Origin of the sequence: Stappia sp., from assembly GCF_040110915.1 — a bacterium.
In the GTDB taxonomy this organism is placed as follows: domain Bacteria; phylum Pseudomonadota; class Alphaproteobacteria; order Rhizobiales; family Stappiaceae; genus Stappia.
This window is the reverse complement of sequence record NZ_CP157793.1, coordinates 1,710,533-1,766,682: the sequence shown is the minus strand read 5'-3', so window position 1 is coordinate 1,766,682 and position 56,150 is coordinate 1,710,533. Positions and strand designations below refer to the sequence as shown.

55 protein-coding genes (1 of these 55 cut by a window edge) are annotated in these 56,150 nt (G+C 67.4%); 42 read left to right on the top strand and 13 right to left on the bottom strand.

Annotated features, from left to right (window positions below; all coding sequences use genetic code 11):
* Positions 1-376 precede the first annotated feature (376 nt).
* The 20 genes from ABL312_RS07735 to ABL312_RS07640 all read left to right on the top strand — a co-directional run bounded on the left by ABL312_RS07735 (position 377) and on the right by ABL312_RS07640 (position 19,759).
* Complete coding sequence (locus ABL312_RS07735; RefSeq protein WP_349360809.1) at positions 377-742, top strand: NADH-quinone oxidoreductase subunit A; 366 nt, start codon at positions 377-379, stop codon at positions 740-742.
* Complete coding sequence (locus tag ABL312_RS07730) at positions 733-1,311, top strand: NADH-quinone oxidoreductase subunit B family protein (RefSeq protein ID WP_349360808.1); 579 nt, start codon at positions 733-735, stop codon at positions 1,309-1,311. The genes ABL312_RS07735 and ABL312_RS07730 overlap by 10 nt, the downstream gene beginning before the upstream one ends.
* A 78-nt stretch (positions 1,312-1,389) precedes the next feature.
* Positions 1,390-1,989, top strand: coding sequence for an NADH-quinone oxidoreductase subunit C (locus ABL312_RS07725; protein ID WP_349360807.1), 600 nt, complete (start codon positions 1,390-1,392; stop codon positions 1,987-1,989).
* Positions 1,990-2,062: 73 nt separating this feature from the next.
* Entirely contained in the window at positions 2,063-2,434 is a 372-nt protein-coding gene (locus ABL312_RS07720; RefSeq protein WP_349360806.1) for a GFA family protein, read from the top strand.
* Positions 2,427-3,611 (top strand): NADH-quinone oxidoreductase subunit D, encoded by a 1,185-nt coding sequence (locus ABL312_RS07715; RefSeq protein WP_349360805.1) that lies wholly within the window; start codon positions 2,427-2,429, stop codon positions 3,609-3,611. The genes ABL312_RS07720 and ABL312_RS07715 overlap by 8 nt, the downstream gene beginning before the upstream one ends.
* On the top strand, positions 3,611-4,768 hold the full coding sequence (gene nuoE, locus ABL312_RS07710; RefSeq protein WP_349360804.1) for an NADH-quinone oxidoreductase subunit NuoE: 1,158 nt from the start codon (positions 3,611-3,613) through the stop codon (positions 4,766-4,768). The genes ABL312_RS07715 and nuoE overlap by 1 nt, the downstream gene beginning before the upstream one ends.
* A gap of 15 nt (positions 4,769-4,783) precedes the next feature.
* Positions 4,784-6,088: an NADH-quinone oxidoreductase subunit NuoF gene (gene nuoF / locus ABL312_RS07705; protein WP_349360803.1), complete on the top strand. Its 1,305-nt coding sequence runs from the start codon at positions 4,784-4,786 to the stop codon at positions 6,086-6,088.
* An 87-nt stretch (positions 6,089-6,175) separates the two neighbouring features.
* Positions 6,176-8,275: an NADH-quinone oxidoreductase subunit NuoG gene (nuoG, locus tag ABL312_RS07700; protein ID WP_349360802.1), complete on the top strand. Its 2,100-nt coding sequence runs from the start codon at positions 6,176-6,178 to the stop codon at positions 8,273-8,275.
* A 12-nt stretch (positions 8,276-8,287) separates the two neighbouring features.
* On the top strand, positions 8,288-9,337 hold the full coding sequence (gene nuoH / locus ABL312_RS07695; RefSeq protein WP_349360801.1) for an NADH-quinone oxidoreductase subunit NuoH: 1,050 nt from the start codon (positions 8,288-8,290) through the stop codon (positions 9,335-9,337).
* A gap of 22 nt (positions 9,338-9,359) precedes the next feature.
* Positions 9,360-9,596, top strand: coding sequence for a hypothetical protein (locus tag ABL312_RS07690; protein ID WP_349360800.1), 237 nt, complete (start codon positions 9,360-9,362; stop codon positions 9,594-9,596).
* A gap of 29 nt (positions 9,597-9,625) precedes the next feature.
* Positions 9,626-10,114: an NADH-quinone oxidoreductase subunit NuoI gene (gene nuoI / locus ABL312_RS07685; protein WP_349360799.1), complete on the top strand. Its 489-nt coding sequence runs from the start codon at positions 9,626-9,628 to the stop codon at positions 10,112-10,114.
* A 103-nt stretch (positions 10,115-10,217) separates the two neighbouring features.
* Complete coding sequence (locus ABL312_RS07680) at positions 10,218-10,832, top strand: NADH-quinone oxidoreductase subunit J (protein WP_349360798.1); 615 nt, start codon at positions 10,218-10,220, stop codon at positions 10,830-10,832.
* Between the two features lie 89 nt (positions 10,833-10,921).
* Positions 10,922-11,230 (top strand): NADH-quinone oxidoreductase subunit NuoK, encoded by a 309-nt coding sequence (gene nuoK / locus ABL312_RS07675; protein WP_349360797.1) that lies wholly within the window; start codon positions 10,922-10,924, stop codon positions 11,228-11,230.
* A 7-nt stretch (positions 11,231-11,237) separates the two neighbouring features.
* Positions 11,238-13,199 carry an NADH-quinone oxidoreductase subunit L gene (gene nuoL / locus ABL312_RS07670; protein ID WP_349360796.1) on the top strand — a complete coding sequence of 654 codons (1,962 nt, stop codon included), beginning with the start codon at positions 11,238-11,240 and terminating at the stop codon, positions 13,197-13,199.
* On the top strand, positions 13,199-14,710 hold the full coding sequence (locus tag ABL312_RS07665; RefSeq protein ID WP_349360795.1) for an NADH-quinone oxidoreductase subunit M: 1,512 nt from the start codon (positions 13,199-13,201) through the stop codon (positions 14,708-14,710). The genes nuoL and ABL312_RS07665 overlap by 1 nt, the downstream gene beginning before the upstream one ends.
* Positions 14,711-14,732: 22 nt before the next feature.
* A complete protein-coding gene (gene nuoN, locus ABL312_RS07660) occupies positions 14,733-16,187 on the top strand; it encodes an NADH-quinone oxidoreductase subunit NuoN (RefSeq protein ID WP_349360794.1) in 1,455 nt (484 codons plus the stop codon).
* Between the two features lie 23 nt (positions 16,188-16,210).
* Positions 16,211-16,966, top strand: coding sequence for a biotin--[acetyl-CoA-carboxylase] ligase (locus ABL312_RS07655; protein ID WP_349360793.1), 756 nt, complete (start codon positions 16,211-16,213; stop codon positions 16,964-16,966).
* A gap of 73 nt (positions 16,967-17,039) precedes the next feature.
* Positions 17,040-18,707, top strand: coding sequence for a ribonuclease J (locus tag ABL312_RS07650; RefSeq protein ID WP_349360792.1), 1,668 nt, complete (start codon positions 17,040-17,042; stop codon positions 18,705-18,707).
* A 164-nt stretch (positions 18,708-18,871) separates the two neighbouring features.
* Positions 18,872-19,276 (top strand): methylmalonyl-CoA epimerase, encoded by a 405-nt coding sequence (mce, locus tag ABL312_RS07645; RefSeq protein WP_349360791.1) that lies wholly within the window; start codon positions 18,872-18,874, stop codon positions 19,274-19,276.
* Positions 19,277-19,492: 216 nt separating this feature from the next.
* Positions 19,493-19,759 (top strand): DUF1467 family protein, encoded by a 267-nt coding sequence (locus ABL312_RS07640; RefSeq protein WP_349360790.1) that lies wholly within the window; start codon positions 19,493-19,495, stop codon positions 19,757-19,759.
* 6 nt (positions 19,760-19,765) lie between these two features.
* Here ABL312_RS07640 and ABL312_RS07635 read toward each other — a convergent pair whose 3' ends face one another.
* The 8 genes from ABL312_RS07635 to ABL312_RS07600 all read right to left on the bottom strand — a co-directional run bounded on the left by ABL312_RS07635 (position 19,766) and on the right by ABL312_RS07600 (position 28,479).
* Positions 19,766-20,698 carry a hydroxyacid dehydrogenase gene (locus tag ABL312_RS07635; protein ID WP_349360789.1) on the bottom strand — a complete coding sequence of 311 codons (933 nt, stop codon included), beginning with the start codon at positions 20,696-20,698 and terminating at the stop codon, positions 19,766-19,768.
* Between the two features lie 28 nt (positions 20,699-20,726).
* A complete protein-coding gene (locus tag ABL312_RS07630) occupies positions 20,727-21,830 on the bottom strand; it encodes a Gfo/Idh/MocA family oxidoreductase (protein ID WP_349360788.1) in 1,104 nt (367 codons plus the stop codon).
* Complete coding sequence (locus tag ABL312_RS07625; protein WP_349360787.1) at positions 21,827-23,245, bottom strand: hypothetical protein; 1,419 nt, start codon at positions 23,243-23,245, stop codon at positions 21,827-21,829. Before ABL312_RS07625 ends, ABL312_RS07630 begins: the two co-directional genes overlap by 4 nt.
* Positions 23,242-24,318, bottom strand: a complete 1,077-nt coding sequence (locus ABL312_RS07620; RefSeq protein WP_349360786.1) for a tagatose 1,6-diphosphate aldolase — start codon at positions 24,316-24,318, stop codon at positions 23,242-23,244. Before ABL312_RS07620 ends, ABL312_RS07625 begins: the two co-directional genes overlap by 4 nt.
* Positions 24,318-25,223 (bottom strand): PfkB family carbohydrate kinase, encoded by a 906-nt coding sequence (locus ABL312_RS07615; RefSeq protein WP_349360785.1) that lies wholly within the window; start codon positions 25,221-25,223, stop codon positions 24,318-24,320. Before ABL312_RS07615 ends, ABL312_RS07620 begins: the two co-directional genes overlap by 1 nt.
* Positions 25,224-25,487: 264 nt before the next feature.
* Positions 25,488-26,564 carry a TRAP transporter substrate-binding protein DctP gene (gene dctP, locus ABL312_RS07610; RefSeq protein WP_374730186.1) on the bottom strand — a complete coding sequence of 359 codons (1,077 nt, stop codon included), beginning with the start codon at positions 26,562-26,564 and terminating at the stop codon, positions 25,488-25,490.
* A gap of 70 nt (positions 26,565-26,634) precedes the next feature.
* Positions 26,635-27,921: a TRAP transporter large permease gene (locus tag ABL312_RS07605; protein WP_349360784.1), complete on the bottom strand. Its 1,287-nt coding sequence runs from the start codon at positions 27,919-27,921 to the stop codon at positions 26,635-26,637.
* Positions 27,922-27,927: 6 nt separating this feature from the next.
* Positions 27,928-28,479 carry a TRAP transporter small permease subunit gene (locus tag ABL312_RS07600; protein WP_349360783.1) on the bottom strand — a complete coding sequence of 184 codons (552 nt, stop codon included), beginning with the start codon at positions 28,477-28,479 and terminating at the stop codon, positions 27,928-27,930.
* Between the two features lie 473 nt (positions 28,480-28,952).
* Between ABL312_RS07600 and ABL312_RS07595 the strand changes: the two genes are divergently transcribed.
* The 5 genes from ABL312_RS07595 to ABL312_RS07575 all read left to right on the top strand — a co-directional run bounded on the left by ABL312_RS07595 (position 28,953) and on the right by ABL312_RS07575 (position 36,324).
* Positions 28,953-29,615: a protein-L-isoaspartate O-methyltransferase gene (locus tag ABL312_RS07595; RefSeq protein ID WP_349360782.1), complete on the top strand. Its 663-nt coding sequence runs from the start codon at positions 28,953-28,955 to the stop codon at positions 29,613-29,615.
* Between the two features lie 624 nt (positions 29,616-30,239).
* Entirely contained in the window at positions 30,240-31,565 is a 1,326-nt protein-coding gene (locus tag ABL312_RS07590; protein WP_349360781.1) for a TolC family outer membrane protein, read from the top strand.
* A gap of 544 nt (positions 31,566-32,109) precedes the next feature.
* On the top strand, positions 32,110-32,718 hold the full coding sequence (locus ABL312_RS07585; RefSeq protein ID WP_349360780.1) for a DUF2497 domain-containing protein: 609 nt from the start codon (positions 32,110-32,112) through the stop codon (positions 32,716-32,718).
* A gap of 167 nt (positions 32,719-32,885) precedes the next feature.
* Entirely contained in the window at positions 32,886-35,738 is a 2,853-nt protein-coding gene (locus tag ABL312_RS07580; RefSeq protein ID WP_349360779.1) for a valine--tRNA ligase, read from the top strand.
* Positions 35,739-35,775: 37 nt separating this feature from the next.
* Positions 35,776-36,324, top strand: coding sequence for a DUF2155 domain-containing protein (locus ABL312_RS07575; RefSeq protein ID WP_349360778.1), 549 nt, complete (start codon positions 35,776-35,778; stop codon positions 36,322-36,324).
* Between the two features lie 254 nt (positions 36,325-36,578).
* On the opposite strand, the gene ABL312_RS07570 is transcribed toward ABL312_RS07575, so the two are convergent.
* Entirely contained in the window at positions 36,579-37,100 is a 522-nt protein-coding gene (locus ABL312_RS07570) for a CoA-binding protein (RefSeq protein ID WP_349360777.1), read from the bottom strand.
* 46 nt (positions 37,101-37,146) lie between these two features.
* On the bottom strand, positions 37,147-37,950 hold the full coding sequence (locus tag ABL312_RS07565; RefSeq protein WP_349360776.1) for an enoyl-CoA hydratase: 804 nt from the start codon (positions 37,948-37,950) through the stop codon (positions 37,147-37,149).
* A 188-nt stretch (positions 37,951-38,138) separates the two neighbouring features.
* Here ABL312_RS07565 and ABL312_RS07560 point away from each other — a divergent pair, with 188 nt between their 5' ends.
* The 4 genes from ABL312_RS07560 to ABL312_RS07545 all read left to right on the top strand — a co-directional run bounded on the left by ABL312_RS07560 (position 38,139) and on the right by ABL312_RS07545 (position 40,253).
* Positions 38,139-38,552, top strand: coding sequence for a PaaI family thioesterase (locus ABL312_RS07560; RefSeq protein ID WP_349361363.1), 414 nt, complete (start codon positions 38,139-38,141; stop codon positions 38,550-38,552).
* Positions 38,553-38,780: 228 nt separating this feature from the next.
* A complete protein-coding gene (gene rplM / locus ABL312_RS07555) occupies positions 38,781-39,248 on the top strand; it encodes a 50S ribosomal protein L13 (RefSeq protein ID WP_349360775.1) in 468 nt (155 codons plus the stop codon).
* Between the two features lie 2 nt (positions 39,249-39,250).
* The gene (gene rpsI / locus ABL312_RS07550) at positions 39,251-39,727 is read left to right on the top strand and encodes a 30S ribosomal protein S9 (protein ID WP_349360774.1); all 477 of its coding nucleotides are present in this window, start codon (positions 39,251-39,253) and stop codon (positions 39,725-39,727) included.
* Between the two features lie 70 nt (positions 39,728-39,797).
* Positions 39,798-40,253 carry a GNAT family N-acetyltransferase gene (locus tag ABL312_RS07545; protein ID WP_349360773.1) on the top strand — a complete coding sequence of 152 codons (456 nt, stop codon included), beginning with the start codon at positions 39,798-39,800 and terminating at the stop codon, positions 40,251-40,253.
* Positions 40,254-40,272: 19 nt separating this feature from the next.
* On the opposite strand, the gene ABL312_RS07540 is transcribed toward ABL312_RS07545, so the two are convergent.
* Complete coding sequence (locus ABL312_RS07540; RefSeq protein ID WP_349360772.1) at positions 40,273-40,695, bottom strand: Lrp/AsnC family transcriptional regulator; 423 nt, start codon at positions 40,693-40,695, stop codon at positions 40,273-40,275.
* A gap of 170 nt (positions 40,696-40,865) precedes the next feature.
* Here ABL312_RS07540 and rocF point away from each other — a divergent pair, with 170 nt between their 5' ends.
* Together rocF and rocD are read left to right on the top strand one after the other, a co-directional pair.
* Positions 40,866-41,819: an arginase gene (gene rocF / locus ABL312_RS07535; protein ID WP_349360771.1), complete on the top strand. Its 954-nt coding sequence runs from the start codon at positions 40,866-40,868 to the stop codon at positions 41,817-41,819.
* 31 nt (positions 41,820-41,850) lie between these two features.
* Positions 41,851-43,062, top strand: coding sequence for an ornithine--oxo-acid transaminase (gene rocD, locus ABL312_RS07530; protein ID WP_349360770.1), 1,212 nt, complete (start codon positions 41,851-41,853; stop codon positions 43,060-43,062).
* Positions 43,063-43,092: 30 nt separating this feature from the next.
* On the opposite strand, the gene ABL312_RS07525 is transcribed toward rocD, so the two are convergent.
* Together ABL312_RS07525 and ABL312_RS07520 are read right to left on the bottom strand one after the other, a co-directional pair.
* Entirely contained in the window at positions 43,093-43,716 is a 624-nt protein-coding gene (locus ABL312_RS07525; RefSeq protein WP_349360769.1) for a DUF6653 family protein, read from the bottom strand.
* Between the two features lie 315 nt (positions 43,717-44,031).
* The gene (locus tag ABL312_RS07520) at positions 44,032-45,837 is read right to left on the bottom strand and encodes a class I poly(R)-hydroxyalkanoic acid synthase (protein WP_349360768.1); all 1,806 of its coding nucleotides are present in this window, start codon (positions 45,835-45,837) and stop codon (positions 44,032-44,034) included.
* Positions 45,838-46,093: 256 nt separating this feature from the next.
* Between ABL312_RS07520 and ABL312_RS07515 the strand changes: the two genes are divergently transcribed.
* The 11 genes from ABL312_RS07515 to ABL312_RS07465 form a co-directional block, all read left to right on the top strand.
* On the top strand, positions 46,094-46,570 hold the full coding sequence (locus tag ABL312_RS07515; RefSeq protein ID WP_349360767.1) for a hypothetical protein: 477 nt from the start codon (positions 46,094-46,096) through the stop codon (positions 46,568-46,570).
* A gap of 210 nt (positions 46,571-46,780) precedes the next feature.
* A complete protein-coding gene (locus ABL312_RS07510; protein WP_349360766.1) occupies positions 46,781-48,004 on the top strand; it encodes an LL-diaminopimelate aminotransferase in 1,224 nt (407 codons plus the stop codon).
* Positions 48,005-48,059: 55 nt separating this feature from the next.
* Positions 48,060-49,382 (top strand): homoserine dehydrogenase, encoded by a 1,323-nt coding sequence (locus ABL312_RS07505; protein WP_349360765.1) that lies wholly within the window; start codon positions 48,060-48,062, stop codon positions 49,380-49,382.
* 42 nt (positions 49,383-49,424) lie between these two features.
* Positions 49,425-50,420 carry a class II fructose-bisphosphatase gene (gene glpX / locus ABL312_RS07500; RefSeq protein ID WP_349360764.1) on the top strand — a complete coding sequence of 332 codons (996 nt, stop codon included), beginning with the start codon at positions 49,425-49,427 and terminating at the stop codon, positions 50,418-50,420.
* Positions 50,421-50,592: 172 nt separating this feature from the next.
* Entirely contained in the window at positions 50,593-52,422 is a 1,830-nt protein-coding gene (gene recJ, locus ABL312_RS07495) for a single-stranded-DNA-specific exonuclease RecJ (protein WP_349360763.1), read from the top strand.
* Positions 52,423-52,535: 113 nt separating this feature from the next.
* On the top strand, positions 52,536-52,739 hold the full coding sequence (locus ABL312_RS07490) for a hypothetical protein (RefSeq protein ID WP_349360762.1): 204 nt from the start codon (positions 52,536-52,538) through the stop codon (positions 52,737-52,739).
* Between the two features lie 115 nt (positions 52,740-52,854).
* On the top strand, positions 52,855-53,769 hold the full coding sequence (locus ABL312_RS07485; RefSeq protein WP_349360761.1) for a nitrilase-related carbon-nitrogen hydrolase: 915 nt from the start codon (positions 52,855-52,857) through the stop codon (positions 53,767-53,769).
* A gap of 37 nt (positions 53,770-53,806) precedes the next feature.
* Complete coding sequence (locus ABL312_RS07480) at positions 53,807-54,163, top strand: DUF423 domain-containing protein (protein WP_349360760.1); 357 nt, start codon at positions 53,807-53,809, stop codon at positions 54,161-54,163.
* A gap of 137 nt (positions 54,164-54,300) precedes the next feature.
* Entirely contained in the window at positions 54,301-55,554 is a 1,254-nt protein-coding gene (locus ABL312_RS07475) for a sarcosine oxidase subunit beta family protein (RefSeq protein ID WP_349360759.1), read from the top strand.
* A gap of 10 nt (positions 55,555-55,564) precedes the next feature.
* Positions 55,565-55,870, top strand: a complete 306-nt coding sequence (locus ABL312_RS07470; RefSeq protein WP_349360758.1) for a sarcosine oxidase subunit delta — start codon at positions 55,565-55,567, stop codon at positions 55,868-55,870.
* Positions 55,867-56,150 carry the start of a sarcosine oxidase subunit alpha family protein gene (locus ABL312_RS07465; RefSeq protein ID WP_349360757.1) on the top strand. 2,746 nt of this gene lie beyond the right edge of the window, so only the first 284 of its 3,030 coding nucleotides appear in the window; it begins with the start codon at positions 55,867-55,869; the stop codon falls past the right edge of the window. The genes ABL312_RS07470 and ABL312_RS07465 overlap by 4 nt, the downstream gene beginning before the upstream one ends.

Genomic DNA, 56,150 nt, shown 5'->3' with positions numbered 1-56,150 from the left:
GGCCGCAAGGGCGTGTCACGGCCGGTGTGCCGGCGCAGCCGGGGCAGGGCGGGTCGGGACGGTCGGACGTCGCGCGATCCTGCAACGGTCCCGGCGGACGGCGTCCGTCTCGCCGGTCCGCAAGCGGGGCCGCGTGCCGTCGCGTCGCCGCCGATACGGGTGTATCCCGAGGTTTCGCACCTGCGAAAATCCCTGTTCGATTACACCCTTGTTGGGCTTGCGTTGCCGGGGTGCGTGGGCTAAGCGTGCGCACACAGGCAGGGGCTGCGTGGCCGGGCCATGACCCGCCGCCCACCTGCCGCAGGGCTCTGCTGCAGTGCGACGTCGACGGATGTCTGCCGTGATGCCGGAGCCGGGCGCAAGGACATGTTGGACCATGGAAGACCTGCTCAGAGACTACGTTCCGATCCTCGTGTTCATCGGGGTGGCGCTGGCGATCGGTCTCGCCCTTCTCGTTTCGCCCTTCCTGCTCGCCTACAAGAACCCCGACTCGGAAAAGCTGTCCGCCTATGAATGCGGCTTCAACGCGTTCGACGACGCGCGCATGAAGTTCGACATCCGCTTCTATCTGGTGGCGCTGCTGTTCATCATCTTCGATCTGGAGGTGGCGTTCCTGTTTCCCTGGGCGGTATCCTTCGGCGATCTCGGCTGGTTCGGCTTCTGGTCGATGATGACGTTCCTAGGCGTGCTCACCATCGGCTTCATCTACGAATGGAAGAAGGGAGCGCTGGAATGGGATTGACCTCGGATACACCGCTCGTCGCGCAGACTCCCAAGGGCGTTCTCGACCCGAGGACCGGCCAGCCGGTGGGGTCGGACGATCCGTTCTTCCTGCAGGTGAATGACGAGCTCGCCGACAAGGGCTTCGTCGTCACGGCGACGGACAATCTCATCCAGTGGGCCCGCACCGGCTCGCTGATGTGGATGACCTTCGGCCTGGCGTGTTGCGCCGTCGAGATGATGCAGATGTCGATGCCGCGCTACGACGCCGAGCGCTTCGGCTTCGCGCCGCGCGCCTCTCCGCGCCAGTCGGACGTGATGATCGTCGCCGGCACGCTGACCAACAAGATGGCGCCGGCCCTGCGCAAGGTCTACGACCAGATGCCGGAGCCGCGCTACGTGATCTCGATGGGCTCCTGCGCGAACGGCGGCGGTTATTATCACTATTCCTATTCGGTCGTGCGCGGATGCGATCGCGTGGTGCCGGTGGACATCTATGTGCCGGGCTGCCCGCCGACCGCGGAGGCGCTGCTTTACGGCGTGCTGCTTCTGCAGAAGAAAATCCGGCGCACGGGGACAATCGAGCGTTGAGGCGCGGCTGACCGGCGAGCGCCGGGGCGCGACGGAACCGGCGGCACATGAGCAAATTGCGGGAAACGGATCACGGCAATGGATGAAACGCTCGCTGAACTCGGCGAACACATTCAGGCGGCGCTCGGCGATGCGCTCGACCGCGTCACCATCGCCTTCGGCGAGCTGACGCTTGAGGTGCGTGCCTCGGACATCCTGTCGGTGGTGCGGTTCCTGCGCGACGACTCAAGCTGCCAGTTCGTCAATCTCACCGACATCTGCGGTGTCGACTATCCGTCCCGCGACCGTCGCTTCGACGTGGTCTATCACTTCCTCTCGCCGAAGCAGAACCTGCGCATTCGCGTCAAGCTGCAGGCCGACGACGAGACGCCGGTGCCCTCCATCGTGGAGGAGTTTCCGGGCGCGGAGTGGTTCGAGCGCGAAGTCTACGACATGTACGGCGTGCTGTTCTCCGGTCACCCGGATTTCCGCCGCATCCTGACCGACTACGGCTTCGACGGCTATCCGCTGCGCAAGGACTTTCCGCTCACCGGCTATGTCGAGGTGCGCTACGACGACGAGAAGAAGCGCGTCGTCTATGAGCCCGTGCGGCTCAATCAGGAATTCCGCGACTTCGACTTCATGTCTCCGTGGGAGGGGGCCGAGTACATCCTTCCCGGCGACGAGAAGGCGAGCTGAGGGGGCTGGGATGGCTGACACGAAGCTTCCAGGTGGGTGTCTGTGCGGAGCCCTCCGGTTTTCGGCGGTTCCCATGAGCCCCGAGATGGCTGTGTGCCATTGTTCGATGTGCCGGCGCTGGAGCGGCGGTGTCTTCATGGGGTTCGAGTGCAGCGAGATCGACTTCGTGGATCAGGCCTCGCTCGGCACCTATGCGTCGTCCGAGTACGGCGAGCGGGTGTTCTGCACGTCGTGCGGCACGTCGCTGATGTGGCGCATGCGCGACGGGTCTCATACGAACGTCGCGGCGTCGGCGCTGGATGATCCCTCCGGCTTCGAGTTCACGACCGAGATCTTCATCGACGAAAAGCCGGACGCTTACGCGTTTGCAAATCCGACCCAGAAACTGACCGGCGCAGAGGTTTTCGCTCTCTTCGCGTCCAACCAGGATCCTCAACATGGCTGAGGCTCAGGTCCGCAACTTCAACATCAACTTCGGCCCGCAGCATCCGGCGGCGCACGGCGTGTTGCGCCTCGTGCTGGAACTGGACGGCGAGGTGGTGACGCGTGTCGATCCGCATATCGGGCTGCTGCATCGCGGCACCGAGAAGCTGATCGAGCACAAGACCTATCTTCAGGCGGTGCCGTATTTCGACCGGCTCGATTACGTCGCGCCGATGAATCAGGAGCACGCCTTCGCGCTGGCCGTGGAGCGGTTGCTGGAGATCGAGGTGCCCAAGCGCGGTCAGCTGATCCGCGTTCTCTACTCCGAGATCGGCCGCATCCTGTCGCATCTGCTCAATGTGACGACGCAGGCGCTCGACGTCGGCGCGCTGACCCCGCCGCTGTGGGGTTTCGAGCCGCGCGAGGAGCTGATGGTCTTCTACGAGCGGGCCTGCGGCGCGCGCATGCACGCGGCCTATGTGCGCCCCGGCGGCGTGCATCAGGACCTGCCGAACAAGCTGCTCGACGACATTTGGGACTTCTGCGATCCGTTCCTGCAGACCATCGACGACATCGAGGGTCTGCTCACCGACAACCGCATCTTCAAGCAGCGCAATGTCGATATCGCGACGGTGTCGCTCGACGATGCCTGGGCGCGCGGCTTCTCCGGCGTCATGGTGCGCGGGTCGGGCGCGGCCTGGGATCTGCGCAAGTCGCAGCCCTACGAGTGCTACGACGAGCTGGAGTTCGACATTCCCGTCGGCAAGAACGGTGACTGCTACGACCGCTATCTCATCCGCATGGAGGAGATGCGCCAGTCGGTACGGCTGATGAAACAGTGCCTGGAAAAGCTGACGGTGGAAAAGGGACCGGTGTCGTCGATGGACGGCAAGGTGGTGCCGCCCAAGCGCGGCGAGATGAAGAAGTCGATGGAAGCGCTGATCCATCACTTCAAGCTCTACACCGAAGGTTACCGCGTGCCGGAAGGCGAGGTTTATGCCGCCGTCGAGGCGCCCAAGGGCGAATTCGGCGTCTATCTCGTCTCCGACGGCACCAACAAGCCCTATCGCTGCAAGATCAAAGCGCCCGGTTTCGCGCATTTGCAGGCGATGGATTTCCTGTGCCAGGGACACATGCTGGCCGACGTGTCGGCGATCCTCGGCTCCCTTGATATCGTGTTCGGAGAGGTGGACCGGTAATGGCCGTACGTCGCCTGCACCCTGAGCAGCCCGAGAGCTTCGCGTTCACCCCGGCCAACCGGGCCTGGGCGGAAAAGGTCATCGCGCGCTATCCCGAAGGCCGTCAGGCCTCCGCCGTGATCCCGCTTTTGTGGCGGGCGCAGGAACAGCACGAGGGCTGGTTGCCGGAGCCGGCGATCCGTCACGTGGCCGACATGCTCTCCATGCCGCACATCCGCGTGCTGGAGGTCGCGACCTTCTACACGATGTTCCAGCTCGCCCCGCTGGGCAAGAAGGCGCATGTGCAGGTGTGCGGCACCACGCCGTGCCAGCTGCGCGGGGCGGAAGACCTCGTCAGGGTCTGCAAGGCGAAGATCGCCGCCCATGCGCATGAGCTGTCCGAAGACGGCGACTTCTCCTGGGAAGAGGTCGAGTGTCTCGGCGCCTGCGTCAACGCGCCGATGGTGCAGATCTTCAAGGACACCTACGAGGATCTGACGCCGGAAAGTCTCGAGGCGCTTCTGGACGACATCGCCGCGGGGCGCGAGGTCACGCCCGGACCGCAGACCGACCGGCGCTTCGCCATGCCCGAGGGCGGCGCGACCTCGCTGACGGAGATCGCGGACACGACGACCGGTGGCGATCCCGTGCCGCATGTGGTGGACGGGGCGGAAGCCGCGTCCCATGTATTCGCGGGCGAGGCGATCAACGCCGGCGGGCAGGATTTCGACGGCGTTCCGGCGCCGCAGACGACCGCCAAGGCCGCGCCGAAGCCGGTCGAGAAGGCCAAGGACGTGAAGCCCGAGGCGGTGGAAGCGGCGGCGGCGGGCGCGCCCGGCTCCGTGCAGTCCAGTCTCGATCTGGAGGGCGAGGGCGCTCCGGAAAGCGAGCCGGACCTGCTGAAGGGCCCGCGCGGCGGCAAGCCGGACGACCTGAAGCAGCTCAAGGGCGTCGGGCCGAAGCTCGAGGGCGTGCTGAACGATCTCGGCATCTACCACTTCGACCAGGTCGCCGCGTGGGGACCGGAAGAAGTGGCCTGGGTCGATGCCCGCCTCAAGTTCAAGGGGCGGATCGAGCGGGACGGCTGGATCGAGCAGGCCAGGATTCTTGCCGAAGGCGGCGAGACGGAGTTCTCGCAGCGCGTTGCCGACGGCGACGTGCCGTCGAGCAAGGCTTGAGGAAAGGCGGACAGGATGCTCAAGGACCAGGACCGCATCTTCACCAACATCTACGGCCTTCATGACTGGGGCCTGGATGGCGCGCGTCAGCGCGGGCACTGGGACAACACGAAAGCGCTTCTGGACAAGGGGCGCGACTGGATCATCGAGGAAGTGAAGACGTCGGGCCTGCGCGGGCGCGGCGGCGCGGGCTTCCCCACCGGTCTCAAGTGGTCCTTCATGCCCAAGGAAACGGACGGGCGTCCGGCCTATCTCGTCGTCAATGCCGACGAATCGGAACCCGGCACCTGCAAGGACCGCGAGATCCTGCGCCACGACCCGCACACGCTGGTCGAGGGTTGCCTCGTCGCCGGCTATGCGATGGGGGCGATCGCGGCCTACATCTACGTGCGCGGCGAGTTCATCCGCGAGCGCGAGCGGCTGCAGGCGGCCATCGACCAGGCCTATGAGGCCGGTCTGATCGGCAAGAACAACAAGAACGGCTACGACTTCGACATCTACGTCCATCACGGCGCGGGTGCCTACATCTGCGGCGAGGAAACCGCGCTGCTGGAGAGCCTCGAGGGCAAGAAGGGCCAGCCGCGCCTGAAGCCGCCGTTCCCGGCGAACGTCGGCCTCTACGGCTGTCCGACGACGGTCAACAACGTGGAGTCCATCGCGGTCGCGCCGACCATCCTGCGCCGCGGCGGCACGTGGTTCGCAAGCCTTGGCAAGCCGGGCAACACGGGCACCAAGCTTTTCTGCGTGTCGGGGCACGTCAACAAGCCCTGCACCGTGGAAGAGGAAATGGGCATTCCCTTCCGCGAGCTGATCGACAAACATTGCGGCGGCATTCGCGGCGGCTGGGACAATCTGCTGGCGGTGATCCCGGGCGGCTCGTCGGTGCCCTGCGTGACGGCGGAGAACATCATCGACTGCCCGATGGATTTCGACAGTCTCAAGGAGCAGAAGTCGGGCCTCGGCACGGCGGCGGTGATCGTGATGGATCGCTCCACCGACATCATCAAGGCGATCGCGCGACTGTCCTATTTCTACAAGCACGAGAGCTGCGGCCAGTGCACGCCGTGCCGGGAAGGCACGGGCTGGATGTGGCGCGTGATGGAGCGGATGGTCGCGGGCAACGCCTCCAAGGAAGAGATCGACATGCTCTTCGACGTCACCAAGCAGGTGGAAGGGCACACGATCTGCGCGCTCGGCGATGCGGCGGCCTGGCCGATCCAGGGTCTGATCCGCAACTTCCGCCCGGTGATCGAGGAACGCATCGACGAGTTCACCGCGAAGCGCCGCGCGCCGGCGCAGTCGATGGCGGCGGCAGAGTAACGCCGCCGCGCGCGCGGGGCGCACGAACGGGATACGGGGTTCGCGCGCGATTGCGCTGGCGAACACAAGCTGACGGGACAGCAAGGCATGAACAGGGTCATTCTGGTCGACGGCAAGGAGATCGAGGTTCCTCAGGAGTACACGCTGCTCCAGGCCTGCGAGGCCGCCGGCGCCGAGGTTCCGCGCTTCTGTTTCCATGACCGGCTGTCGATCGCCGGCAACTGCCGCATGTGCCTCGTGGAGGTGAAGGGCGGGCCGCCGAAGCCGGCCGCCTCCTGCGCCATGAACGTGCGCGACCTGCGTCCGGGCCCGAATGGCGAACCGCCGGAGGTCTTCACCAAGACGCCGATGGTCAAGAAGGCCCGCGAGGGCGTGATGGAGTTCCTGCTGATCAACCATCCGCTGGACTGCCCGATCTGCGACCAGGGCGGCGAGTGCGATCTGCAGGACCAGGCGATGGCCTATGGCGTCGACGCCTCGCGCTACGCGGAGAACAAGCGCGCGGTCGAGGACAAGTACATCGGCCCGCTGGTCAAGACGATCATGACGCGGTGCATCCATTGCACCCGCTGCGTGCGCTTCACCACCGAAGTCTGCGGCGTGTCGGATCTGGGCCTGATCGGCCGCGGCGAGGACGCGGAAATCACCTCCTACCTCGAAGGGGCGCTGTCCTCGGAGATGCAGGGCAATGTCGTCGACCTGTGCCCGGTGGGCGCGCTGACGCACAAGCCCTATGCCTTCCAGGCGCGGCCGTGGGAGCTGAAGAAGACCGAAACCATCGACGTGATGGACGCGGTCGGCTCGGCGATCCGCGTCGATACGCGCGGCCGCGAGGTCATGCGCGTGCTGCCGCGTCTCAACGAGGCGGTGAACGAGGAGTGGATCTCCGACAAGACCCGCTACATCTGGGACGGGCTCAGGACCCAGCGTCTCGACCGGCCCTTCGTCAAGCGGGACGGGCGGCTCGTGCCGGCATCGTGGAACGAGGCCTTCGCGGCGGTGGCCGACAGGGTCAAGTCGTCCTCGGGCGAGCGGATGGCGGCGATTGCCGGCGATCTGGCGAGCGTCGAGGAAATGTTCGCGCTCAAGCAGCTGATGGGCGCGCTCGGCTCGGCCAGCATCGACTGCCGGCAGGACGGGGCGGCGCTCGATCCGGCAATCGGCCGCGACTCCTATCTCTTCAATGCGACCATCGAGGGCATCGAGGACGCGGACGCGGTGCTGATCATCGGCTCCAATCCGCGCGTCGAGGCCCCGGTGCTCAATGCCCGCATCCGCAAGCGCATGCGCATGGGCGCGCTGCCGGTGGGCGTGATCGGGCAGGCGGCCGATCTGACCTATCCGACGACCTATCTGGGCGCGGGGCCGGAGACGCTTGGCGATCTGCTGGCCGGCAAGCATGCCTTTGCCGAAACGCTCAAGTCGGCCGAACGGCCGTTGATCCTCGTCGGGCAGGGCGCGCTGGCGCGTCCCGACGGGGCGGCGGTGCTGTCAGCGGCCGCGCAGCTTGCTAGAAGCGTCGGCGCGGTCTCGGACGAGTGGAACGGTTTCAGCGTGCTGCATACGGCCGCCGCGCGCGTCGGCGGTCTGGACATCGGCTTCGTGCCGGGCGAGGGCGGCCGGGATGTCGCGGCGATCCAGCAGGCCGCGCAGGCGGGCGAGCTGGATGTGGTGGTCCTGCTCGGGGCCGACGAGCTCGACATGTCGGCCTTCGGCGATGCCTTCGTCGTCTATCTCGGCACGCATGGCGATCGCGGCGCGCATCGCGCCGACGTGATCCTGCCGGGCGCGACCTACACCGAGAAGTCGGGCACCTGGGTCAACACCGAGGGGCGTGTGCAGATGGGCGAGCGGGCGGGCTTCCCGCCGGGCGAGGCGCGCGAGGACTGGGCCGTGCTGCGCGCCCTGTCGGCGCAGCTCGGCCAGACGCTGCCCTTCGATTCGCTCGCCGAGCTTCGGGCCGCGCTCTACGCGGAATATCCGCATATGGCCGCGATCGACGCGATTGCCGAAGGCGACGGATCGGGCGTCGCCAGGGCCGCGGACATCGGCGGATCGATGACGGCGGAGGCCTTCGCGCCGGCCGTCACGGATTTCTATCTCACCAATCCGATCGCGCGCGCATCGGCGACGATGGCGGAATGTTCCGCTCTCGCCAAGGCGCGCGCGGCAGAGGCCGCGGAGTAAACGGGGGCGATCATGGCGGACTTCTGGGCGGATTATCTGTTTCCGTTTCTCATCATCCTGGCGCAGAGCGTGCTGTTGCTCGTCGTGCTGCTGGTGATCGTGGCGTATATCCTCTATGCGGACCGCAAGGTCTGGGCAGCGGTGCAGATCCGTCGCGGCCCGAATGTCGTCGGGCCATGGGGACTGCTGCAGTCCTTCGCCGACCTCCTGAAGTTCGTGCTCAAGGAGCCGGTGATCCCGGCTGGCGCCAACAAGGGGCTGTTCCTGCTGGCGCCGCTGGTCACCGTGACCCTGTCGCTGGCCGCCTGGGCCGTCGTGCCGGTGGCCGAGGGATGGGTGATCGCCGACATCAACGTCGGGATCCTCTTCATCCTCGCGATCTCGTCGCTCGGGGTGTATGGCATCATCATCGGCGGATGGGCGTCGAACTCCAAGTATCCGTTCCTCTCCGCGCTGCGCTCGGCGGCGCAAATGGTCTCCTACGAGGTGTCCATCGGCTTCGTGATCGTGACGGTGCTGCTGTGCGCCGGGTCGCTGAACCTGACGGACATCGTGAAGTCGCAGGAGACGGGGCTTGCCACCATGCTCGGCGTGCCGTGGCTGACGATCCTGAACTGGTACTGGCTGCCGCTCTTCCCGATGTTCGTGATCTTCTTCATCTCGGCGCTCGCGGAGACGAACCGCCCGCCGTTCGATCTGGCGGAAGCGGAGTCGGAGCTGGTCGCGGGCTTCATGGTGGAATACGGCTCCACGCCGTACATGATGTTCATGCTGGGTGAGTATGTCGCGATCGCGCTGATGTGCGCGCTGACGACGATCCTGTTCCTCGGCGGGTGGCTGCCGCCGTTCGATTTCGCGCCGTTCACCTGGGTGCCGGGCGTCGTCTGGTTCCTGCTGAAGTCGCTGCTCGTGTTCTTCATGTTCGCGATGGTGAAGGCGATGGTGCCGCGCTACCGCTACGACCAGCTGATGCGGCTCGGCTGGAAGGTGTTCCTGCCGCTGTCGCTGGCGATGGTGTTCATCGTGGCGGCGGTGCTGATGGCCACGGGCCTGGCGCCGTAAGGCGCGGCCGGGGAGAATGACGATGCCGATCTCGATCGCCGGGCTCATCGGCGCGGCCATCGGGCTCTATATCGGGTGGATCGACTACAAGATCATGGTCGGTGTGCTCAGGGGGGCGGCGGAGCGCAACAGGCTGAAGACGGGGCGGACCGGATGGCTGTCCCGCTTCGAGGAGCCGCTTCGCATGGGCCTTCTGGCCCTGACGCTCATCGGGTTTCCGGTGATCGGGTATGTGGCCGCAAGTTCGCTTGTCGGCTGACGGGAAACGAGAGAACGAGGCTTGATGCCATGGCTTTGCAACAGGCTGCCAGGTCGCTCCTGCTGAAGGAGTTCGTGTCCGCCTTCTTCCTGGCGATGCGCTACTTCTTCAAGCCGAAGCCGACCATCAACTACCCCTTCGAGAAGGGGCCGGTGTCGCCGCGCTTCCGGGGCGAGCATGCGCTGCGCCGCTATCCCAACGGCGAGGAGCGCTGCATCGCCTGCAAGCTGTGCGAGGCGATCTGCCCGGCGCAGGCCATCACCATCGAGGCCGGCCCCCGCCGCAACGACGGCACGCGGCGCACCACGCGTTATGACATCGACATGGTGAAATGCATCTACTGCGGCTTCTGCCAGGAAGCCTGCCCGGTGGACGCCATCGTCGAGGGTCCGAATTTCGAGTTCGCGACGGAGACCCGCGAGGAACTCTACTACGACAAGGAAAAGCTGCTCGCCAACGGGGACCGCTGGGAGCGGGAGATCGCCAACAACATCGCCATGGATGCGCCTTATCGCTGAGGCGCCAGGTGTGGACGGCGGGCGACGGCTGGTCTAAGACGAGGCCGCATCGTTCGCGGGACAACGAAGCCCACGCGACGTGGGGACAGGGGCAAACCGGGACATGGTTCTTCAAGCCATCTTTTTCTACCTCTTCGCGGGGATCTTGGTCGCATCGGCGTTCATGGTGATCGCCTCGCGCAACCCCGTTCATTCGGTGCTGTTCCTGATTCTCGCCTTCTTCAACGGCGCCGGCCTGTTCATCCTGCTCGGCGCGGAGTTCCTCGCCATGCTGCTGGTCGTGGTCTACGTCGGCGCGGTGATGGTGCTCTTCCTGTTCGTGGTGATGATGCTCGACGTGGATTTCGTCGAGATGCGTCAGGGCTTCCTGCAATACATGCCGGTGGGCGGGCTGATCGGGGCCATCCTGCTGGTGGAGCTGTTGCTCGTGCTCGGCGCCTGGGTCATTTCGCCCGACATGATCGGGCAGACGGCGGCGCCGGCTCCGGTGCCGGAGGAGGCCTCCAACGTCTCGGCGCTCGGGCAGCTCATCTACACGCGCTACATCCTCTTCTTCCAGGTGGCCGGGCTGATCCTGCTGGTGGCGATGATCGGCGCCATCGTGCTGACGCTGCGCCACAAGGAGGGCGTCAAGCGCCAGGACATTTCCGCCCAGGTCGGCCGGACGCGGGACGCGTCGATCGAGGTGCGCAAGGTCGAAACCGGCAAGGGCATCTGAGCCCGCCGGCCTGCCAGTTTTACGCGGTGCGTCGCCGGCCGGCGGCGCGTCACTGAAGTCTACAACCGGGGGAGCATCACGAGGCGCCCATGGAAATCGGTCTGTCACACTACCTGGCGGTCGCCGCTATCCTGTTCACGATCGGGATCTTGGGGATCTTCCTGAACCGGAAGAACGTCATCGTCATTTTGATGTCCGTCGAGCTCATGCTGCTCTCGGTCAACCTGAACCTCGTGACCTTCTCCTCCTTCCTCGGCGATCTGGTCGGGCAGATGTTCGCGCTTCTGGTGCTGACCGTCGCCGCCGCCGAGGCGGCGATCGGTCTGGCAATCCTCGTCGTGTTCTATCGCAACCGCGGTTCGATCGCGGTCGAAGACGTCAACATGATGAAGGGGTGAGGGCGCAATGTATCAGGCTATCGTCTTTCTGCCCCTGATCGGCTTCCTGATCGCCGGCCTCTTCGGCCGGATGATCGGCGCCAAGGCAAGCGAATACATCACCAGCGGTCTGCTGATCGTGGCCGCGCTGCTGTCGTGGATCGCGTTCTTCTCCATCGGCTTCGGCGAGACGCCGGTCGTGCGCGAGACGCTGCTGCGCTGGATGACGTCGGGCACCTTCAACGTCGACTGGACGATCCGCGTCGACACGCTCACCGCCGTGATGCTGGTGGTGGTCAACACGGTGTCGGCGCTCGTGCATGTCTATTCCATCGGCTACATGCACGACGATCCGCACCGGCCGCGCTTCTTCGCCTATCTGTCGCTGTTCACCTTCGCCATGCTGATGCTGGTGACCTCCGACAACCTGCTGCAGATGTTCTTCGGCTGGGAGGGCGTCGGTCTCGCCTCCTATCTGCTGATCGGCTTCTGGTACAAGAAGCCCTCGGCGAACGCGGCGGCGATGAAGGCCTTTGTCGTGAACCGGGTGGGCGACTTCGGCTTCCTGCTCGGCATCTTCGGCCTGTTCTACCTGTTCAACTCCACCGACTACGACACGATCTTCGCCAACGCACAGAGCTTCGCGGCTGCGGAGCCGGAAGTGGTGATCGACCTGTTCGGCCTGCAGCTGACGCAGACCGGCGCGCTCACCGCCGTCTGCCTGCTGCTCTTCATGGGCGCGATGGGCAAGTCGGCGCAGTTCCTGCTGCACACCTGGCTGCCGGACGCGATGGAAGGCCCGACGCCGGTCTCCGCGCTGATCCACGCCGCGACCATGGTGACGGCCGGCGTGTTCATGGTGGCGCGCCTGTCGCCGGTGTTCGAATTGTCGGCCACCGCGTTGACGGTGGTGACCTTCTTCGGCGCGACGACGGCCTTCTTCGCCGCCACCGTCGGTCTGGTGCAGAACGACATCAAGCGCGTGATCGCCTATTCGACCTGTTCGCAGCTCGGCTACATGTTCGTGGCGCTCGGGGTCGGAGCCTATTCGATCGCCGTCTTCCATCTGTTCACGCATGCCTTCTTCAAGGCGCTCCTGTTCCTCGGCGCCGGCTCGGTGATCCACGCCGTGTCGAACGAGCAGGACATGCGCAAGATGGGCGGACTGCGCAAACACATCCCGCTGACCTACTGGATGATGGTGATCGGCACGCTGGCGCTGACCGGCTTCCCGCTGACCGCCGGCTTCTATTCCAAGGATGCGGTGATCGAGGCGGCCTACGTCGGGCACAACGCCTTCGCGCTCTACGGCTTCTGGCTGACGCTCGCGGCGGCCGCGCTGACGTCCTTCTACTCGTGGCGGCTCGCGTTCATGACCTTCCACGGCAAGCCGCGCGCCTCCGTGGACGTGATGAAGCACGTGCACGAAAGCCCGCTGGTGATGACCGTGCCGCTGATGATCCTGGCCGCCGGGGCGCTGCTTGCGGGTTTCGTCTTCAAGGGCGCCTTCATGGGCGATGCCTATGACGCCTTCTGGAAGGGCACGCTCTTCACGTCCGAGGACAATCACGTCCTGCACGAGATCCACGAGGTGGCGCTGTGGGTGAAGCTCTCGCCGATCGCCATGATGCTGGGCGGCTTCGCCGTGGCGTGGCTGTTCTACATCCGCTCGCCGGAGCTGCCGCGCAAGCTCGCCGAACGCCATGACGGGCTGTACCAGTTCCTCCTGAACAAGTGGTACTTCGACGAGCTCTATGATGCGATCTTCGTGCGTCCCGGCATGTGGGTCGGCCGCCAGCTCTGGAAGAAGGGCGACGGCGTTGTCATCGACGGCTTCGGCCCGAACGGGGTCGCGGCGCGGGTCCAGACCGTCACCAACTGGGTCGTCCGGCTGCAGACCGGGTACCTCTATCACTATGCCTTCGCCATGCTGATCGGCGTCGCCGCGCTGATCACCTGGTCCATGTTCTCCGTCGGGGGCGCTCACTGATGAGCAACTGGCCGCTTCTGTCCATCACCACCTTCCTTCCGCTGGTGGGGGTGTTCTTCATCCTGCTCGTGCGCGGGGAGGATGCGGGCGCGAAAGACAACATGCGCCGGGTGGCGCTGATCACCACCGTCTTCACCTTCGGCGTGTCGCTGTTCATCTGGGGCGGCTTCGACCCGCAGAACCCGGGCTTCCAGTTCGAGGAGACCGGCGCCTGGCTCGGCGGAAGCATCAACTACCGGATGGGTGTCGACGGCATCTCCATGCTGTTCGTCATCCTGACGACCTTCCTGATGCCCTTCTGCATTCTGGCGAGCTGGAACAGCATCCAGAACCGCGTGAAGGAGTACATGATCGCCTTCCTTGTGCTGGAGACGCTGATGATCGGCGTGTTCTGCGCGCTGGATCTGGTCATGTTCTACGTCTTCTTCGAGGCCGGCCTGATCCCGATGTTCCTGATCATCGGCGTGTGGGGCGGCAAGCGGCGCGTCTATGCGAGCTACAAGTTCTTCCTCTACACGCTGCTCGGCTCGCTGCTGATGCTGATCGCGCTGATGGCGATGTACTGGGAGGCCGGCACCACCGACATCCCGACGCTGATGGCGCACGGGTTCCCGGCCGGCATGCAGACCTGGCTGTGGCTCGCCTTCTTCGCGTCCTTCGCCGTCAAGATGCCGATGTGGCCGGTGCACACCTGGCTGCCCGATGCGCACGTGGAGGCGCCGACGGCCGGGTCCGTGGTGCTGGCGGCGATCCTGCTGAAGATGGGCGGCTACGGCTTCCTGCGCTTCTCGCTGCCGATGTTCCCGCTGGCGAGCGAGATGTTCGCGCCGATGGTGTTCACGCTTTCGGTGGTGGCGATCGTCTACACCTCGCTGGTGGCGCTGGCGCAGGAGGACATCAAGAAGCTGATCGCCTATTCCTCCGTCGCGCACATGGGTTATGTGACCATGGGCATCTTCACGATGACGGAGCAGGGGGTGCAGGGCGCGCTGTTCCAGATGCTGTCGCACGGCATCGTGTCGGGCGCGCTGTTCCTCTGCGTCGGGGTGATCTACGACCGCATGCACACCCGCGACATCGCCGCCTATGGCGGACTGGTGAACCGGATGCCGTTCTATGCGGTCGCCTTCCTGATCTTCACCATGGCCAATGTCGGCCTGCCGGGCACGAGCGGCTTCGTCGGCGAGTTCCTGACGCTGATGGGCGCCTTCCAGGTGAACACCTGGGTCGCGCTGATCGCGACGACGGGCGTGATCCTGTCGGCCGCCTATGCGCTCTACCTCTACAAGCGCGTGGTGTTCGGGGCGCTCGACAAGGAAAGCCTGAAGTCGATCATGGATCTGTCGGTGCGCGAGCGCGTGATCATCGTGCCCTTGGTCGTGCTGACCATCCTGTTCGGCTTCTATCCGGCGCCGATCCTCGACGTGACCGCTGCGTCGGTCGGGGCGCTGGTCACCAATTACCAGGCCGCGATCGAGGCGGCTCAGTCGACCGCCATGCTGGCGCAGTGACGGGGCGAGGACGAGACTGACAATGACTGATTACAATCAGCTGCCCGACCTCTCGCCGGCCTTGCCGGAGCTCTTTCTCGCCGGCGGGGCGCTGGCGCTCCTGCTGCTGGGCGTCTTCGGCGGGCGCAAGGCCGTGCCTTACGTTACCGCGCTCTCGGTGGCGCTCCTGGCCGTGGCGGCCCTGCCGCTGCTGCTTCCGGCGCAATTCGGCATCGTGGAGGAGACCACCTTCCACGGCGCCTTCGTGCTGGACGGCTTCGCGCGCTACCTCAAGCTGCTGACGCTGGTCGGCTCGGGTTTCGCCATCGCCATGTCGGTGGCCTTCGCCCGCAACGAGAATTTCGAGCATTTCGAGTATCCGGTGCTGATCGTGCTGGCGACGCTCGGCATGCTGCTGATGCTCTCGGCGAACGACCTCATCACGCTCTATCTTGGGCTGGAGCTGCAGTCGCTGGCGCTCTACGTCATCGCCGCCTTCAATCGCGACAGCATCCGCTCCACGGAAGCGGGCCTGAAGTACTTCGTGCTGGGCGCGGTGTCGTCCGGCATGCTGCTTTACGGCATGTCGCTGGTCTACGGCTTCACCGGCCAGACCGGCTTCGGCCCGATCGCCGAGGCGATCACGGCGCATGGCGGCTCGTCGCTCGGGCTCGTGTTCGGCCTGGTGTTCATCCTCGCCGGCATTGCCTTCAAGATCTCGGCCGTGCCGTTCCACATGTGGACGCCGGACGTCTACGAGGGCGCGCCGACGCCGGTCACCGCCTTTTTCGCGGCGGCGCCGAAGATCGCGGCCATGGGCATGCTGACGCGCATCGTGATCGACGCCTTCGAGCCGGTGACGCACGACTGGCAGCAGATCATCGTCTTCGTGTCGATCGCCTCCATGGCGCTCGGGGCCTTCGCCGCCATCGGCCAGTCGAATATCAAGCGGCTGATGGCCTATTCCTCCATAGGCCACATGGGCTTTGCGCTGGTCGGACTTGCCGCCGGCACTCAGGCGGGCGTCGAAGGCGTCATGATCTACATGACCGCCTATCTCGCCATGACGCTCGGCGCCTTCGCCTGCATTCTCTCGATGCGGCGGAAGGAGGGCATGGTCGAGGAGATTTCCGATCTCGCCGGTCTGGCGCGGAACAACCTGCCGATGGCGGTGTTCCTCGGCATCATCCTGTTCTCACTCGCCGGCATTCCGCCCTTCGTCGGCTTCTTCGCGAAGTTCTACGTGTTCCTGGCGGCGGTCGAGGCGGGGCTCTATCCGCTGGCGATCATCGGTGTGCTGACGTCCGTCGTGGGCGCCTACTATTACCTGCGCATCGTCAAGGTGATGTTCTTCGACGATCCGGCGCGCGGCTTCCTGCCGATGCCGGTCGAGCTGAAGTTCACCCTCGGTCTGTCGACCGCCTTCGTGCTGCTCTTCGTCGTCTTCGCCGGGCCGGTGGTTGAGATGGCCGGCAGCGCCGCCGGGACGTTGTTCTGAGACCGCTCGCGTTCGACGGCCGGGTGCGGGACGCCGACGCCGCCCCCGGCTTTCGCGTCCTCGCGCTCGACGCGGTCGGCTCGACCAATGTCGAAGCCCTGGCCCGGGCCGAGGCCGGCGATCCCGGAAACCTCTGGGTCGTGGGCAAGCGGCAGACCGCCGGTCGGGGGCGGCGGGCGCGACCCTGGGTGTCCGAGCCCGGCAATCTTTACGCCTCCCTGCTCTTGATCGATCCGGCTCCGGCGGAGCGTCTGGGCCAGCTTCCGCTGGTCGCCGCGCTTGCGCTGGCCGAGGCGGTCGACCATATGTGCGGGACCTATCGGCTCGCGGGGCTCAAGTGGCCGAATGACCTGCTGGTCGACGGGGCCAAGATTTCCGGCATTCTCCTTGAGGCGACGACGCTCGGCGACGGGCGTCGCGCGGTCGTCTGCGGGTTCGGGCTCAACCTTGCGCATCACCCCGACCTTGACGACTATGCGGCGGTCTCGCTCGCGGGGCTCGGCTATGCCGTTTCGGTCGAGCGTGCGCTGGCGGACCTGAGCGCGAGCCTTGCCGACCTGCTGGACCGATGGAGCGCCGGCGCCTTCGCGGAACTCCGGTCCGCCTGGCTTGCCCGCGCGGTCGGGGTCGGGCAGCCGATCACGGTGCGTTTCGAAACCGGCGCGCGCGCCGGGCGCTTCGCCGGACTGGACGCGGACGGGCGTCTTCTCTTGCGTCGCGACGACGGGACGGTCGAGCCGATCTCGGCCGGCGACGTGTTCTTTTCCGGATCCGGTTGACGCGACCCGCGCGGCGGCGTCGCGATGCCGGACGATGCCGCTCGCGGGCGGCGTCCGAATGAAGGAGTACTCTATGGCGAGCGAATCCGAGCTCGTATTCGTCGCGCTTGGCGGTCTCGGCGAGATCGGCATGAACATGGCGCTGTACGGTTATGGTCCGGCCAAGGACCGCCGCTGGCTGATGGTCGATTGCGGCGTGACCTTCGCCGGGCCGGATCTGCCGGGCGTCGACATCGTCGTGCCGGACACGCGCTTCATCGAGGAGGAGCGCGGGCGGCTCGAGGGCATCGTCATCACCCACGCGCATGAAGACCACTACGGGGCGCTCGTGCATCTGTGGTCGCGCTTCGAGGCGCCGCTCTACATGACGCCCTTCACCGCCGGGCTTCTGGCGGCCAAGGTCGAGAGCGAGCCCGGCGTCGACAAGATCCCGGTCGAGGTGGTGGACCAGGGCGCGCGTTTCGCGCTGGGGCCCTTCGACCTGGAACTCGTCGCCATGTCGCATTCGATCCCCGAGCCCTGCGCGCTTGCAATCCGCACGCCGGCGGGCACCGTGGTGCATTCCGGCGACTGGAAGATCGACCCGACGCCCGGCATCGGGAAACCCATCGACATCGAGCGTCTGGCGGAGATCGGACGCGAGGGGGTGCGGGCGCTCATCTGCGATTCCACCAATGCGGTGCGCGACGGCGTCAGCCCCAGCGAGATGGATGTCGCGGCCGAGCTTGCGACCGTCATCAAGTCCGCAAAGCGCCGCGTCGCGGTGACGACCTTCGCGTCCAACGTGGCGCGCATCCGCTCCGTGGCGCTCGCCGCGAAGGCCGCGGATCGCGATGTCGTGGTGATGGGCCGGTCGATGTTCCGCGCCACCGAAGTGGCGAGCGAACTGGGCTACATGGACGATCTGCCGGCCTTCCTGACGGAGGAGGCCTATGGCTATCTGCCGCCGGAAAAGGTGGTTCTGCTGCTGACCGGCAGCCAGGGCGAGGAGCGGGCCGCGCTGGCGCGCATCGCCGCCGGCGATCATCGCAACGTGGCGCTGTCGAAGGGGGACATGGTCATCTTCTCCTCGCGCACCATCCCCGGCAACGAGAAGGCGGTGAACGCCATCGTCAACCGGCTGGCCGAGCAGCAGGTCGACATCGTCACCGACCGCGACGCGCTGGTGCATGTCTCCGGCCACCCGCGCCGGGGCGAGCTCACGCAGCTCTACGATCTGCTCAAGCCGCAGGCGCTGATCCCCGCCCATGGCGAGGCCCTGCACCTCAAGGCGCATCGCGACCTGGCCCGCGACCACGGCATTCGCGAGACGGTGATCGCGCGCAACGGCGATGTGGTCCGGCTTGCGCCGGGGAAGCTCGATATCGTCGACGAGGTGCCGGTCGGGATCGCGGTCAAGGACGGCTTGATCTACGGCGATCCGGAGGAAACCGGCGTTCAGGAGCGGCGCAAGCTCTCCTTTGCCGGTGCCATCGTGGTCACGGTCACGATGGATGCCAAGGGCGGTCTCATCGGCGAGCCGCAGGCGGCGCTCTTCGGGCTGCCGGAGGTGGACGAGGAGGGTGACGACATGGAAGACATCGTCATCGACGAGGTGATTGCCGCGCTGGAGAGCATTCCGAAGAACCGGCGCAAGAACGCGGATCTGGTGGCCGAGGCCGCCCGCCGGGCCGCGCGCGCCGCCGTGCGCGAGTGCTGGGGCAAGAAGCCGCTGACACAGGCGCTCGTGACGGTCGTGTGACCATTTGCGACAGGCCCGCGCGCGGTTCAGAACTGGCGCGCGGGGCGCGGATTTGGCAATTTTGCAGCGCAGCGCTTTGCAGGACACCATTTGGTGTGCTGCATGACATTGGATGTCGACGCGGGATGTCGACGCGGGATGTAGACGAGGGGAGGAGAACGACGATGATCGGACGTTTGAACCATGTGGCGATTGCCGTGCCGGATCTGGAGGCGGCGACCGCCATGTATCGCGACACGCTCGGCGCGAAGGTTTCCCAGCCGCAGCCCGAGCCCGATCACGGCGTGACCGTCGTCTTCATCGAGCTTCCCAACACCAAGGTGGAACTGCTCGAGCCGCTCGGCGAGAACTCGCCGATCACCGCCTTTCTGGAGCGCAGCCCGTCGGGCGGCATTCACCACGTATGCTATGAGGTCGAGGACATTCTGGCGGCCCGCGACCAGCTTCAGGAGAAGGGCGCGCGCGTCCTTGGCTCCGGCGAGCCGAAGATCGGCGCGCACGGCAAGCCGGTGCTGTTCCTGCATCCGAAGGACTTCAACGGCACGCTGGTGGAACTGGAGCAGGTCTGACGCGGGAGGGCCGCACGAGGGCCCCGATCCGGGCCGCGCGCTTGACAGGCGCACCTCCGCGTCCCAAATCGCGGCTGGAGCGGGGCGTTCCCACGTTCCGAATATCCCGGTCGGAAGGGTGTCCTGAACGGGATCGACCTCTCGCCGGAGCCCCTCAGAGCCGCCCAGAGCCCCCAAGACACTCCCCCAGGACCCTCAGATCACAAGGCCGCGCCCGTGTCCCTCGTTTCCGCCTTCGCCATCTTCTTCATCATGTGGTGGATCATCCTCTTCGCGATCCTGCCGATCGGCGTGGTCACGCAAGAGGAAAGCGGCACCGTGACGGAAGGCACGGAGTCGAGCGCGCCGGTGCGCCCACATCTGCTCAAGAAAGCGCTGCTGACCACGCTGATCGCGGCCGTGTGCTTCGCCGCCTTCTATTGGCTGCGCGTGCATTCCGGCATCACGCTCGACGACCTGCCGTTCAAGCCGCCGAGCGCCTGAGCGAGGTTATCCGACGAGCGCCACCGCGACCTTTTCGGCAATCAACGCACTGACGCGCACATTCGATTCGCCCGTCACGCCGGCGATATGCGGCGTCAGGATCACGTTCTCCAGCCCCTCGAACAATGCGCCGGCCTCGGCCGTCAGCGGTTCGGTCTCGAAGACATCGAGCGCCGCGCCGCCGAGGTGGCCTCGTCGGAGGGCTTCGGCAAGCGCCGCGTCGTCCACCACGCCGCCCCGCGCCGTGTTGATGAGGATCGCGCCCGCGTTCATCGTCGCAAGCCGCGCTTCATCGAACAGGTGGCGCGTCGCCTCGGTGAGCGGGATATGCAGGCTCACGACATCGGCCCGCGCGCAGAGATCGTCGAGCGCGACCGGCTCCGTCGTGCCCCAGACGGAATCGTCTTCGGGCAGATGCGGATCATGGGCGATGACGCGCATGCCGAGTGCGGTGGCGCGGGCCGCGACCTCGCGCGCGATGCCGCCATATCCGACGAGCCCGAGCGTGCGCCCGGCGATTTCGCCGCCGATCAGGCTGTTGCGCGGCCAAGCGCCCGCGATCATCGCCGCGCGCCGGTCGAAGGCGCCGCGCACCAGCAGGAGCGTTGCGGCGATCACATATTCGGCGACGGCCGCCGCATTGGCGCCGGTCGCCGGGATCACCTCGATGCCGCGGGTCGCACAAGCCTCAAGGTCGATGTTGTCGAGCCCGACGCCGAGCCGGCCCACGACCGTGAGATCGGCCGCCGCCTCCAGCAGGGCCCCGCGCACCTGAGTGCGATTGCGCACGATCAGCGCGCGCGCCCCGGCGAGCGCCTGCGCGAGGCGGGCGGGATCGTCCACCAGCGTCGGATCGTAGAGGGTGGACTGCACACGGGAGAGGCTTTCGACGGCGGCCTCGTCCATGAATTCGCAAATGACGATGTCGGGCGCGGTCATGGCTTGCCTCGCGGGTGGGAAGGGGTGGTCACAGGCCGACCTCGGCGAGGTCGACGGGGCGTTTTTCGGCCGCCGAGCGTTCCGCCGCCAGGCCGATGGCGACGGCGCGGTAGCCGTCCTCCAGCGTCACCTCCGGCGTGCCCGACCCGCGACGGATCAGCGCGGCGAAGCGCTGGTGCTGGAAAAAGGTGGAGCCGTGATGGTCGCCGGCATGGAGGATCGCCGGATCGACCTCGATGGTCTGCGTCGTCACGCCCTTGGGCGCGCGCGGCGCGTGGACGAGTTCGGACGCGCGTTCGAGGCCGCCCGGCCAGAAGCGCGCCGGGCCGGGCACCCGCGCCTCGAGCTGGCCCGCGTCGCCGGTGGCGGTGATTTCCTCCTGAAACCAGCGGCCTTCCGCGAACATGCAGAGATCGAGGCAGGCGCGCACGCCATTGGCGAACTCGACGATCACAAAGGCATTGTCGAGCATGTCCCAGGCGGTTTCCGGCATCGCGGGATCGGCCTTGCCGTTCACGTCGTGGCCGCCCGAGGCATAGACGCGCAGCGGTTCGGACTGCGCGATCAGCCGCATCAGGTCGAAGAAATGGCAGCATTTCTCCACCAGCGTGCCGCCGGAGGTCGCGGCCTGCCGGTTCCAGCCGCCGACCTTGTTGAGGAAGGGAAAGCGGTGCTCGCGAATCGACAGCATGCGCAAGCGCCCGATGCGGTCCTCGCGCAGACCTTCGATCAGGCGCGCCACCGGCGGCATGTAGCGGTATTCCATCGCGACCCAGACCGGCGCGCGGCGCGTTTCGGCGCTTGCCAGCGTGCGCCGGCAGTCCTCCAGCGTCGTGCACAGCGGCTTTTCCACCAGCAGCGGCGTGTCGGTCGTCAGCAGGTCGTCGAGCAGCGGGGCGTGCAGGTGGTTCGGGGCGGCGATGACATAGGCATCGGCCAAATCCGCGCCGATCAACTCCTTGGGGTCGGAAAACGCGCGGCAACCCGCGCCGGCAAGCGTCTGGGCCTTGGCCCGCATGCCCGGATCGGGGTCGCACACGGCCGTGACGGTCGCATCCTCCAGAAGCGCGATGTTGCGGATGTGCTCCTGGCCCATCATGCCGGAGCCGACGATGGCGTAGCGCAGGGTCATGAGGGTCGATCCGGAACGCGCAGGACGGGAAGGGCGAGGGCGTCGGCGGCGCGCTCCAACGCCTCGGCGTAATCGCCGTAGACGAGCGCCATGTGGTGCTCCAGCCCGGCGTCGAGGATCGTGCGCATGATCTCCTGCGCCGGCGCATCGAAGCGCAGCACGCCCGAGGTGCCGGTGAAGGCCTTGTCGCGCTTGAGCATTTCGCCCGTGATCACGACCATCTGGAGCCGCCCGCGCGCACGGCTGAGGCGGGCGAGGGTGACGCGGCCCGCCTTCAGCGGAAACTCGAAGAGAAGCGGCATCTTGCGGTTGGAGTGTACCGTCGCCTCGATGGCGACCTCCGGGTCGGCCATCACGCGCGGCGCCTGGCCGCAGTGCCAGACGACGCCCGTGCCGCTGTCTTTACCGTCGCCCGTGTCGATGTCGACGAGATCGACGAGGAAGGTCGGCGCGTCGGCAATCTCCTGCAGCAGCAGGCTCGTCAGTGCGCCATGGACGTCCGCCTCGCAGGCACACGGGATGCGCGCCTCGCCCATCAGCGCGACGGGACCGCAAACCGCGCCGCCATACTCGGTGAAGCACTCCGGCCAGCAGCGCACCGCGAAGGCATTGTAGCCGCCCTCCGACGTGAGCCGGTCGAGCGCGCCCTTGAGGCGCAGGGAGCGGTCGAGCTCGCTGGGATCGACCGCGTCGAGCGCCTGCGTGGTCGTCGCGAGCTCCGTCTTCAGCGCGGCGGAGGCGTCGGCCGGCGCGGCCCTGGCGGTGTCGAACAGGGCGTCGAGCTCGAGGGCCGCGACGGAGACGCCGGCGACGCGCTCGATTTCGGGCGCGTCGTAGGCGCAGGTGTCGAAGCCGTCCGGATGCGCGCCAAGGCGGGCGATGCGCTTGCCCTTGAGTTTGGCGACCGCGCGCCGCGCGGCCGCGTCGGCCGTGTCGCGCGCCGCGCGCAAGGGGACCGGCGCGGTGCGCGCCGCGCCGGCGAGAAGCGCCTCGAGACGTGCCGGAGAGCCCGTTGAGCCGGGCGCGTGAAAACTCCAGGAAAAGGCGATGTCGCGCAGGCCCAGCGCATGACCGGCGAGATTGAGCCCGCAGAAGGCGTTGAGCCGCAGGCGACCGCCGAGGCGCGGCTCGGGAAAGGCCCAGATGGCGAGCGACGCGTCGGTCGTCTCCGCGATTTCGGCAATCATGCCCGCATCGGTGAAGGTGACCTGCAGCACGAGCACGAGATCGGGCCGGGCGGCGCGCACCTCATCCAGCGCGGCGCGGGTCGCCTCGGTATCGAAGAGGAGTTCGCGCGCCCCAACAAGGTCGTGGCCGGTCGCCTCCAGATCGGCGAGCGCGCGGGTCAGGCACTCCTGCGCGAAGTCGACGTCGAAGGTCGCGCGCGCCAGCGGCAGCAGCCCGATCGTCGTCATGGCGTGCCTCCGAAATCCGGGTAGACGTGCCGCAGGCTGGCATCCGCCGGCGTGAGCCGGGCGCCGTCGGGTCCGAAGGCGGGATGGGCGAGGAAGGGTATGGCCCGCGCGTCCGTCAGCGCGTTGAGGTCGCGCATGTAGGGAACGGAGTCGGTCTTCAGCCCGGCGCGCATGGCCTCCCAGTCGGGGAAGGCGCGAAAGGCGTCGAGCCAGATCGCGCGACCCGCAAGATAACCCGACGCGCCGGCGGCATAGGCATGGGTGAGGATCTTGCGGAAGGCGTCCTTGCCCGCACCCGCCGACAGCATCACCCAGGGCCGGCCGGCGAGCCGCCCGAGGTCGTCGAAGAGGGCCTGCACCTCGCCGGCGGTCTCGGCGGTCTCGTCGTCGGTGCCGGGCACGGCGTCGGCCGGGACGGGGCTTTCGAGCTTGAAGAGGTCGACGCCATAGTCGGGTGCGGCGAAGGTCTCGACCGATTGCAGCACGTGATCGGCGCGCTTGCTCGCCATCTCCACGTAGTCGCGGGTCTGTTCCGCGTCGCTCGCCAGCGGATAGACGAGAAGCTCGAAGACGAAGGGAATGTCGAAGCGCGCGCAGGCCGCGCCGATGCGCTGGACGTAGTCCTTCTGCGCCGCGACGACGGAGGCGTCGGCATCCGGGCGATACCAGGCGAGCACCTTCACCGCGTCTCCGCCGATGCGCTTGATCTTTTCCACCGACCAGTCGTCGATATCGGACGACAGCCGCCCGCCGTGCGTTTCGGTGAAGAGCGAATCCTCCAGCGTCAGGATCAGACCCTTGGCGGGATCGAACGCAGAGACTGCATGCGGATAGGCGAAATGCGGATCGAGCAGCAGCGCGCTGCTCTCGCCCTGAAGTTCCTCCACCAGAAGCCGCTTGAAGCCGGCGACATCCGCCCAGGGCGCTTCGTCCGTGCCGTAATGCGCCTTGATCGGGGTCTTGATCGGCGGGCGCTGGTCGACGGCGGTCATCTTGAACCGGCCTGAGGCATCGGCGAGGCGGCGCAGGCCCCAGAGCTTGCCGGGCGTCAGGGACAGGGGGGCGGCTGGCATCAGGGGATCTCCTCGGCAAGCAATGTGTCGACGTCGGCGCGGGTCGGAACGCCGGCCCGGCCGCCGAAGCGGGTGCATTTGAGCGCAGCGGCGGCGTTTGCGAAGCGGATCGCGGTGGCTTCGTCGGCACCTTCGGCAAGGCGCAATGCGAAGGCGCCGTGCCAGACGTCGCCGGCGCCCAGCGTGTCGACGGCGTCCACGCGCGGGGCGGGGTGGTGGGTGGCCGGGGCGCCGGCGCGGCTTGCATGGGTGCCGTCCGCGCCATCCGTCACGCAGACGAAGCCGCCGTGGCGCGCGGCGACCCGTTGCACAAGCGAGGGAAGCGGGCCGTCGCCGGCGAAGTCGCGCAGTCCGGGGGCCGAAAAGGCAACGTGGCTCGCCGCCTCGATCGCCGCCTCGGACCCGGCGTCGAGCGGCGTCTCCGCATCCAGCACCCCCGGCAGACCGGCCGCGCGCGCGCGTGCCAGCATCTCCGCCGCGCCCGGCGCCCAGCGATTGTCCGCAAGCACCGCCCCCACGCGGAGACGCGCGGGGTCTGGCAGCCAGTCGCGCGTCTGCGGCAGATCGGGATCGCGGTAGTTGACGATCATGCGCTCTCCGGCGGCATCCACGAAGACGGACGACAGGGAGGAGCGGTGCCCGGCAAAGCGCTGCACATGGGCACAATCGACGCCCCAGGCTTCAAGATCCGCGACGATGTCCGCGCCGGTCGCGTCGTCGCCGAGACGCGCGCCCAGCATCGCCGTTCCGCCGAGCCGCGCAATGGCGACGGCGGCCGTCGCGGCGCAGCCGCCGCCGACGCGCGTGAAATCGGTGGCGCGATATTTGCGCGCGGCCGTCGGCATGTCGGGCACGGCGAACACAAGGTCCAGCACGGCCACGCCGAGACAGAAAACGGAAGACATGAAACCCCTTGAAACCGACGGGAAACCCGAAGGGTCCGGTCGAAACGGCCCGAAAACGGCCCCCGAAACCGCCCGGGCACGGGCCTGCGTTGCAAATGTCTTATGTCTTATACAAGACTGGACTGCCGCCGACAAGGGCATGCGACCGCGCCAGGGAGGGCGCGCCTCGCGGGCAATCTCTTGTGAAAACAACCGCGGCCGCCGGACGGAAACCCGGCGGCCGCGTGTGTGGACGATGGGGCGATGGCGCGTTTGGCCGGCCGGTCAGTTGAGATCCTTGGCCATGCCCTCGTCGATTTCGGCTTCCGCCTTGGCGGCTTCCGCGACGAGCAGATCGTAGAACTTCTCGCCTTCGGCGATGTTCTCCTTGAACCAGTCGAAGACGGGCGCGGCCGCCTGGCGGAAGGCTTCCTTCTCCTCGGCGGTCGGCACATAGAGATCGCCGCCCGCCTCGACGAAGGCGTCATAGGCGGCGATGGACTTGCGCTTCGGCGAGGCGAAGGTCGCCTGCTGCAACTCGCGGAACCCGTCCATCACGACGCGGCGCAGCTCTTCGGGCATGGACATGAACTTTGCATTGTTCATCCACCACAGCGCGCCCATGTAGGCGTGGCCGTCGAGCGTCACGTATTTCAGGCCGGCGTCGGGGAACTTCATGCCCATGATGTCGGTGATGCCGTTCTTGGAGCCGTCGACGACCCCGGTCTGGAAGGAGGTGAAAAGCTCCGGCCAGGGGATCGGGGTGGGACTCGCGCCAAGCGCCTTGACGAGTTCCTGCGGCAGGTCGGCGACGACGGTGCGGATCTTCAGGCCTTCCATGTCGGCGGGGGTCTGGATGCGGCGCTGGGTGTTGGCGAAGTTGCGCCAGCCGCCGGTGTTGCCGATGGTCATCAGCCGGATCGTGCCGCCGCTGTCGGCGAGCGCCTGGGCGCGCATCTCGCGCACGAAATCGCCGGAGAGCACGGCTTCCGCCACCCGGTCGTCGCGCAGGAGATAGGGCAGGTCCAGCACCTGCACGTATGGAAAGGCGCCGGCCGCGCCGCCCGAGGTCGAGATGTAGATGTCGATCTCGCCCGAGGCCACGCCCTGCAGGCATTCCGCGCCCTTGGAGCACAGCTGCGTGCCGATGAAGAGCTCCACCGCAATCGCGCCGTTGGAGCGGCTTTCCACGAAGTCCTTGAAGACGATGAGACCGTCGTAGTCCTCGTCGTTCTCGTTGGAATTGGCCGTGGCCCGCAGCGTGTAGTCGGCGGCCTGAACGGCCGTTGCCATGCCGCCGGCCATGACGACGGCGCCGAGCGCCGCCGCCGCCGTGGTCTTCACGAAGTTCGATATGCGCATGCTCTCCTCCCAGGTTTCGATTTGGCGGGGCCGGGATACGCGCCCGGGCCCGTTTCGCTCCCGCAGGCCTTCAAGCGAAGCCGAAAAACCGCGGGATCGCCAGCGAAATCGCCGGCACATAGGTGATCAGGAAGATGACGAGCACCTCCACGGCGAGAAACGGCAGGATCGCCCTGGCGATGGTCTCGACCCGCTCACCGGAGACGCTCGAGGCGACGAAGAGCACCAGCCCCATGGGCGGCGTCGCGAGCCCGACCGTCAGGTTGACGCTCATGATCATCGCGAAATGGACGGGGTCGACCCCGAGGCCGACGAAGATCGGGCCGAGGATCGGGCCCAGGATGATGATCGCCGGACCGGCGTCCAGGAACATGCCGACGACGAACAGCAGCAGGTTGATCAGCAGCAGCAGAAGCAGCGGGTCGCTGGTCAGCGACAGCATGAACTCGGCCAGTTGCTCGGCGGCATAGCTGAGGCTCACCACCGTCTTGAAGGCCATCGCCGCGCCGACCAGCAAGAGCACCACCGCCGAGGTCATCGCCGCGCGCGTGAAGACCTTCGGCAGGTCGGAGGGTTTCAGCGTCTTGAGCACGAAGAGGCCGATGAACAGCGCATAGGCCGCCGCGACGGCGGAGGCCTCGGTCGGCGTGAAGGCGCCGCCGAGAATGCCGCCGAGAATGATCACCGGCGTCATCAGTGGAAAGAAGGCGGTGACGAGCGCCCGTCCGCGTTCGCCCCAGGTCGAGCGCTGGGACGCCGGCGGCAGATTGGCGCGGTTGGCCATCAAGGCGACCACCGACATGAGGCCGACGCCGACGAGGACGCCCGGCAGGATGCCGGCGAGAAACAGCGCGGCGACGCTCTCGCCCATCACATAGGCGTAGATGATCATGATGCCGGACGGCGGGATGATCGGCCCGATGACGGAGGAGGCGGCGGTGACGGCGGCGGCGAACTTGCGGGTGTAGCCCTGTTTCTCCATCGCCGGGATGAGCATGGAGCCGAGCGCGGACGTATCGGCGACGGCGGAGCCGGAGAGCCCGGCGAACAGCATGGACGACAGGATGTTCACCTGCGCCAGCCCGCCGCGCACATGGCCGATCAGCGCCTGGGAAAAGCGCACGAGGCGCAGCGTGATCCCGCCCCGGTTCATGGCCTCGCCGGCGAGCATGAAGAAGGGGATCGCCATCAGCGGGAAGCTGTCCACGCCGTTGTAGATGTTGCGGTAGAGCAGGGCGATGTCGCGTTCCATGCCCTCCACGAAGAGCATGATGCCAGGCGCCGCGAGCATGGCGAAGAACACCGGCATGCCGATCAGCAGGAACACCAGAAAGAGCGGCAGGAAGAGAACCAGCATGACCGCCTACTCGCTCGACAGGGCCGCGTCGGTGACGGGCTGCGGGAAATCCTCCGGGCGTCCGATCAGACGCCCGACTTCGCGCAGGGACAGCTCCAGGTTGACCGACAGCATCAGTCCGAAACACACCGACATGGCCAGATAGATCCAGGCGAGCTTGATCTTCAGACCCGTCGCGGTGAACAGGAAACCACTGCGGAAATGCGCCATCGCCTGGTTCAGAAGGATCCACAAGACGGCGGCGGCGAGGAGCAGAAGGATCAGGTTCAAGAGGCTCGACAGGCGGGCGGGAAGGAGATCCTTGAGCAGATCGATGGAGACGAAGCCGCCCCAGCGGTAGGCGCTCGGCGCGATCAGCGCCATCATCCAGATCATCATCGAGCGCGCGGCCTCTTCCGGCCAGGGCAGCGCATTGTTGAAGCCGTAGCGGAAAACGACCTGCAGCAGGATGACGACGACCATCACCACGAGCAGCAGCCAGGCGGCGGTGCGCGTCAGGCGCAGGACCGTCGCATTGATGTAACCGAGACCCTCGACACTCAGGCGTAGGATGCGCACGTGGTCGCTTCTCCCGCGTTCGCGCCGAAAGGCCCGGCCGGACGCTTGCAAGGGGCCGCAGTCCGCGCCCGTACGGAGCGCGCGTGAAGACAGTCTCGCTTGCGCGCTGGCGGGACGTCGCCCCGGGCAGGCGCGCGTGACGGAGGCGCGGAGACCGGCGGGAGAAACGGGCGCAATCCCGTCACCGCCGCGTGCATCCGCTCCATCCGACCCGCCGAAGTTAACACATAATATATCTTATACAAGACTTCCTGCGCGCGTGAGATGCGCGCGACGCAGCGTCGCGCAGCACCCGGGCGCTGCGGGCCGGGCGAGGCTTCGGGCAAACGCGGACGAGAGCGGCATGGCGGGACGCGCATCGCGTGCATTGCCGGCCTCGCCGTCGAATTTGCCCGTTCGGTGCCGCTTGTCAGGCGCGCCCGACACCGGTAAGGAACCGGGGAGTTCAACACCACATTTGAAAGAGGCGCGGGATGGGCGACTTCGAACGGGCTCGCATCCACATGGTCGACAATCAGTTGCGGACCAACGACGTCACCGATCACGACCTGCTCGATGCGATGGAGCGCATGCCGCGCGAGCGCTTCGTGCCGGCCTCGCGCCGGGCCGTGGCCTACAGCGATCAGGATATCCCGGTCGCAGTCGGCGAGGCGACCCGCTATCTGATGAAGCCGCATGTGCTGGCCAAGCTGATCCAGCTCGCGGAAGTGCGCGACGACGACGTCGTTCTGTGCGTGGGCTGCGCCACCGGTTACAGCGTTGCCGTGCTGTCGCAACTTGCCGCCTCCGTCGTCGGCGTGGAGACCGATGCGGCGAGTGTCGCGACCGCCTCGGAGCTGCTGGTCGATCTGGAGATCGAGAATGCCGCCATCGTGGAAGGCGATCTCGTCACCGGAGCGGCCTCGGAAGGGCCTTACGACGTCATCCTGATCGACGGCGCCATCGAGCAACTGCCCGAGGCGCTGAGCGCCCAGCTCAAGGACGGCGGGCGAATCGTTGCCATCGAGGGCACCGGCGGGGCGGGCGCCGCCCAGGTCTATGTGCGCTCCGGCGACGTGGTTTCGGCCCGCTTCGGCTTCAATGCCGCCGCACATCTCCTGCCGGGATTCGAAAAGGCCAAGACCTTCGTTTTCTGACCGGCTTTCGCCAGACCGCATAGGCCGTCCGCCACCGCCCGCCACCGCGCGCGAAGCGCTTGCAGGCGGGCGTCGCCTGCATGACGGATGATCGAAACGGCCGTGCGGCGTTCGCCCGCGGCCGTTTTTGCGTGGTCCGGCGCGCGTGTGTTGCCGGCAGGTCGCAGGGGGGCGACAAATGCGCGGCCGGGCGACCTGGCCGGTTGTAACCTCCCGACACCGCGATAAGAGTATGGACGCGGCAGTGGGATGCAGCGCGCCGGCACGAGTGCGCGCGTCCCATGCAGACCGCGCGCAGGCCGGGGTGGTCCCTCCAGGACGGGGGCCGTCGGACGGTCCTTGCGGAGGTCTCCACGCGGCGCCCGGATATGCGGGTCAGGAGCACGCGAAAGGGGGGCACGCGAGAGGGCGCACGCAAGAGACTGTGCGCCGCGCGGGTGCGATCCGGCGATGTCGAGAGGGCACGCCGGTGGCCGTCGGGGATGCAAGGTCGGGCCGCAGCGGTCCGGCGCAAACAGAGGTGGCGTATCCGTCGGCTTGCGGCCGGGCGGCGCGCGGTCAGCAGAGGTGCTCGACGTGAACCGGATTTCCATTTGGCTCGGCGCTTTGGTCGCGGTCGGGATCGTGACGGCACCTGCCGGCATGGCCAATGCCCAGTCGATCGACGATGCGCTGGCGCAAACCTATTCGGACAATCCGACGATCAATGCCGCGCGGGCGCAGCTGCGGTCGGTGAACGAGCGCGTTCCGCAGGCGCTGTCCGGCTGGCGTCCGCAGATCTTCGGCCGCTTCGACGTCGGTTCGCAGTACAACAACTCCGATCCCGGACGCGCGCGCTACAGCAACACCGCCTCCGCCGGGCTGTCGGTCACGCAGAACATCTTTCGCGGCTTTCAGACCGTGAACTCGGTGCGCCAGGCCGAGGCGATCGTGCGCTCGGAGCGCGAGAGCCTGCGCGCTACCGAGCAGACGATCCTGCAGCAGGCGGCCACCGCCTATATGGACGTGATCCAGAACACGGCCATCGTCTCGTTGCGGCGCAGCAGCCTCGAGTTCCTGAGCGAACAGGTGCGCGCGGCCGAGGACCGCTTCGAGGTGGGCGAGGGCACCCGCACCGACGTGTCGCAGGCGCGAGCCCGCTTCTCCGAGGCGCAGTCGGACCTCAATCTTGCGCTGGCCAACGTGAACACCAGTCGGGCGGTCTACCGCCAGCTCGTCGGCACCGATCCGAAGACGCTGTCGGCACGCACCCGCGTCTACGCCCGCCTGCCCAAGGGGCTGGACGCGGCGCTGTCGGCCGGCGCCTCCGATCACCCCTCGATCCAGTCCGCGCAGCATCTCGTCGACGCCGCGGTCTTCGCCGTTAAAACGACGGAGGGCGAGTTGCTGCCCACCGTGTCGCTCGAGGGCAATCTGCAGCGTCAGTGGAGCCCGCCAAGCGCGTCGGGCGTCGACACGCTCGATTCGGCCAGCATCTTCGGACGGGTGTCGATCCCGATCTATCAGGGCGGCGCGGTGTCCTCGCGCGTGCGGCAGGCCAAGGAGGACCTCGGCCAGACGCGCATCCAGCTCGATGTCGCGCGCGACCAGGTCCGTGCGTCCATCGTCTCGGCCTGGGGCCAGTATCAGGCGGCCGTGGCCTCGATCCAGGCGGCGCAGGATGCGGTATCCGCCAACCAGCTGGCGCTGGAAGGGGTGATCGAGGAACAGCGCGTCGGCCAGCGCACCACGCTCGATGTGCTCAACGCGCAGTTCGAGCTGGTCAACAGCCGGGTCAACCTGGTGACGGCGCAGCGCAACCGGACCGTCGCCGCCTATGCGCTGCTCGCCGCAACGGGCGCGCTCACCGCCGATCGCCTCGGCCTTGCGGTCGCCGCCTACGACAAGACGGCGCACTACAAGAAGGTCCGCAACAGCTGGTTCGGGCTGAGCACGCCGGACGGGCGCTGAGGCGCCGACGTCGTTTCCGCCGTGCTCCGGGCGCCCGCACAGCCCGGATTTGCCGAAAAACGCGGATTCTTGCGCTTGACAAAAGCGCATTGCCGGATTCGCCGGCGGATGGCGCTTTTCCGGTGGCTTGAGAACGCGTTATATTCAGACACGGTGAGTCGCGCGGTGCGCGAGGACCCTTTCGACGGTGTCGTGCCGGTCGCCTGGTGCCGTGCCGGACAGCCGGAACGGTGCGGTCTGCCGGGGTGGCGCGGTCGGAGAGGCACGATCGGAACGGCTCGGCAGCCGATGCCTTCTTCGGCACCGTATCCCGCTGCGGGGCACGGCGTGACGTGTCGTCGGGTGAGGTCAGGGCGCGTTTCGCGGCGGACGGTTGTCGCGGACCGGAGGGCTTGGGCCCGGATCCAGGCCGTCCGGGTCGACGCGGTCCGGACTTGCGCCGCCTGAACCGAAGTGGCTTTGGCCGCAGTAGAAGTGACTTGGGCCGCAGTAGTTGAGTACGGGGATCGAGATGGCAAACGCCAATCAAGCGCAGGAACCGTCCATGGAAGAGATCCTGGCGTCCATTCGCCGGATCATTTCCGACGAGGAGACGCCAGCGGCCGATGCAGCGACCGAGGTCGAGGCCGAGGACGATATGGCGGCGGCGATGGACGGCGGCGAGGAGATGTCGCAGGACGATCTCGACAAGCTGTTCGATTCCGATGGCGACATGGACGTGGCGGTCGCCGAACCCGAGCCGGAGCCGACGCCGGAACCTGAGCCGGAGCCCGAAGTCGATGCGGAGGCCGAGGCAGACGATGTTCTCGAGCTGACCGAGGATCTGGCGCTCGAGGAGCCGGCCGACGACATCGAACTCGTCGACGCCGCGCCGGAGCCCGAGCCGGCGCCGGTCGAACCGCCGAAAGCCGCGCGCAAGCCGGACCCCGAGCCGATCGGCGAGACGCTCCTGTCGTCGACGACGGACGAGGCCGTGCAGTCGGCCTTCAACAATCTCGCCGGGACCATCCTGTCCAACAACGCCCGCACGCTGGAGGATCTCGTCAAGGAGATGCTCCGGCCGATGCTCAAGACCTGGCTCGACGAGAACCTGCCGCCCATGGTGGAACGTCTCGTACGTCAGGAAATCGAGCGGGTGTCGCGCGGGCGATAGGTCGGAAGGCTCTTCCGCACAGCGCTTGTCAAAGCGTCGCCCGCCGGGCGGCGCTTTTTCGTTTGAGCGATGCGGCCGCCTTGATCTCGCCCGCTTTCCGGCGACGGTTGACTTGTCGCCGTGCATCCGAGTAACCACGCGATCAGTTTCACGACCTGAGAAAAATCATGCTCGACAAGACTTACGATGCCAGCGCTGTCGAACCCCGGATTGCCGGGATCTGGGACCAGGCCGAGGCCTTCCGCGCGGGAGCCGGGGCCACGCCGGGAGCGGCATCCTATGCGATCGTGATCCCGCCGCCCAATGTGACCGGCTCGCTGCACATGGGGCACGCGCTGAACAACACGCTGCAGGACATCCTGGTGCGCTTCGAGCGCATGCGCGGGCGCGACGTGCTGTGGCAACCGGGCATGGATCACGCAGGCATCGCCACGCAGATGGTCGTCGAGCGCAAGCTGGCGGAAAACGGCGAGCCGGACCGGCGCAGCATGGGGCGCGAGGCCTTCGTCGAGCGGGTGTGGCAGTGGAAGGGCGAGTCCGGGGGCATGATCCTCAACCAGCTGAAAAGGCTGGGGGCGTCCTGCGACTGGTCGCGCGAGCGCTTCACCATGGACGAGGGCCTGTCCGAGGCGGTTCTGGAGGTCTTCGTCTCGCTCTACCGCGAGGGGCTGATCTACAAGGACAAGCGGCTGGTCAACTGGGATCCGCGCTTTCACACCGCGATTTCCGATCTCGAGGTCGAACAGCGCGAGATCCAGGGCAATCTGTGGCACTTCCGCTATCCGATCGAGGGCGGGGCGACCTTCGAGGCGCCGGTCACCTGGGACGAGGATGGCAAACCCACCGCCTTCGAGACGCGCGACTACATCACCGTCGCGACGACGCGGCCCGAAACCATGCTCGGCGACACGGCCGTCGCGGTGAACCCGGAGGATCCGCGCTACAGGGATCTGATCGGCAAACATGTCATCCTGCCGCTGGTCGGCCGGCGCATTCCCATCGTCGCCGACGACTACGCCGATCCGGACGCCGGCTCGGGCGCGGTGAAGATCACGCCCGCGCATGACTTCAACGATTTCGAGGTGGGCCGGCGCCACGACCTGCCGATGATCTCGGTGCTCGACCGCGAGGCGCGCGTCACGCTCGCCGACAATGCCGAGTTCCTGGCAGGCGTTGCCGACAGCGCGGAGCTGCGCGCCACGATCGCCGCCTTCGAGGGGCTCGACCGTTTCGACGCGCGCAAGACGCTCGTCGCGACCATGGAGGAGAAGGGGCTTCTCGACCGGATCGAGGCGCATACCCACATGGTGCCGCACGGCGACCGGGGCGGGGTGCCCATCGAGCCGCTCCTGACCGACCAGTGGTATGTCGACGCCAAGACGCTGGCCAAGCCCGCCATCGAGAGCGTTCGGGAAGGCCGCACCAGCTTCGTGCCGGGCAATTGGGACAAGACCTATTACGAGTGGATGGAAAACATCCAGCCCTGGTGCATCTCGCGCCAGCTGTGGTGGGGCCACCGCATTCCCGCCTGGTACGGGCCCGACGGGCAGCTCTTCGTCGAACGCGACGAGGCGGCGGCGGTCGAGGCGGCGCGCGCCCATTACGGCAAGCCGGTCGAGGTCCGCGATCAGGAGGCGGCGCTGGCGCAGTGGGAAGAGACCGGCGGCGCGGCGGCCGGCACAATCGCGCTCTATCGCGACGAGGACGTGCTCGACACGTGGTTTTCCTCCGCGCTGTGGCCGTTCTCCACGCTGGGGTGGCCGGACAAGACGCCGGAACTGGCGAACTATTATCCCACCAGCGTGCTGGTCACCGGTTTCGACATCATCTTCTTCTGGGTCGCCCGGATGATGATGTTCGGCCTGCACTTCATGAAGACCGAACCCTTCTCGACCGTCTACATTCATGCGCTGGTCCGCGACGAAAAGGGCCAGAAGATGTCGAAGTCGAAGGGCAACGTCATCGATCCGCTGGCGCTCATCGACGAATATGGCGCGGATGCGCTGCGCTTCACGCTCGCCGCCATGGCCGCGCAGGGGCGCGACATCAAGCTGGCGACCAGCCGGGTCGCGGGCTACCGCAACTTCGTCACCAAGCTGTGGAACGCCGCGCGCTTCGTGGAGATGAACGGCGGCACGCGGCCGGAAGGTTTCGATCCGGCCGGCTGCAAGGAGACGGTCAACCGCTGGATCGTGACCGAGACCGGCCGCTGCATCTCGGAAGTCACCGAGGCGCTGGAGGCCTATCGCTTCAACGAGGCGGCGGGCGCGGCCTATCGCTTTGTGTGGAACACCTATTGCGACTGGTATCTGGAGCTCGCCAAGCCGATCTTTGCCGACGGTGGCGACGCGGCGAAGGCGGAGACCCGGGCGACCGCCGCCTGGGCGCTCGACGAGATCCTGAAGCTGCTGCATCCGTTCATGCCGTTCATGACCGAGGAACTGTGGGCCCGCACGGTCGAGGGCGAGGCGGGGGCATCCCGCGCTTCGATCCTGGCGCACACGCGCTGGCCTGTCTCCGTCGGCGGCGACGCGGACGCGGCGGCCGAGATCAACTGGCTCGTCGATCTGATCTCGGCGATCCGCTCGGTGCGCGCGGAGATGAACGTGCCCGCCGGCGCGAAGGTGCCGCTGGTCGTCACGGGGGCGAATGACGTCACGCGTGGCCGTCTGTCCGCCCATGAGGCGGCGATCCTGCGGCTGGCGCGCGCCGAAAGCGTGACGCTGGACGACACGCCGCCCTCGGGCGCGGTGCAGATCGTCAGCGACGAGGCCACCGTCTGCCTGCCGCTCGCCGGGGTGATCGATCTGGAGGCGGAGGCCGCGCGCCTTGCCAAGGAGACGGCCAAGCTGGAAGGCGAGATCGCGCGCATCGACAAGAAACTCTCCAACGAAGGGTTCCTGGCCAAGGCGCCGGAGGAAATCGTCGTGGCGGAGCGCGAGAAGCGTGCCGAGCTTGCCGAACGGCTGGGGCGTGTCGCCGAGGCGCGCAGCCGCATCGCGGATCTTTCGGCCGCGTGATCAGCGCCGCCCGGATTGAGGACAAGGCATGAGGCGAATGAGATCGACTGCGCCGCGCTGGATGCGGCATCGGGGACGCGGGGCGCTGGTGGCGACGCTTGCCGCCTGCGCGCTGTCCCTGACGGCGCCTCAGGCGGTCGCGGAAAAGATCGAAAACCCGGTCGCGGTCTTCTCGGGGCTCGACAAGATCACCGGCCGCATCATCACCTTCGACGTCTACATCGGCGAGACGGTGCAGTTCGGCGCGCTGCAGGTGACGCCGCGCGAGTGCAACACGCGCCCGCAGACGGAAACGCCGCAGACGACGGCCTTCGTCGAGGTGGACGAGATCACGCTGGAAAACCAGGTGCAGCGCATCTTCACCGGATGGATGTTCGCGGCGAGCCCCGGCCTGCATGCGGTGGAGCACGCCGTCTATGACGTGTGGCTGACCGACTGCAAGCAGTACTCCAACGTGCCGCCGCCGGACAATTACAGCGGCCCGCCGATCTCCGAACAGGCGGCCGCGGGCGAGGATCCGCTCGCCGGCACCGCGCCGGAACAGGGGCCGCAGGGCGTGCTGCCGCGCCTCAAGCCGCCGCAGTGATGTGTCGGTGACATTCGTGGCCACGCCCCGGCTAGGCACCGGTGCGTCTGACCCGGGCGTCATACCGGGCAAGCGTCGGCGCGACCCGGTATCGGGGAGCGGAAAGCTCCGCTTTTTCTGAGGAGCTTTTCACGCGCATTCTCTGCCTCGCCGATCCCGGGTCTCCGGCGCTTGCGTCCGGGAGGAGGACCTTGCAAGGGTTTGGGGACCATCTGACGCCGGCGATTCTGTGATCCACTCCGGCGCCCCACGCGTCACTCCTTGCGCAACCCCCGGTGCTGGAAGCCGGCCTTAAGGGCGGGGCGCTTCGACGACAGGGTGCGCGAGTTCACGCCCGTCCAGCCGATCTCGCCCGACAGGCGTCCGTATTCGATCTTCGGGCAGCGGTTCATGATCACCCGCAGGCCCTTTTCCTCCGCGAGCTGCGCCGCCTCGTCGTTGCGCACGGTGAGCTGCATCCAGATCACCTTCGGCAGGGGGTCGAGGGTGAGCGCTTCACGGGTGACGGACAGCGCCGCCGCCGAGTTGCGGAAGATGTCCACCATGTCGATGGGCTCCGGCACCTCGTGCAGCGCGGCATGGACCCGCTGGCCGAGGATCTCCTTGCCCGCATGGCCCGGATTGATCGGAAACACGCGGTAGCCCTTCGCCAGCATGTATTTCAGCACGAGGTAGGACGGGCGCGCGGCGTTCGGGCTCGCGCCGACCATCGCGACGGTCTTCACCTCGTCGAGAATCGCGCGGATATGCGCATCGGAATAGCGGTCGTGGGTCACGCGGGGCTCTCTGCCAGGGAAACGTGGGAGCGGGGCAGGCGGGGGATCACTCCCCCGTCCATTCGGGCGCGCGCTTTTCCAGGAAGGCGCCGATGCCTTCCTCCGCGTCGCGGGCGAGCATGTTGTCGACCATCACCTGCGCGCAGTGGCGATAGGCGTCGGCCAGCGGCATCTCGACCTGCCGGTAGAAGGCTTCCTTGCCGGTCTTGAGCGTCAGTGGCGACTTGGAGGCGATGGTCTCGGCGTATTTCGCCGTGACCTGGGCGAGGTAGGCGCGCGGCACCACCCGGTTGACGAGGCCGAATTCGCGCGCGGTGCCGGCGTCGATCACCTCGCCGGTGAGCAGCATTTCCATCGCCTGCTTGCGCGAGACGTTGCGCGACAGCGCCACCATCGGCGTGGAACAGAAGAGCCCGATGTTGACGCCCGGCGTGCAGAAGCGGGCCTCGTCGGAAGCGATTGCCAGATCGCAGGAGGCGACGAGCTGAAGGCCCGCAGCGGTCGCCATGCCGTCGACCTCGGCGATCACCGGCTTGGGATGGGTGACGATGGTCTGCATGAGATGGGCGCAGGCGTCCATCACCTGTGTGTAATAGGCCCGCCCGCGGTCGTCATGCGCGCGGGCCGCCGTCATCTCCTTGAGGTCGTGCCCGGCGCAAAAGACGTTGCCGGTCGACTTCAGCACGATGACGCGGATGTCGCGGTCCTCGCGCGCCGCATCGAGCGCGGTCTGCAGCGCGGCCATCATCTCTTCCGACAGGGAGTTCTTTCGCTCCGGCCGGTTGAGCGTGAGCGTCAGCACGCCATCGGCGCGCGCGTCGTGAAGAGGCGGGGTTGCGGCGCTGTCCATGAGACCCTCCCGGTCGCGCGTGTCTGATCCTGCCCCAGATATAACGAACCCGAGGGCGCGCGACAAAGGCGAAGACAGCATGAGGGGCGACGCGCGGCCCTCTCCCTGCGGCATCTTGTGAAGCCGGCCCGATCCCGCTAACGACACATGCAAAGGAAAGACGGGGAGGAACCACCTTGCAGCCGATCATGACGATCCCGGAGCTTAACGCCTTCATCGACCGGGAGTTCCCGCAGGTCCATGCCGATGGGCGCATCTACCGGATCCTGGAGGTGTCGGAGGGAACCGCAGTCATGTCCGTGTCGCCGCAGGAGCGCCACCTGCGCCCGGGCGGCACGGTCTCCGGTCCGACCATGATGACGCTGGTGGATCTCGCCGCCTATGTTGTGATCCTCGCCCATATCGGCCCCGTGGCGCTCGCCGTGACCACCAATCTCAACATGAACTTTCTCAGAAAGCCCGCGCCCGGCGACCTGATCGCGACCTGCCGGCTGCTGAAGCTCGGCAAGCGGCTGGCGGTCGTCGACTGCGGGATCACCGGCCGCGACGGGGACGACCTCGTCGCCCATGCCACGGCGACCTATTCGATCCCGCCGCGCTGAGGGCGTGTTTTATGTGGTAAAATGATACCATTTTTCTAATGTATTGTAATTACTATAGTTTCACGCGGTGTCGTCACATCTTTCGAATTGACAAGGCCTGTGAAGGCGCCTAAACCCTGCATCGACGCGGGCGCACCCGGTTTCGGGGGTGCCTTGCATGGACTTCGGACCCTAGCGGGTTCGCACGAGGGGACCCGTCAGGGTCTGCACGAGAAACGGATCGCACCCATGAAGACCTACTCCGCCAAACCGGCCGAGGTCGAGAAGAAGTGGATCTTGATCGACGCCGAGGGTGTTGTGGTCGGCCGTCTGGCCGCCTTCATCGCCAACACGCTGCGCGGCAAGACCAAGTCGACCTTCACGCCGCACATCGACTGCGGTGACAATGTCATCGTCATCAATGCCGACAAGGCCGTGCTGACGGGCAAGAAGTACACCGACAAGACCTACTACTGGCACACCGGCTATCCCGGCGGCATCAAGGAGCGCAAGGCGCGCGCGATCTTCGAGGGCAAGTTCCCCGAGCGCGTGCTGGAGCAGGCCGTCAAGCGCATGATGCCGGGCGGTCCGCTCAGCCGTGCGCAGCTGAAGAACCTCCGGATCTACGCCGGGTCCAACCATCCGCATGAGGCCCAGTCGCCGGTTCCGGTCGACTTCAAGGCGATGAATGCGAAGAACGACGGGAAGAGGGCGTAATCATGGCTGAGCTTCAGTCCCTCGAAGAGCTGGGCGACGCCGTCGGCGCGGCCGAGACGCAGGCGCCGGTGCACGTGCAGAAGCTCGATGCGCAGGGCCGCGCCTATGCCACCGGCAAGCGCAAGGACGCCATCGCGCGCGTCTGGATCAAGCCGGGCACGGGCAAGATCACGATCAACAAGAAGGACTTCTCGGAGTACTTCGCGCGTCCGGTGCTGCAGATGATCCTGCGCCAGCCGATCGTCCTCACCGACCGCGACGGCCAGTATGACGTCGTCGCCACGGTGACCGGCGGCGGTCTGTCCGGTCAGGCGGGTGCGCTGCGTCACGGCATCTCCAAGGCGCTCACGCATTACGAGCCGGAGCTGCGCGGTGTGCTCAAGAAGGAAGGCTTCCTGACCCGCGACAGCCGCGTGGTGGAGCGCAAGAAGTACGGCCGCCGCAAGGCCCGCCGGAGCTTCCAGTTCTCCAAGCGCTGATCGCGCACCTCCGATTTTTGCAAGAAGGCGCTGCATGCTACCATGCAGCGCCTTTTTCGTTGGGGGAGCGATGCTCACGCACAGGCTGGCACGACCGGAGGACGCGGACGCGCTTTTGGCGATCGCGCGCGAGGCCTATGCCGGATACATCCCGGCCATCGGCCGCCGGCCCGCGCCGATGGATGCCGACTATGCCGCTCACATCCGCGACGACACGGTCTTCGTGCTGAGCGATGGCGCGGTCGGGGAACTCGCGGGCTTCGCGGTCGTGATCGACACGGGCGAGGGCTTCGTGCTCGACAATCTGGCGGTCGCCGGGGCCTGGCGCGGGCGGGGCTGCGGCGCGCGGCTCATCGCGCTGGTCGAGGCGTTCATCGCGGCCCGCGCGGATCGCTACACGCTCTACACCAATGCGGTCATGACCCGGAACGCCGCCTGGTACCGCCGTCTCGGTTTCCGCGAGACGGGGCGCGCGACGGTGGACGGCTTCGACCGGATCTTCTTCGAAAAGACGCTTTCGCGCTGAGTGGCCCGCCGACCAATGTTTAGCCCTTGCGGGCGGCGAGCAGGATGCTGGTTTCGGACCCCGCGATGCCGTCGAGACGCCGGATCTCCGACAGGAGCCGGTCGAAGGCCTCCAGCGTGTCGGTCTCCAGCTCCGCGACGATGTCCCAGCGCCCGTTGGTGGTGTGCAGCCGTCGGACCTGCGGAAAGCCGTAGAGCCGGCGCAGTACGGTCTCGCTGCGGTGGCCCTCCACTTCGATCATCATGATGGCCCGGACCCGGCCGCCGTCCTCGGCCTTGCGCAGATTGATCGTGAAGCCCTGGATGACGCCGCTGTCCACGAGCCGGTCGAGCCGTGCCTTGGCGGTCGCGCGCGACACGCCGAGGTCGGCGGCCAGCGTCGCGACAGGCGCGCGCGCGTCGTGGCGCAGAAGCGCGATGAGGCGGCGGTCGAGATCGTCCATGGGCATTTTGCTCAGTATCGCTTCTCAGATCGTCAAATGTAGCTTGCAAAACGCCATAATTCCAGCTTTTCGCCAACTTTCTCCCGACGCATCCTGACGCGTGTCGGGCCTGGCGCGCTTTGCGCGCGGGCTCGGGAAACGGACACCGCCACGGCATTGGAGGCATCGGCATGCGCGCAAGTCGCGACCAGGAGATCGCCCTGTTGGGCGTGCCCATCGAGGCCGGAACCGGGCGCCGGGGGGCGGCCATGGGGCCGGCGGCGCTCAGGATCGCCGATCTGGAAGGCCGGCTTTCCGCGCTCGGCTGGTCCGTGCGCGATCTCGGTGATCTTGCGCCGCTCGCCCCCGCTGCCGTCGCCCCCTTGACCCTTCGCGGGACCGCGCGGGAGGCCGAGGCCGTCGCCGGCTGGATCCGCCCGCTTGCGGCGCGCGCCTATGAGCTGTCGCGCAGCGGGTGCCTGCCGGTGTTCCTCGGCGGCGACCATGCGCTGTCGATGGGCTCCGTTGCCGGCGTTGCGCGCCACTGGCAGGAGCAGGGCCGTCCGCTCTTCGTGCTGTGGCTCGATGCTCACGCCGATTTCAACACGCCGGACACCTCGCCCTCGGGAAATCTGCACGGCATGGCGCTGGCGAGCCTCGCCGGCGAAGCCGAGCTGGCACCCCTGATGGGCGATCAACCGGCCGAAACGGTCGCGCCCGGGCGCATGTGCGTTTTCGGCGCGCGCTCCATCGACCCGGGCGAGCGCGCCCTGCTGCGCGCGCGCGGCGTCCAGGTCTGCGACATGCGGCGCATCGACGAGGAAGGTGTGTCGCTCCTGATGAAGCAGTTTCTCAAGCAGGTCAGAGAGGAAGGCGGCGTTCTTCATGTGTCGCTCGATGTCGACTTCCTCGATCCGGACCTCGCGCCCGGCGTCGGCACGACGGTGCCCGGCGGGGCGACCTATCGCGAGGCGCATCTGGTCATGGAGCTTCTGGAGGATGCGGGGCTGACCGTGTCGCTCGATGTCGTCGAACTCAACCCCTTCCTCGACGTGCGCGGTCAAAGCGCGCTCGTTCTGGCGGAACTGGTCGCAAGCCTGTTCGGTCAGGACGTGATGGACCGCCCGACGCAGGCCTTTGCCTGACCGAGACAAGACAGCAGACGGGAGACCGCCGATGAGCCGCTTGCCGCAAGACTATATCGCCGCCGAACACCGGCTCGGGGCCCATAACTACAAGCCGATCGACGTGGTCCTGACGCGCGGCGAGGGGATCTGGGTGTGGGATGTCGACGGGCGCCGCTACATGGATTGCCTCGCCGCCTATTCGGCCGTCAATCAGGGCCACTGCCACCCGAGAATACGAGAGGCAATGGTCGAGCAGTCGGCGAAGCTGACGCTGACCTCGCGCGCCTTTCGCAACGACCAGCTCGCGCTGCTCTACGAGGATCTCGCAAGGCTCACCGGCGCGCACAAGATCCTGCCGATGAACTCCGGCGCCGAGGCGGTCGAAAGCGCCGTCAAGGCGGTGCGCAAATGGGGCTATGAGGTGAAGGGCGTGCCGGACGGCGAAGCCGAGATCATCGTCTGCGACAACAATTTTCACGGCCGCACCCTCGGCATCGTCGGCTTCTCGACCGATCCGGTGGCACGCAGTGGCTTCGGCCCCTTCGCGCCCGGCTTCAAGGTGGTGCCCTTCGGCGATTTCGAGGCCTTCGCGGCGGCCGTCACGGACAATACGGTCGCCTTTCTGGTCGAGCCGATCCAGGGCGAGGCCGGCATCCTGCTGCCGCCCGAGGGCTACTTTCGCAAGGTGCGCGAACTCTGCAGCGCCCGCGACGTGACGCTGATCCTGGACGAGATCCAGACCGGGTTGGGGCGCACCGGCAGGTTTCTCGCGGAGGAGCACGAGGGCATCGAGGCCGATGTGACGCTGGTCGGCAAGGCGCTGTCGGGCGGCTTCTATCCGGTCTCCGCCGTGCTCTCCAACTCGGAAGTCCTGGGCGTGCTGCAGCAGGGCGAACACGGTTCGACCTTCGGCGGCAATCCGCTCGCCTGCGCGGTCGCCCGCGCCGCGCTCGCGGTCCTCGTCGAGGAAGGCATGATCGAGAACGCGGACGAGCAGGGCGCACGCTTCAAGGCGGGGCTTGCCGCCATCCGCTCCAACGCCGTGCGCGAGGTGCGCGGGCGCGGGCTGATGCTCGCCGTCGAACTGCATCCGGAGGCCGGCGGCGCGCGCGCCTATTGCGAGGCGCTGCGCGAGGAGGGAATTCTCGCCAAGGACACGCACGACCACACGATCCGCATCGCCCCGCCGCTGGTGCTGGGCGCGGAGGACGTCGACTGGGCGGTGGAGCGTTTCGACAGGGTGCTCACGCGCACGGGCTGAGCGGAGAGGCCGGCGTCGCGCGGGTGCGCCTCACGAGCCCGTGCGGCCGTGGGCGCGGGCGTCGGCGGTGTTGTCGTTGACCGGCACGATGGTCCAGGAGCGGTAGACGGGATGCGCGTCGCGCATCTTGTCGTAGAGGCGGACCATGCCCTGCAGGAAGGCGATCTTGCCGGCATAGGTCAGCAGCGTGCCGAGGATCACGGCCGCGACGCCGGTCGTCACCGCGCCCCACAGGCCGAGCACGAAGCCGAAGCTCGTCACCAGCGACAGCGCCACGGCGCGGCGATTGTCGGCGGCGGGGATCGGGACGCGGGCGCGGTTGAGCCAGACGCGCTCGCCGAAGGTCGCCCGCGCGCGCCAGGTGTCGAAGGTGCGCGGGGCGGGAAAGATCCGGGGATTGAGCCACAGCCAGATGCACACCACGGCGACGGCCAGACCCGCCAGCGGCCAGCCGATCCAGACGTGCGACCAGATCGCGAGAAACAAGAGCGGCAGCGTGGCAAAGCGGGTCCACACGCTCCAGCCGCTCGCGTGGCGCTGCCACACGTCCGCATCCATGCCCAGCATGGGCATCCGCCCGGCGTTCATCGGCCGATAGGCCGCGTAGGCGCTGCGCGGCGGTTTGGAAACCGGGGCTGGTTGGGTCTGTCGCATGGCACTCCGGCGGTCGTGGACGCGGCTCGGGATCCGGTTCGTCCGGGCTTCGGGCACGTCGCGGACCGGACAATGTGAGCCGCGCGGACGCTCCGCGCGGCACGGCAGAGCGCGTGCGCCAAGGTGGAGTCCAAGTTTACCCGAAGGCGCGACCCGATGCCATGGTTCACGGCGTGAACCGGCGTGATTTTCAACGCAGGATCGGACCCGGCGAGGGGCGCGACGAGCGCCAAGCCCGGCGCGGCCGGCGCCGCGAGGCCTCGGATATCGGGAAAACCGGCAAGCTCGCTTTGCGAAAGGTCAGCGTCGCGCCCGTCAGGAACTCGCCTTGACGTAGCTGCCCGGCGCGTCCTCGATGATCTTCATCCGGTAGGCGCCGGGCTTGCGGGCCTTGGCGGTGGTTGCGTCGTGACCGCGGATCCAGGCGTCCCAATGCGGCCACCACGATCCGGGATGCTCCTCGGCCGTGGCGAGCCAGTCCTTCAGTTCGCCGGCCGGCGGGCCGTTCGTCCAGAACTGGTACTTGTTGCGCGACGGCGGATTGACCACGCCGGCGATGTGACCCGAGCCGGACAGCACGTAGTCGACCGGCCCGCCGAAGAACTGCGATCCGAGGAACACCGATTCCGGCGGGGCGATGTGATCCTCGCGCGTCGCCAGATTGTAGATCGGGATGGTGACCTTGCCGAGATCGAGCCGCTCGCCGGCGATCTCCATCGTGCCCTGCGACAGCCGGTTCTCCAGATAGCAGTTGCGCAGGTAGAAGGAGTGGTTTGCCGCCGGCATGCGGGTGGAATCGGAGTTCCAGTAGAGCAGGTCGAAGGGGAAGGGCTCGCGGCCCTTGAGGTAATTGTTGACCACATAGGGCCAGATCAGGTCGTTCGAGCGCAGCAGGTTGAAGGCCGAGGCCATCTTTGAGCCGTCGAGATAGCCCTTTTCCTTCATGCGCTTCTCGACGAGTTCGATCTGCTCCTCGTCGACGAAGACCTTGAGATCGCCGGCATGGGTGAAGTCCACCTGGGTGGTGAAGAAGGTCGCGGTCTTGATCCGCTCGTCGCCGACGGCGGCCATATAGGCCAGCGTCACGCCGAGCAGCGTGCCGCCCACGCAATAGCCGACGGCATTGACCTCCTCCTGGCGGGTGGCCCGCTTGATGACGTCGAGCGTCTCCAGAACGCCCTCGCGCATGTAGTGCTCGAAGCCCTTCTGCGCCTGCCGCTCGTTGGGATTGACCCAGGAGATCACGAAGACCGTGTGGCCCTGCTCCACCGCCCACTTGATGTAGGATTTCTCCGGGTTGAGATCGAGAATGTAGAACTTGTTGATCCACGGCGGCACGATCATCAGCGGCCGCTTGAGCACCGTCTCGGTCGTCGGCGTGTACTGGATCACCTGACAGACGTCGTTCTGCGCCACCACCTTGCCCGGCGTCGTGGCCAGGTTCTCGCCGACCTTGAACTTGGTCGGGTCGGACTGGCGGATCTTCAGGTCGCCCTTGCCGGCCTTGATGTCCTCGGCCAGCAACTGCATGCCGCGCACCAGGTTCTCGCCGTCGGATTCCAGCGTCTCGCGCAGGAGCTCCGGGTTGGTCAGGATGAAGTTCGACGGCGACAGCGCATTGGCGATCTGCTTGACGTAGAAATCCGCCTTGTGGCGGGTGTGATCGTCGAGATCGGCCGCCTCGCTCACGAGCTGTTCGGCCCATTGCGAGGTGATCAGATAGATCTGCTTCACGAAGTCGAAGAACTGGTTCTCGTTCCACTCCGGATCGCCGAAGCGCCGGTCGCCGGGCTGGGGGGCCGCGGCGGGGGCCGCCGTCTCGCCCATCATGCGCTTGAGCGAGGCGTTCCACAGATCGATGTATTTCGTCATCAGCCGGCCCTGGGCCTCGATCGCGCGCTGCGGGTCGGACATCCAGTATTCGCCGACCTGGCTCAGGGTCTTGAAGATCGACGACAGCTCGTCGGCCAGTTCGGGCCTGATCTGGCCGGTTTCGCGCGGCTCGACATAGGCGGCCATCGCCTTGCCTGCATTTTCCACAATACGGGCCAGATTGTGTGCAAACGCTTCAGGATTCTTGACGATATACTGGAGAAGGGGATTAGGGGTCTCGTCCGTCATCCTGAATGGATCCTCCGTCTGCTTCAAAAGTGTATCTTAACCGATGTGAGCGCCCGACGTCAGGGACACTTGCGCCGCCGGGCCCATGAAATACACGGATTCCGACCGTCGGCCGGTCGGTTGCCGGCATAATACCGTTGTGTGACGCGCACCTGACAAGTTGGACAAAGCGCTTACAATGTCGTACGTCCCGCGCCGGTTACAAGACGGGCGGGGGACGGCTAGCGAAGAAGGGCCTGACGTGTCGCGATTTGGAATGATCCGGCGAAGCGCGCTCGCAATCGGCGCCGCCGTTCTGCTGGCCGGATGTGCCTACACGCCGGCCGGCACGCTGGTCGACGCGCTCGAGCCGAGCCAGACCTCGGCCCGCAACGTGACGCCGGCCGTGCCCGTTTCCGACACCGCTTCGGGGATCGCCGTCGGCGCCGACGCCTATGCCGATGGCGCCCGATCGCGCGCCGCGCAAGGGGTCGTCGCTTCGTCTCCCGGAACGGCCGGCCAAACCGGTGGCGCCACGGCCCCGGCCGCCGACCCGGCGATCGACGCGCTCGCGCCGTCCACCGGGCTCATGTCGCTCGAACAGGCCGCGCAAGCCAAGGCACGGCTGCGGGATCTGGCGCGGGAGCGCGACGGTCTCCGGCCCACGCGCCCCGCGACCTCCTTCGACCAGCTTCGGGCGCTCGGCGCGGACCATGGCGCGCGCGCGATCCGCGACATCGAGAGCGCAGACTGAACGAGACGCGCTGCAGCGGCGCAATTTGGCGGTGCGCGCGTCGGCGCGGACTGCTATGACGGCGGCGACCGGCATGTGCCGGCGACATCGGCGGCCGGCCGGATTGCGGCACGGGCCCCGGAACGACAAGAACCACCGGCCGGTTTCGGACAGGACCTTTTCGCGCGGCACCGCCGCCCCGAGTTCCGGCATGCGGGCAAGGATCGAGCCATGGAAGAATTCTATCAAACGCGGCGTCTGCCGCCTTATGTGTTTGAACAGGTCAACCGGCTCAAGGCGAAGGCGCGTGCGAACGGCGCGGACATCATCGATCTGGGGATGGGCAACCCGGATCTGCCGACCCCGCAGCACATCGTCGACAAACTGACCGAGACGGTTCAAAACCCCAAGACGCACCGCTATTCGGCCTCCAAGGGCATTCCCGGCCTGCGCCGGGCGCAGGCGGCCTATTACGCCCGCCGCTTCGGGGTGAAGCTCGATCCCGAGACGCAGGTGGTCGCAACCCTCGGCTCGAAGGAGGGCTTCGCCAATATGGCGCAGGCGATTTCCGCGCCGGGCGATGTGGTGCTCGTCCCCAATCCGAGCTACCCGATCCACGCCTTCGGCTTTCTGATGGCCGGCGCGGTGCTGCGCGCCATTCCCTCCGAGCCGGGACCGGAGGTGTTTCACGCGCTGGAGCGCGCGCTCGTGCACTCGGTGCCCAAGCCGATCGCCATGATCCTGTGCTACCCGGCCAATCCGACGGCCTCGGTCGCCGATCTCGACTTCTACAGAGAGGTCGTGGCCTTCGCGAAGAAGCACGACATCTTCGTGCTGTCGGATCTGGCCTATTCGGAAATCTACTTCGGCGACACGCCGCCGCCCTCGATCCTTCAGGTGGAGGGCGCCATCGATGTGGCGGTCGAATTCACCTCGCTGTCCAAGACCTATTCCATGCCGGGCTGGCGCATGGGGTTCGCGGTCGGCAACGAGCGGCTGATTTCCGCGCTGGCGCGGGTCAAGAGCTACCTCGACTACGGTGCCTTCACGCCGATCCAGGTGGCGGCGACGGCGGCGCTCAACGGTCCCGACGACTGCATCGCCGAGGCCCGCGCCGTCTACAGGCGCCGCCGCGACACGCTGGTGGAAGCCTTCGGCCGCGCCGGATGGGAAGTGCCGTCGCCCGAGGCCAGCATGTTCGCCTGGGCGCCGATTCCGGAGAAGTTCCGCCATCTGGGCTCCGTCGAATTCGCCAAGCTGCTGATCGAGCATGCCGAGGTCGCCGTGGCGCCGGGCCTCGGCTTCGGCGAGTACGGCGACGGCCATGTGCGCATCGCGCTGGTGGAAAACGAGCAGCGCATTCGCCAGGCGGCGCGGGGCTTGCGCCGCTTCCTTGAAACGGCGGACAAAACGTTGCACAACGTCATCCCCATCGACGCCTCGGGCCGGAGCTAGGGTCTCACCCCCTGCACATCTCCCGGTCGGGCCTCACGAACGGATTGCGGTTTTCATGACGAAGGACTTGCGCGTCGGCGTTGCCGGCCTCGGCACGGTCGGCGCGTCGCTTGTGCGGCTGATCGAACGTAAATCGAATGCACTGACGGCACGCTGCGGCAGGCCCGTTCGGGTCAGCGCGGTCTCGGCGCGCGATCGCACGCGCGATCGCGGCGTCGATCTCTCCGGCATGGCCTGGTTCGACGACCCGGTGGCGCTCGCCACCTCCGCGGATGTCGACGTCTACGTGGAACTGATCGGCGGCGAGGACGGCCCGGCGGAAGCGAGCGTGCGCGCCGCGCTTGCGGCCGGCAAGCCGGTGGTGACGGCGAACAAGGCGCTGCTCGCCCGCCATGGCGTGGAGCTTGCGGCCCTGGCCGAGGCGAACGGCACCGCGCTGTTCTACGAGGCGGCGGTGGCCGGCGGCATCCCGGTCATCAAGACGATGCGCGAGGCGTTGGCCGGCAACGAGATTTCCCGCGTCTACGGCATCCTCAACGGCACCTGCAATTACATCCTGACGCGGATGGAGCAGGAGGGACTCGATTTCTCCGACTGTCTCGCCGACGCCCAGCGGCTGGGATACGCGGAGGCCGATCCCACCTTCGACATCGAGGGCTTCGACACCGCGCACAAGCTCGCCATCCTGACGTCGCTCGCCTTCGGGTCGCGCATCGACAGCGAGGCGATCTATTGCGAGGGCATTTCCTCGATCACACAGGCCGACATCGAGGCGGCCGGCGAACTCGGCTACCGCATCAAGCTGCTCGGCGTCGCGCAGCGCACCGACAGCGGCATCGAACAGCGCGTGCATCCGACCATGGTGCCCAAGACCTCGGCCATCGCGCGCATCGACGGCGTGCTGAACGCGGTCGCCATCGACGGCGACGCGGTCGGCGAGGTTGTGCTGGTGGGCCCCGGCGCGGGCGGCGACGCGACCGCCTCGGCCGTGCTCGGCGACATCGCCGACGTGGCGCGCGGGCACGCAATTCCCACGCTCGGCATGCCGGCCGACACGCTCGCCCCCTACGAGGCGGCGCGCATGCGGCGGCACGAGGGGGGCTATTACATCCGCCTGTCCGTCTACGACCGCTCCGGCGCCTTCGCCGAAATCGCGCGGATCATGGCGGACGAGGACATTTCGCTGGAATCCATCGTTCAGCGGGACCGGTCTCGTGCGGGCGACCTGAGCGAGCCGCACAGCGATGCGCCGCAGCCGGTCATCCTGACGACCTATGAAACGACGGAAGCGGCGGTCAAGCGGGCGCTGGCCACCATCATGGCGCGCAATGTGGTCGCCGGCGATCCGCAGATGATTCGCATCGAAAAACTCCGCTGACACTCACAATCCCTGTTCGTGACACGTATCCGAGGAAAGCCCATGTCCACCCCCGAAACCGTCGCCGGCGACGCTCTCGACCGCATCCTGACCCTTGAACTGGCCCGCGTGACGGAACGCGCGGCCGTGGCGGCGGCGCGCTTGCGGGGACGCGGCGACGAAAAGGCGGCGGACCAGGCCGCGGTGGACGCCATGCGGCGTGAGCTCAACCGGCTGCCCATCGACGGCACGGTTGTGATCGGCGAGGGCGAGCGCGACGAGGCGCCGATGCTCTACATCGGCGAGCGGGTCGGTACCGAGCAGGGCCCGGCGGTCGACATCGCGCTCGATCCGCTGGAAGGCACCACCATCTGCGCCAAGAACCTGCCGAATTCGCTGGCGGTGATCGCGCTGGCGCCCAAGGGCGGACTGCTGAACGCCCCCGACAGCTACATGGAAAAGATCGCCATCGGCCCGGGCTACCCGGCCGGCCTCGTCGATCTCGACGCATCGCCCTCGGAAAACGTGACGGCACTCGCCAAGGCCAAGGGCGTGCCGGTGTCGGAGATCACCGCCTGCGTGCTCGACCGGCCGCGCCACGCCAAGATCATCGAGGACCTGCGTTCGGCCGGCGTGTCGATCCGCCTGATCGGCGACGGCGACGTTGCCGGCGTGATCCACACCACCGATCCGGACGAGACGGGCATCGACATCTACATGGGCATCGGCGGCGCGCCGGAAGGCGTGCTTGCGGCCGCCGCCCTGCGCTGCATCGGCGGCCAGATGCAGGGGCGGCTGGTGATCACCCGCGACGAGCAGGTCGAGCGTGCGCACCGCATGGGCATCACCGACATCAAGCGCAAGTACACAATGGAAGAGATGGCGACCGGCGACGTGCTGTTCGCCGCCACCGGCGTCACCGACGGCAATTTCCTGCAGGGCGTGCGGTTCGGCCGCGCCGACATCACCACCCACACGGTGGTGATGCGCTCCACGACCGGCACCGTGCGCTACATCAAGGCGCGCCACACGCAGCTGGACAAGTTCCACCTGGATTGACCGGCCGGCGCAGGTCCGGCCGTGGGGATTGACCGGCCGGGCAGGCCCGGCCGTTGAGCCGATTGGCCGGGCAGGCCCGGCCATTGGGGCGTGAGATTGGCCGGGCCAGGCCCGGCCGGGGGGGACTGACCGGCCGGGTCACGCCCGGCTCCCGTGGCGGAAGGCATAGCCCATGATCGCAACGCCCCTGACGCCCGCGGCCTCCGAGACGGGGCGCTGCGTGCTGGGCGTCACCCGCTCCGTATCCGGGCGCACCTGGCGCGAACGCCTCACGGCCACCGAGACGCCGACCGCGCTTGCCATCGCGCAGCGCCTCGGCGTGCCGGAAGTGGTGGCGCGCGTGCTCGCCGGGCGCGGCGTTTCGCTGGAGGCGGCCGGCGCCTTTCTCGATCCCACGGTCAAGGACCTGATGCCGGATCCCAGCGCGCTTCAGGCTCTCGATGCCGGCGTGGCGCGGGTGGCCGATGCGGTTCAGGCGGGGCACAGGATCGCGATCTTCGGCGATTACGACGTCGACGGGGCGACGTCCTCGGCGCTGCTCAGCCGCTATCTCTCCGCGCTCGGCACGCCCAACCGCATCCATATTCCCGACCGCATCGTGGAGGGCTACGGTCCGAACGGACCCGCGATCCGCATGCTGCGCGACGACGGCGCGGAGTTGCTCGTCTGCGTCGATTGCGGCAGCACCTCCTTCGAGGCCTTCGAGGAGGCGCGCGGCGTCGATCTCGACGTGGTGGTGCTCGACCACCACCAGGTCGGCGAGGAGCTTCCTCCGACGGTCGCGCTGGTCAACCCGAACCGTCAGGACGATCTGTCCGGGCTCGGCCATCTGGCCGCCGTCGGCGTGACCTTCGTCTTCGTCGTCGGGCTGAACCGGGAATTGCGGCGACGCGGGATGTTCGCCGGGCGGAGCGAGCCCGATCTTCTGGCGCTGCTCGATCTCGTGGCCGTCGGTACGGTCTGCGACGTGGTGCCGCTTGCCGGGCTCAACCGGGCCTTCGTGCGCAAGGGGCTGCTGGCGCTGCACCGGCGCGCCAACCCAGGGCTCGCCGCGCTGTCGGATGTGGCGCGCGTGCATGGACCGCCGACGCCCTATCATCTCGGCTTCCTGATCGGCCCGCGCATCAACGCCGGCGGACGCATCGGCGACGCCGCTCTGGGTGCCCGGCTGCTCACAACCGGCGATATGGACGAGGCGCGCGGGATCGCCGAGACGCTGGAGCGCCTCAACGGCGAGCGTCAGGCCATCGAGGCGGCGATGCTGGAAGAGGGCGAGGCGCAGGCCATGGTCGCGCTGGACGCGTCCGACCCGGCGGTGCTCTTCGCCGGCGCGGACGGCTGGCATCCCGGCGTCGTCGGGCTGGTTGCCTCGCGGCTCAAGGAGCGCCACCGCCGGCCGGCGTTCGCGGTTGCCTTCGACGCGGACGGCAAGGGCATCGCCTCGGGCCGCTCGATCCCCGGCGTCGATCTGGGCGCGGCCGTGCGCAAGGCGGTGGGCGAGGGGATCCTGGAAAAGGGCGGCGGGCACGCGATGGCCGCCGGCCTGACCGTGCGCCGCGACCGGCTCGACGACCTCACGGCGTTTCTCGATGCCGAACTGGGCGAGGCGGTCGCGGCGGCACGCTCGGAGCATGTGCTCAAGGTCGACGGCGCGCTGACGGCGAGCGCGGCACAGGTTGCCCTCTATCACGACCTCGAACGCGCCGGCCCCTTCGGCGCGGGCCATGCGGAGCCCGTCTTCGCCTTTCCCAGCCACCGGATCTCCTTCGCCGACGTGGTGGGCAAGGGGCACGTGCGGGCCACCCTGGCCGACGGCGGCGGGGGCAGTCTCAAGGCCATCGCCTTCAAGGCCGCCGACACTGCGCTCGGGCAGATGCTGCTGTCGCATCGCGGCGAGCGGCTGCATCTTGCAGGCGCGCTGTCGCTCGACACCTGGCAGGGTCGCGAACAGGTGCAGGTGCGCCTGCTGGATGCCGCCGATCCGCGCACGACGCGTCCCTGACCGGACCGGCGAAGCGAAAACGGGCGGGCAGCGGCAAAAACTGCCGCCCATTAACCAAGCCGAAACGCCGTTTGCCTAGCCTGTCTTCGGATGGTGATTTTGGGGAGACGATCATGACGCCTCGTGCGCAGTTGCGCCGGCTCATGTCCGATGTCGACATGGCGGCCGACAATGCCGACCGCGCGCTGCAGCGCCTCAAGCGCACGGGCGTCGTGGCCGTTCCGGACAATGACGACCGCGCGGGCACACAGGTGCGCGCCGGCCTCGTGCTCGCCAGCCTCGCGATGGCGGCCAAGCTCTTCGCGATCAACGACTGACGCGGCGCGCGTTCATACGTTTTCCACAAAGAGTTCAGCGTGAGTCGGTGTCTGCTGCAAGGGGCGGCGCCGTGTCGTCTTGCGCTCACGCGTCCGGCCCGTCAGCATCGCACCCATGATGCGCGACAACACTTCACACGACACGTTTTCCATCGCCCTGTGCGCCTACAATCTGGCCCGCACCGGCGCCACGCCCGATGCCTTTCTGCGCGGTGTGGCGGACCGGCTGGAGCGCGCCCGCGCCGATGGCGCGCGCCTGCTCGTGCTGCCGGAGTATCTGAGCGAGGCCTTTCTCGCCTGGAAGCCGGAGGGTCTTGAGCCGACGCAGGAAATCGCCTGGATGGCGGGCGAGGCCGACCGACTGCTGCCCGAGATGAAGCGCCTTGCCGCGCAAGCCGGCGTCGGGCTGGTCGCGGGCTCCGTGCCGCAGGCCGCGCCGGAGGGCGGATATGTCAATCGGGCGCCGGTGTTCCTGCCGGACGGGCGCGAGATCGTCCACGACAAGCTGGCGCTGACGCCCTTCGAGCGCGATCCCGGAAGCTGGGTGCTCACGCCCGGACGGCATGTGCCGGTCTTCGAGATCGACGGGGTGCGCATCGCGCTGCTGATCTGTCTCGACGTGGAAATGCCGGCGCTCTCCTGCCTCCTGGCGCCGGCCCGGCCCGATCTTCTGCTGGTGCCCTCCATGACGTCGAGCCTTGCCGGCTATCATCGCGTGTTCGGCTGTGCCCGCGCGCGGGCGGTGGAACTGATGTGCGCCGTCGGCGTGTGCGGGGTCGTCGGAGCCGCGCCGGGAACGACGCAAAACGACACCAACGTCTCCGGCGCGGCGCTTTATCTGCCGTGCGAACCCTCGCTCGGTTATACAGGGATCGGCGGCGAGGTGCCGCCCGTCGACGGGGAAGACGGCAGCGAGCCCTATCTCGCGGTCGCGGTTCCGGTCGGCGAGATCCGCAAGCTGCGGGACGGCGCGGCGGAAGTCTGGCCCGGCGCCTGGTCGGCCGACGGCGTTTCGGTGCGCCATGCGTGAGGCGCGCGCACCGCGAGAAAACGGTCCGAGCGGGGCGATGCTTCTGCTCGCGGGTCTCGCCGGCGCGGCCGGCGTGGCGCTTGCGGCGGGCGCCAGCCATGCCGCCGCCGGCGCGCTTCTGGAGCCGGCGTCGCGAATGCTGCTCGTGCATGCGCCGCTCTATCTCTTTCTGGCCTTCGCCTTGCGGTGGCGACCGCGGTCGATCTTCGCCGGCATCGGCCTTGTGCTCACCCTCGGCCTGCTGCTTTTCTGCGGAGACCTGCTGGCGCGCGCCTTCGCGGGGACGCGTCTGTTTCCCTTCGCCGCCCCGCTCGGCGGCAGCCTGCTGATCCTGACCTGGGTCGGGGTTGCGGCCGCGGGCCTTGCGTGGTTTCGCAAGACCCGGGACGGTTAGGGGCGGGCGCTGTCGTCCAGGCGACGCAAAGGCTTGCCCGCATGTCGGATTTGCACAAGCCGGACGGGCCGAACGGCGTCACAAAGCCAGAGCGGTCGCGCGATCCGTGACCGCCGCGAGACCAAACCGAGGGTCGCATGACACGTTTTTCCTTCTGGGAGCTGGCCCGCAAGGCCATGAACGCGCATCGGGACTGGGGGCATCAGTGGCGCAAGCCCGAGCCCAAGGCATCCTATGACGTGATCATCATCGGCGCCGGCGGACATGGGCTCGGGACCGCCTATTATCTTGCCAAGGAACATGGGCTGACCAACATCGCCGTTCTGGACAAGGGTTGGCTCGGCGGCGGCAACACGGGCCGCAACACCACCATCGTGCGCTCCAACTACCTGTGGGAGGAAAGCGAGGCGCTCTACGACCACGCGGTGGATCTGTGGCAGGGCCTGTCGCAGGAGCTGAACTACAACGTCATGTATTCCGCGCGCGGCGTGATGATGCTGGCGCATACCGTGCACGACGTGCAGGTGTTCAAGCGCCACGTGCACGCCAACCGGCTCGCCGGCGTGCAGAACGAATGGCTGACGCCCGAAGAGGCGAAGGACTATTGCCCGCCGCTCAACATCGGCAAGAACATCCGCTATCCGGTGATGGGCGCGGCGCTGCAGCGCAAGGCCGGCGTCGCCCGTCACGACGCGGTCGCCTGGGGTTACGCGCGCGGGGCCGACAAATACGGCGTCGACATCATCCAGAACTGCGCGGTCACCGGTATCCGCCGCGGGGCGGATGGCGCGGTGGAGGGTGTGGAGACCACCAGGGGTTTCATCGGCGCGAAGAAGATCGGCGTCGTCGCTGCCGGTCATACCTCCGTGGTGATGGACATGGCGGGGCTCCGCATGCCCCTGGAATCCAATCCGCTTCAGGCGCTGGTGTCCGAGCCGGTGAAGCCGTGCTTTCCCTGCGTGGTGATGTCCAACACGGTGCATGCCTATATCTCCCAGTCCGACAAGGGCGAACTGGTGATCGGCGCGGGCACCGACCAGTATGTGTCCTACAGCCAGACCGGGGGATTGCAGATCACCACGCATACGGTGGATGCCATCTGCGAGCTGTTTCCGATGTTCCGCCGCATGCGGATGCTCAGAAACTGGGGCGGCATCGTCGATGTGACGCCGGACCGCTCGCCGATCATCGCCAAGACGCCGGTGCCGGGGCTCTACGTCAATTGCGGCTGGGGCACGGGCGGCTTCAAGGCGACACCGGGCTCGGCGCATACCTTCGCGCATACCATTGCGCGCGACGAGCCGCATCCGATCAACGCGCCCTTCACGCTCGACCGGTTCCGCACCGGCCGGCTCATCGACGAAGCGGCGGCCGCCGCCGTCGCGCATTGAGGTTCCGCCCATGCTCTTGATCCACTGTCCCTGGTGCGGGGTCGAGCGCCCCGAGATCGAGTTCCGCTGCGGCGGCGAGGCGCATATCGACCGGCCGCGCGCGCCGTCCGAGCTCGACGATCACGAATGGGCCGACTTCCTCTACATGCGCACCAATCCCAAGGGGTTGCTGGCAGAACGCTGGCGGCACGTGCATGGCTGCGGACGCTTCTTCAACGCGGTACGCGACACGGTGAGCGATGCCTTCGTCACCGTCTACAAGACCGGCGAGCCGAGGCCCGACCTCGACACCCTGCGCAAGGAGGGCGGCCAGTGACGCAAGGATCGAGACAGGCCGGGGCTCAGCCTTTTCGCACGGCCTCCGGCGGGCGCATCGACCGAGGCGCGCGGCTGCGCTTCACCTTCGACGGCACGACCTACGAGGGCCATGCCGGCGACACGCTCGCCTCCGCCCTGCTGGCGAACGGCGTGCATCTGATGGGCCGCTCCTTCAAGTATCACCGCCCGCGCGGCGTGGTGACGGCCGGCTCCGAGGAGCCCAACGCGCTCGTCGGCGTGGCGCGCGCGCCCGGTCAGTCGACGCCCAACCTGCGCGC

Excerpts from the sequence above, each read along its gene's own strand:
- ABL312_RS07735 (WP_349360809.1), top strand. The coding sequence starts at position 377 with ATGGAAGACCTGCTCAGAGACTACGTTCCGATCCTCGTGTTCATCGGG.
- ABL312_RS07730 (WP_349360808.1), top strand. The coding sequence starts at position 733 with ATGGGATTGACCTCGGATACACCGCTCGTCGCGCAGACTCCCAAGGGC.
- ABL312_RS07725 (WP_349360807.1), top strand. The coding sequence starts at position 1,390 with ATGGATGAAACGCTCGCTGAACTCGGCGAACACATTCAGGCGGCGCTC.
- ABL312_RS07720 (WP_349360806.1), top strand. The coding sequence starts at position 2,063 with ATGAGCCCCGAGATGGCTGTGTGCCATTGTTCGATGTGCCGGCGCTGG.
- ABL312_RS07715 (WP_349360805.1), top strand. The coding sequence starts at position 2,427 with ATGGCTGAGGCTCAGGTCCGCAACTTCAACATCAACTTCGGCCCGCAG.
- nuoE (WP_349360804.1), top strand. The coding sequence starts at position 3,611 with ATGGCCGTACGTCGCCTGCACCCTGAGCAGCCCGAGAGCTTCGCGTTC.
- nuoF (WP_349360803.1), top strand. The coding sequence starts at position 4,784 with ATGCTCAAGGACCAGGACCGCATCTTCACCAACATCTACGGCCTTCAT.
- nuoG (WP_349360802.1), top strand. The coding sequence starts at position 6,176 with ATGAACAGGGTCATTCTGGTCGACGGCAAGGAGATCGAGGTTCCTCAG.
- nuoH (WP_349360801.1), top strand. The coding sequence starts at position 8,288 with ATGGCGGACTTCTGGGCGGATTATCTGTTTCCGTTTCTCATCATCCTG.
- ABL312_RS07690 (WP_349360800.1), top strand. The coding sequence starts at position 9,360 with ATGCCGATCTCGATCGCCGGGCTCATCGGCGCGGCCATCGGGCTCTAT.
- nuoI (WP_349360799.1), top strand. The coding sequence starts at position 9,626 with ATGGCTTTGCAACAGGCTGCCAGGTCGCTCCTGCTGAAGGAGTTCGTG.
- ABL312_RS07680 (WP_349360798.1), top strand. The coding sequence starts at position 10,218 with ATGGTTCTTCAAGCCATCTTTTTCTACCTCTTCGCGGGGATCTTGGTC.
- nuoK (WP_349360797.1), top strand. The coding sequence starts at position 10,922 with ATGGAAATCGGTCTGTCACACTACCTGGCGGTCGCCGCTATCCTGTTC.
- nuoL (WP_349360796.1), top strand. The coding sequence starts at position 11,238 with ATGTATCAGGCTATCGTCTTTCTGCCCCTGATCGGCTTCCTGATCGCC.
- ABL312_RS07665 (WP_349360795.1), top strand. The coding sequence starts at position 13,199 with ATGAGCAACTGGCCGCTTCTGTCCATCACCACCTTCCTTCCGCTGGTG.
- nuoN (WP_349360794.1), top strand. The coding sequence starts at position 14,733 with ATGACTGATTACAATCAGCTGCCCGACCTCTCGCCGGCCTTGCCGGAG.
- ABL312_RS07650 (WP_349360792.1), top strand. The coding sequence starts at position 17,040 with ATGGCGAGCGAATCCGAGCTCGTATTCGTCGCGCTTGGCGGTCTCGGC.
- mce (WP_349360791.1), top strand. The coding sequence starts at position 18,872 with ATGATCGGACGTTTGAACCATGTGGCGATTGCCGTGCCGGATCTGGAG.
- ABL312_RS07635 (WP_349360789.1), bottom strand. The coding sequence starts at position 20,698 with ATGACCGCGCCCGACATCGTCATTTGCGAATTCATGGACGAGGCCGCC.
- ABL312_RS07630 (WP_349360788.1), bottom strand. The coding sequence starts at position 21,830 with ATGACCCTGCGCTACGCCATCGTCGGCTCCGGCATGATGGGCCAGGAG.
- ABL312_RS07625 (WP_349360787.1), bottom strand. The coding sequence starts at position 23,245 with ATGACGACGATCGGGCTGCTGCCGCTGGCGCGCGCGACCTTCGACGTC.
- ABL312_RS07620 (WP_349360786.1), bottom strand. The coding sequence starts at position 24,318 with ATGCCAGCCGCCCCCCTGTCCCTGACGCCCGGCAAGCTCTGGGGCCTG.
- ABL312_RS07615 (WP_349360785.1), bottom strand. The coding sequence starts at position 25,223 with ATGTCTTCCGTTTTCTGTCTCGGCGTGGCCGTGCTGGACCTTGTGTTC.
- dctP (WP_374730186.1), bottom strand. The coding sequence starts at position 26,564 with ATGCGCATATCGAACTTCGTGAAGACCACGGCGGCGGCGGCGCTCGGC.
- ABL312_RS07605 (WP_349360784.1), bottom strand. The coding sequence starts at position 27,921 with ATGCTGGTTCTCTTCCTGCCGCTCTTTCTGGTGTTCCTGCTGATCGGC.
- ABL312_RS07595 (WP_349360782.1), top strand. The coding sequence starts at position 28,953 with ATGGGCGACTTCGAACGGGCTCGCATCCACATGGTCGACAATCAGTTG.
- ABL312_RS07585 (WP_349360780.1), top strand. The coding sequence starts at position 32,110 with ATGGAAGAGATCCTGGCGTCCATTCGCCGGATCATTTCCGACGAGGAG.
- ABL312_RS07580 (WP_349360779.1), top strand. The coding sequence starts at position 32,886 with ATGCTCGACAAGACTTACGATGCCAGCGCTGTCGAACCCCGGATTGCC.
- ABL312_RS07575 (WP_349360778.1), top strand. The coding sequence starts at position 35,776 with ATGAGATCGACTGCGCCGCGCTGGATGCGGCATCGGGGACGCGGGGCG.
- ABL312_RS07565 (WP_349360776.1), bottom strand. The coding sequence starts at position 37,950 with ATGGACAGCGCCGCAACCCCGCCTCTTCACGACGCGCGCGCCGATGGC.
- ABL312_RS07560 (WP_349361363.1), top strand. The coding sequence starts at position 38,139 with ATGACGATCCCGGAGCTTAACGCCTTCATCGACCGGGAGTTCCCGCAG.
- rplM (WP_349360775.1), top strand. The coding sequence starts at position 38,781 with ATGAAGACCTACTCCGCCAAACCGGCCGAGGTCGAGAAGAAGTGGATC.
- rpsI (WP_349360774.1), top strand. The coding sequence starts at position 39,251 with ATGGCTGAGCTTCAGTCCCTCGAAGAGCTGGGCGACGCCGTCGGCGCG.
- ABL312_RS07545 (WP_349360773.1), top strand. The coding sequence starts at position 39,798 with ATGCTCACGCACAGGCTGGCACGACCGGAGGACGCGGACGCGCTTTTG.
- ABL312_RS07540 (WP_349360772.1), bottom strand. The coding sequence starts at position 40,695 with ATGGACGATCTCGACCGCCGCCTCATCGCGCTTCTGCGCCACGACGCG.
- rocF (WP_349360771.1), top strand. The coding sequence starts at position 40,866 with ATGCGCGCAAGTCGCGACCAGGAGATCGCCCTGTTGGGCGTGCCCATC.
- rocD (WP_349360770.1), top strand. The coding sequence starts at position 41,851 with ATGAGCCGCTTGCCGCAAGACTATATCGCCGCCGAACACCGGCTCGGG.
- ABL312_RS07525 (WP_349360769.1), bottom strand. The coding sequence starts at position 43,716 with ATGCGACAGACCCAACCAGCCCCGGTTTCCAAACCGCCGCGCAGCGCC.
- ABL312_RS07520 (WP_349360768.1), bottom strand. The coding sequence starts at position 45,837 with ATGACGGACGAGACCCCTAATCCCCTTCTCCAGTATATCGTCAAGAAT.
- ABL312_RS07515 (WP_349360767.1), top strand. The coding sequence starts at position 46,094 with ATGATCCGGCGAAGCGCGCTCGCAATCGGCGCCGCCGTTCTGCTGGCC.
- ABL312_RS07510 (WP_349360766.1), top strand. The coding sequence starts at position 46,781 with ATGGAAGAATTCTATCAAACGCGGCGTCTGCCGCCTTATGTGTTTGAA.
- ABL312_RS07505 (WP_349360765.1), top strand. The coding sequence starts at position 48,060 with ATGACGAAGGACTTGCGCGTCGGCGTTGCCGGCCTCGGCACGGTCGGC.
- glpX (WP_349360764.1), top strand. The coding sequence starts at position 49,425 with ATGTCCACCCCCGAAACCGTCGCCGGCGACGCTCTCGACCGCATCCTG.
- recJ (WP_349360763.1), top strand. The coding sequence starts at position 50,593 with ATGATCGCAACGCCCCTGACGCCCGCGGCCTCCGAGACGGGGCGCTGC.
- ABL312_RS07490 (WP_349360762.1), top strand. The coding sequence starts at position 52,536 with ATGACGCCTCGTGCGCAGTTGCGCCGGCTCATGTCCGATGTCGACATG.
- ABL312_RS07485 (WP_349360761.1), top strand. The coding sequence starts at position 52,855 with ATGATGCGCGACAACACTTCACACGACACGTTTTCCATCGCCCTGTGC.
- ABL312_RS07480 (WP_349360760.1), top strand. The coding sequence starts at position 53,807 with ATGCTTCTGCTCGCGGGTCTCGCCGGCGCGGCCGGCGTGGCGCTTGCG.
- ABL312_RS07475 (WP_349360759.1), top strand. The coding sequence starts at position 54,301 with ATGACACGTTTTTCCTTCTGGGAGCTGGCCCGCAAGGCCATGAACGCG.
- ABL312_RS07470 (WP_349360758.1), top strand. The coding sequence starts at position 55,565 with ATGCTCTTGATCCACTGTCCCTGGTGCGGGGTCGAGCGCCCCGAGATC.